Annotated in this window: 57 protein-coding genes and 2 other annotated features (2 of these 59 running past the window's edge); of the genes, 4 read left to right on the plus strand and 53 right to left on the minus strand. The window is 40.0% G+C overall.

The features are described 5' to 3' along the window. The 3 genes in view from nadA to nadB are tightly spaced (at most 1 nt apart) and all read right to left on the minus strand, a layout consistent with a single transcriptional unit that may run on beyond the window. A protein-coding gene (gene nadA / locus BDR01S_RS05595; RefSeq protein WP_066257870.1) for a quinolinate synthase NadA crosses the window boundary here: on the minus strand, positions 1-703 show its 5' portion. It extends 395 nt beyond the left edge of the window; the window shows 703 of its 1098 coding nt (coding positions 1-703); the start codon lies at positions 701-703; its stop codon lies off the left edge, out of view. 1 nt (position 704) lies between these two features. Next, positions 705-1553 carry a carboxylating nicotinate-nucleotide diphosphorylase gene (gene nadC, locus BDR01S_RS05600; RefSeq protein ID WP_066257873.1) on the minus strand — a complete coding sequence of 283 codons (849 nt, stop codon included), beginning with the start codon at positions 1551-1553 and terminating at the stop codon, positions 705-707. Then, positions 1522-3108: an L-aspartate oxidase gene (nadB, locus tag BDR01S_RS05605; RefSeq protein ID WP_066257875.1), complete on the minus strand. Its 1587-nt coding sequence runs from the start codon at positions 3106-3108 to the stop codon at positions 1522-1524. Before nadB ends, nadC begins: the two co-directional genes overlap by 32 nt. Before the next feature lie 102 nt (positions 3109-3210). Here nadB and BDR01S_RS05610 point away from each other — a divergent pair, with 102 nt between their 5' ends. Both BDR01S_RS05610 and BDR01S_RS05615 read left to right on the plus strand, forming a co-directional pair. Continuing rightward, complete coding sequence (locus BDR01S_RS05610; protein WP_066257876.1) at positions 3211-4359, plus strand: IscS subfamily cysteine desulfurase; 1149 nt, start codon at positions 3211-3213, stop codon at positions 4357-4359. 54 nt (positions 4360-4413) lie between these two features. Further along, positions 4414-4950 (plus strand): transcription repressor NadR, encoded by a 537-nt coding sequence (locus BDR01S_RS05615; RefSeq protein WP_066257878.1) that lies wholly within the window; start codon positions 4414-4416, stop codon positions 4948-4950. Positions 4951-5024: 74 nt separating this feature from the next. Here BDR01S_RS05615 and pheA read toward each other — a convergent pair whose 3' ends face one another. From pheA to BDR01S_RS05785, 34 genes are all read right to left on the minus strand, one after another. Next, positions 5025-5882, minus strand: a complete 858-nt coding sequence (gene pheA / locus BDR01S_RS05620; protein ID WP_066257880.1) for a prephenate dehydratase — start codon at positions 5880-5882, stop codon at positions 5025-5027. Between the two features lie 56 nt (positions 5883-5938). After that, positions 5939-6388, minus strand: coding sequence for a transcriptional regulator ThrR (gene thrR / locus BDR01S_RS05625; protein ID WP_169801413.1), 450 nt, complete (start codon positions 6386-6388; stop codon positions 5939-5941). 40 nt (positions 6389-6428) lie between these two features. After that, on the minus strand, positions 6429-7721 hold the full coding sequence (gene obgE / locus BDR01S_RS05630) for a GTPase ObgE (RefSeq protein WP_066257883.1): 1293 nt from the start codon (positions 7719-7721) through the stop codon (positions 6429-6431). Positions 7722-7781: 60 nt separating this feature from the next. Continuing rightward, positions 7782-8324: a sporulation initiation phosphotransferase B gene (locus tag BDR01S_RS05635; protein ID WP_066363055.1), complete on the minus strand. Its 543-nt coding sequence runs from the start codon at positions 8322-8324 to the stop codon at positions 7782-7784. 211 nt (positions 8325-8535) lie between these two features. Beyond that, on the minus strand, positions 8536-8829 hold the full coding sequence (gene rpmA, locus BDR01S_RS05640) for a 50S ribosomal protein L27 (protein ID WP_066257887.1): 294 nt from the start codon (positions 8827-8829) through the stop codon (positions 8536-8538). Then, positions 8830-9171 (minus strand): ribosomal-processing cysteine protease Prp, encoded by a 342-nt coding sequence (locus tag BDR01S_RS05645; RefSeq protein WP_066257891.1) that lies wholly within the window; start codon positions 9169-9171, stop codon positions 8830-8832. Between the two features lie 15 nt (positions 9172-9186). Then, positions 9187-9495 carry a 50S ribosomal protein L21 gene (gene rplU / locus BDR01S_RS05650; protein WP_066257893.1) on the minus strand — a complete coding sequence of 103 codons (309 nt, stop codon included), beginning with the start codon at positions 9493-9495 and terminating at the stop codon, positions 9187-9189. 13 nt (positions 9496-9508) lie between these two features. Next, positions 9509-9590: a sequence feature (ribosomal protein L21 leader region), on the minus strand. 70 nt (positions 9591-9660) lie between these two features. Continuing rightward, positions 9661-11121, minus strand: coding sequence for an Rne/Rng family ribonuclease (locus tag BDR01S_RS05655; RefSeq protein WP_066257895.1), 1461 nt, complete (start codon positions 11119-11121; stop codon positions 9661-9663). A gap of 40 nt (positions 11122-11161) precedes the next feature. Further along, on the minus strand, positions 11162-12028 hold the full coding sequence (locus BDR01S_RS05660) for a M50 family metallopeptidase (protein ID WP_066257897.1): 867 nt from the start codon (positions 12026-12028) through the stop codon (positions 11162-11164). Beyond that, the gene (locus BDR01S_RS05665) at positions 12021-12809 is read right to left on the minus strand and encodes a M23 family metallopeptidase (RefSeq protein ID WP_174523433.1); all 789 of its coding nucleotides are present in this window, start codon (positions 12807-12809) and stop codon (positions 12021-12023) included. Before BDR01S_RS05665 ends, BDR01S_RS05660 begins: the two co-directional genes overlap by 8 nt. A gap of 289 nt (positions 12810-13098) precedes the next feature. Continuing rightward, positions 13099-13902 carry a septum site-determining protein MinD gene (minD, locus tag BDR01S_RS05670; RefSeq protein ID WP_066257901.1) on the minus strand — a complete coding sequence of 268 codons (804 nt, stop codon included), beginning with the start codon at positions 13900-13902 and terminating at the stop codon, positions 13099-13101. Between the two features lies 1 nt (position 13903). Continuing rightward, positions 13904-14584 (minus strand): septum site-determining protein MinC, encoded by a 681-nt coding sequence (minC, locus tag BDR01S_RS05675; RefSeq protein ID WP_066257903.1) that lies wholly within the window; start codon positions 14582-14584, stop codon positions 13904-13906. 334 nt (positions 14585-14918) lie between these two features. Continuing rightward, complete coding sequence (gene mreD, locus BDR01S_RS05680) at positions 14919-15437, minus strand: rod shape-determining protein MreD (RefSeq protein WP_066257904.1); 519 nt, start codon at positions 15435-15437, stop codon at positions 14919-14921. Beyond that, positions 15434-16315, minus strand: a complete 882-nt coding sequence (gene mreC / locus BDR01S_RS05685) for a rod shape-determining protein MreC (protein ID WP_066257906.1) — start codon at positions 16313-16315, stop codon at positions 15434-15436. The genes mreD and mreC overlap by 4 nt, the downstream gene beginning before the upstream one ends. Before the next feature lie 107 nt (positions 16316-16422). After that, on the minus strand, positions 16423-17445 hold the full coding sequence (locus BDR01S_RS05690; protein WP_066257908.1) for a rod shape-determining protein: 1023 nt from the start codon (positions 17443-17445) through the stop codon (positions 16423-16425). A gap of 166 nt (positions 17446-17611) precedes the next feature. Continuing rightward, the gene (gene radC / locus BDR01S_RS05695) at positions 17612-18301 is read right to left on the minus strand and encodes a RadC family protein (protein WP_066257909.1); all 690 of its coding nucleotides are present in this window, start codon (positions 18299-18301) and stop codon (positions 17612-17614) included. Between the two features lie 43 nt (positions 18302-18344). After that, entirely contained in the window at positions 18345-18917 is a 573-nt protein-coding gene (locus tag BDR01S_RS05700; RefSeq protein WP_066257913.1) for a Maf family protein, read from the minus strand. A 207-nt stretch (positions 18918-19124) separates the two neighbouring features. Continuing rightward, entirely contained in the window at positions 19125-20243 is a 1119-nt protein-coding gene (locus BDR01S_RS05705; RefSeq protein WP_169801415.1) for an SPOR domain-containing protein, read from the minus strand. A 102-nt stretch (positions 20244-20345) separates the two neighbouring features. Further along, a complete protein-coding gene (locus BDR01S_RS05710) occupies positions 20346-21128 on the minus strand; it encodes a hypothetical protein (protein ID WP_066257922.1) in 783 nt (260 codons plus the stop codon). Further along, positions 21125-21997: a PilN domain-containing protein gene (locus BDR01S_RS05715; protein ID WP_066257924.1), complete on the minus strand. Its 873-nt coding sequence runs from the start codon at positions 21995-21997 to the stop codon at positions 21125-21127. The genes BDR01S_RS05710 and BDR01S_RS05715 overlap by 4 nt, the downstream gene beginning before the upstream one ends. Continuing rightward, positions 21997-22983, minus strand: coding sequence for a type IV pilus biogenesis protein PilM (pilM, locus tag BDR01S_RS05720; protein ID WP_066257926.1), 987 nt, complete (start codon positions 22981-22983; stop codon positions 21997-21999). Before pilM ends, BDR01S_RS05715 begins: the two co-directional genes overlap by 1 nt. A 20-nt stretch (positions 22984-23003) precedes the next feature. Then, a complete protein-coding gene (locus BDR01S_RS05725; RefSeq protein ID WP_235846496.1) occupies positions 23004-23747 on the minus strand; it encodes a prepilin peptidase in 744 nt (247 codons plus the stop codon). A 21-nt stretch (positions 23748-23768) separates the two neighbouring features. Continuing rightward, on the minus strand, positions 23769-24260 hold the full coding sequence (locus BDR01S_RS05730; protein WP_066257929.1) for a prepilin-type N-terminal cleavage/methylation domain-containing protein: 492 nt from the start codon (positions 24258-24260) through the stop codon (positions 23769-23771). A gap of 132 nt (positions 24261-24392) precedes the next feature. Further along, positions 24393-25610, minus strand: a complete 1218-nt coding sequence (locus BDR01S_RS05735; protein WP_066257930.1) for a type II secretion system F family protein — start codon at positions 25608-25610, stop codon at positions 24393-24395. Next, positions 25603-26652, minus strand: coding sequence for a type IV pilus twitching motility protein PilT (locus BDR01S_RS05740; protein WP_066257932.1), 1050 nt, complete (start codon positions 26650-26652; stop codon positions 25603-25605). Before BDR01S_RS05740 ends, BDR01S_RS05735 begins: the two co-directional genes overlap by 8 nt. Before the next feature lie 11 nt (positions 26653-26663). Continuing rightward, complete coding sequence (locus tag BDR01S_RS05745; protein WP_066257934.1) at positions 26664-28325, minus strand: GspE/PulE family protein; 1662 nt, start codon at positions 28323-28325, stop codon at positions 26664-26666. 15 nt (positions 28326-28340) lie between these two features. Further along, a complete protein-coding gene (locus tag BDR01S_RS05750) occupies positions 28341-29669 on the minus strand; it encodes a G5 domain-containing protein (RefSeq protein WP_066257938.1) in 1329 nt (442 codons plus the stop codon). A 72-nt stretch (positions 29670-29741) separates the two neighbouring features. Next, the gene (locus BDR01S_RS05755) at positions 29742-30572 is read right to left on the minus strand and encodes a hypothetical protein (protein WP_169801416.1); all 831 of its coding nucleotides are present in this window, start codon (positions 30570-30572) and stop codon (positions 29742-29744) included. 23 nt (positions 30573-30595) lie between these two features. Further along, positions 30596-31540: a type IV pilus modification PilV family protein gene (locus BDR01S_RS05760; RefSeq protein WP_157413015.1), complete on the minus strand. Its 945-nt coding sequence runs from the start codon at positions 31538-31540 to the stop codon at positions 30596-30598. Between the two features lie 5 nt (positions 31541-31545). After that, entirely contained in the window at positions 31546-31950 is a 405-nt protein-coding gene (locus tag BDR01S_RS05765) for a type II secretion system protein (protein ID WP_066257945.1), read from the minus strand. 2 nt (positions 31951-31952) lie between these two features. After that, a complete protein-coding gene (locus BDR01S_RS05770; protein WP_066257947.1) occupies positions 31953-32408 on the minus strand; it encodes a prepilin-type N-terminal cleavage/methylation domain-containing protein in 456 nt (151 codons plus the stop codon). A gap of 207 nt (positions 32409-32615) precedes the next feature. Further along, positions 32616-34331, minus strand: coding sequence for a sensor domain-containing diguanylate cyclase (locus BDR01S_RS05775; protein WP_082797312.1), 1716 nt, complete (start codon positions 34329-34331; stop codon positions 32616-32618). A 60-nt stretch (positions 34332-34391) separates the two neighbouring features. Then, positions 34392-35714: a bifunctional folylpolyglutamate synthase/dihydrofolate synthase gene (locus BDR01S_RS05780; RefSeq protein ID WP_066257949.1), complete on the minus strand. Its 1323-nt coding sequence runs from the start codon at positions 35712-35714 to the stop codon at positions 34392-34394. Positions 35715-35984: 270 nt separating this feature from the next. After that, on the minus strand, positions 35985-38627 hold the full coding sequence (locus tag BDR01S_RS05785; RefSeq protein ID WP_066363057.1) for a valine--tRNA ligase: 2643 nt from the start codon (positions 38625-38627) through the stop codon (positions 35985-35987). A 51-nt stretch (positions 38628-38678) separates the two neighbouring features. Further along, positions 38679-38914, minus strand: a binding site (T-box leader). Positions 38915-39066: 152 nt separating this feature from the next. Here BDR01S_RS05785 and BDR01S_RS26805 point away from each other — a divergent pair. Then, positions 39067-39258, plus strand: coding sequence for a YszA family small membrane protein (locus BDR01S_RS26805; RefSeq protein ID WP_066257951.1), 192 nt, complete (start codon positions 39067-39069; stop codon positions 39256-39258). Between the two features lie 20 nt (positions 39259-39278). Here the strand turns inward: BDR01S_RS26805 and ysxE are convergent, their stop codons facing one another. The 9 genes from ysxE to hemA all read right to left on the minus strand — a co-directional run bounded on the left by ysxE (position 39279) and on the right by hemA (position 48577). After that, entirely contained in the window at positions 39279-40325 is a 1047-nt protein-coding gene (ysxE, locus tag BDR01S_RS05795; protein ID WP_066257955.1) for a spore coat protein YsxE, read from the minus strand. 294 nt (positions 40326-40619) lie between these two features. After that, complete coding sequence (spoVID, locus tag BDR01S_RS05800) at positions 40620-41981, minus strand: stage VI sporulation protein D (protein ID WP_066257956.1); 1362 nt, start codon at positions 41979-41981, stop codon at positions 40620-40622. Positions 41982-42053: 72 nt separating this feature from the next. Beyond that, entirely contained in the window at positions 42054-42284 is a 231-nt protein-coding gene (locus tag BDR01S_RS25690) for a hypothetical protein (protein WP_066257958.1), read from the minus strand. Positions 42285-42355: 71 nt separating this feature from the next. After that, positions 42356-43642, minus strand: a complete 1287-nt coding sequence (gene hemL / locus BDR01S_RS05810) for a glutamate-1-semialdehyde 2,1-aminomutase (RefSeq protein WP_066257960.1) — start codon at positions 43640-43642, stop codon at positions 42356-42358. A 19-nt stretch (positions 43643-43661) separates the two neighbouring features. Next, a complete protein-coding gene (gene hemB / locus BDR01S_RS05815; protein ID WP_066257962.1) occupies positions 43662-44642 on the minus strand; it encodes a porphobilinogen synthase in 981 nt (326 codons plus the stop codon). Positions 44643-44645: 3 nt separating this feature from the next. Then, positions 44646-45428: a uroporphyrinogen-III synthase gene (locus BDR01S_RS05820; RefSeq protein WP_066257963.1), complete on the minus strand. Its 783-nt coding sequence runs from the start codon at positions 45426-45428 to the stop codon at positions 44646-44648. After that, complete coding sequence (gene hemC, locus BDR01S_RS05825) at positions 45425-46360, minus strand: hydroxymethylbilane synthase (RefSeq protein WP_066257965.1); 936 nt, start codon at positions 46358-46360, stop codon at positions 45425-45427. Before hemC ends, BDR01S_RS05820 begins: the two co-directional genes overlap by 4 nt. 27 nt (positions 46361-46387) lie before the next feature. Beyond that, on the minus strand, positions 46388-47221 hold the full coding sequence (locus tag BDR01S_RS05830; protein ID WP_066257967.1) for a cytochrome C assembly family protein: 834 nt from the start codon (positions 47219-47221) through the stop codon (positions 46388-46390). A gap of 12 nt (positions 47222-47233) precedes the next feature. Next, positions 47234-48577 carry a glutamyl-tRNA reductase gene (gene hemA / locus BDR01S_RS05835; RefSeq protein WP_066257971.1) on the minus strand — a complete coding sequence of 448 codons (1344 nt, stop codon included), beginning with the start codon at positions 48575-48577 and terminating at the stop codon, positions 47234-47236. A 276-nt stretch (positions 48578-48853) separates the two neighbouring features. Here hemA and BDR01S_RS05840 point away from each other — a divergent pair, with 276 nt between their 5' ends. After that, positions 48854-49342 carry a LiaF transmembrane domain-containing protein gene (locus BDR01S_RS05840; protein WP_066257972.1) on the plus strand — a complete coding sequence of 163 codons (489 nt, stop codon included), beginning with the start codon at positions 48854-48856 and terminating at the stop codon, positions 49340-49342. A gap of 32 nt (positions 49343-49374) precedes the next feature. Here BDR01S_RS05840 and yihA read toward each other — a convergent pair whose 3' ends face one another. The 7 genes from yihA to BDR01S_RS05875 all read right to left on the minus strand — a co-directional run. After that, complete coding sequence (gene yihA / locus BDR01S_RS05845; RefSeq protein WP_066257974.1) at positions 49375-49956, minus strand: ribosome biogenesis GTP-binding protein YihA/YsxC; 582 nt, start codon at positions 49954-49956, stop codon at positions 49375-49377. Then, on the minus strand, positions 49953-52280 hold the full coding sequence (gene lon / locus BDR01S_RS05850; protein WP_066257976.1) for an endopeptidase La: 2328 nt from the start codon (positions 52278-52280) through the stop codon (positions 49953-49955). The genes yihA and lon overlap by 4 nt, the downstream gene beginning before the upstream one ends. A 245-nt stretch (positions 52281-52525) precedes the next feature. Continuing rightward, positions 52526-54193 carry an ATP-dependent protease LonB gene (lonB, locus tag BDR01S_RS05855; RefSeq protein ID WP_066257978.1) on the minus strand — a complete coding sequence of 556 codons (1668 nt, stop codon included), beginning with the start codon at positions 54191-54193 and terminating at the stop codon, positions 52526-52528. 40 nt (positions 54194-54233) lie between these two features. Beyond that, entirely contained in the window at positions 54234-54605 is a 372-nt protein-coding gene (locus BDR01S_RS05860; RefSeq protein ID WP_066257979.1) for a hypothetical protein, read from the minus strand. After that, positions 54583-55842, minus strand: coding sequence for an ATP-dependent protease ATP-binding subunit ClpX (gene clpX / locus BDR01S_RS05865; protein ID WP_066257980.1), 1260 nt, complete (start codon positions 55840-55842; stop codon positions 54583-54585). Before clpX ends, BDR01S_RS05860 begins: the two co-directional genes overlap by 23 nt. Positions 55843-56236: 394 nt before the next feature. Further along, entirely contained in the window at positions 56237-57514 is a 1278-nt protein-coding gene (gene tig / locus BDR01S_RS05870; RefSeq protein ID WP_066257982.1) for a trigger factor, read from the minus strand. 155 nt (positions 57515-57669) lie between these two features. Beyond that, positions 57670-57671: a 2-nt sliver of a tetratricopeptide repeat protein gene (locus tag BDR01S_RS05875; RefSeq protein ID WP_066257984.1), read on the minus strand. It continues 1048 nt past the right edge of the window; a 2-nt sliver of its 1050-nt coding sequence is all that appears in the window; its start codon lies off the right edge, out of view; its stop codon straddles the right edge of the window (only 2 of its three bases are visible, at positions 57670-57671).

The raw sequence follows: 57671 nt of genomic DNA on the forward strand, positions 1-57671 counted from the left end.
AATTTTCATGAACGGAACAATGCCCTTTCCAAAGAATGACTTTTATTTTTGAAAAATCACCTTCGTATTCCAGCTCATGGTTAATTGGATTCCAAATCGCCATTTCGTCTAAGCCTACACCTAAGTTAACGGCCGTATTTCTGCCCAAATGCTGATCTGGTAAAAATAAAATTCGTTCCTTCATTTCAAATGCCCACTTAACCATCTTTTCTGCATTTGATGAAGTGACCGTTGCCCCGCCATTAGCACCCACAAATGATTTTATTGCTGCGGTTGAATTGACATAGGTTAAAGGAAGAATCGTGTCTCCGAATATCTCTTGGAGCGTTTCCCATGCTCTTTCTGTTTGCTGAATATCTGCCATATCAGCCATAGAACAACCGGCACGCATATCAGGTAAGATGACCTTTTGCTGGTCACTTGTTAAAATATCTGCTGTTTCCGCCATAAAATGAACACCACAGAAGACAATAAATTCTGCTTCTTTATTTTCAGCTGATAATTGTGCCAGCTGTAAGGAATCACCTGTGGCATCTGCAAACTGAACCACTTCGTCTTTTTGATAATGATGACCTGGAATAAACAGGCGTGAACCCAACTGTTTCTTTACCTCAATCACACGGTTTTCGAGTTCTTCTCTCGTCATTTGTTTATATTTTTCAGGAATCATCTTATTTTCTTGTAAAGAGGCCAAGATATTCATTTTACGCATCTCCCTTTTCCCAAAGTACTTTTACACTGATATCGAGGGCTTTATATGAATGAGTTAAGTACCCTAGTGAGATGTAATCTACACCTGTATCGCGAAAATCAGCAATATTGGCTAATTGGATTCCTCCTGAAGCCTCCGTAATGATGTTAGCTGGGACTAATTGAATCAATTCTTTTATTTCATCAGGGGTACGGTTATCAAACATGATAATATCCGCCCCTGCATCAACGGCTTCAATCACCTGTGCTTCCGTCTCTGCTTCGACTTCTACCTTCACCATATGGCCGGCATTTTTGCGAATGGCGTCTACGGCCTTGGTAATCGAGCCAGCAAAGGAAATGTGGTTATCTTTAATCATGACGCCATCATATAAACCAAACCGGTGGTTGTAACCGCCCCCGCAGCGAACAGCATATTTTTCAAACATTCGGAGTCCGGGCGTTGTTTTCCGAGTATCACAAATTTTCGTATGTCCACTATCAAGGGTGGCAACTGTATTTCGAGTAAGCGTGGCAATCCCGCTCATCCGTTGAACAAGGTTCAGGATAACTCGTTCCCCTTTTAATAAGTCGGCAATTTTCCCAGAGACATGGGCAAGCGTATCTCCGTATTTAATTGCTTCGCCATCCTTCACTAACACTTGAATGGTCAGGTCGTTATTTAAGAGCTGAAACCCATTTTTGATAATTTCCGCGCCACAAAAAATACCTTCATCTTTTGCAAGAAAAACAATTTCCCCGTTTGTATCGTCTGCAAAGATTAAATCAGTGGTTATATCCTGTTCCCCAATATCTTCAATAAAAAATTTCTCAAGTTGCGAGCGCAGTTTCAATTTGTTCATCGGACTTCTCCATTCCCTGTTTATAGTTATGAATGATCGACTTCCTTAGCCAACCGTGTTGATCTTCTTTTGGATAATCACTTCTGAAGTGGCCACCCCGACTCTCTGTTCGAATTAAAGCAGATTCTGTGATTAGGCTAGCAGTGATTAGCATAAAAACCTTTGTCATATCTTGAGTGGAACACGTGTCTAAAAGGATCTTTTCGACCTGATATTGCTCTAACCAAGCTTGCTGCTTTTTCAAATTTACCTTATTGCGAACGATTCCAACCCGTTCCATCATTAACGCCTTAATTTTTTCAATCGTTGGTAAAGTAAATTTCTCTTCCTTATGGGGCGGATAATAAAAATAATCTTGAGCTAAAACCAGTGGTTCTTTACTTGCCTCATTGATCCATTGCGACAATTTTTCCCCTTGAAATAATCCTTCCAATAAGGAATTACTAGCTAAACGATTCGCACCGTGCAAGCCCGTGCAGGCGGCTTCTCCAATTGCATAAAGTCCATCAAGTGACGAACGTCCAATTAGATCAGTTTTAATTCCTCCCATTAAAAAATGACTGCCGGGTGCAATAGGAATTTTCCCATCTGAGATATGGATTCCGTTGTCCTCACAAATAGAAGTAATCGAAGGAAATCGTTTCCTAAATTCTTTGATATTGCTTATATCTAAATAAACCTGTTTACCTTTTTTCAGAAAATCATAGATTCTTTGCGAAACCACATGCCTTGGGCCAAGATCTTTTAAAGGGTGTACACCCTCCATAATTTGAGTCCCGTCTTCCGTAACCAGGGTTGCCCCTTCTCCCCTTACAGCTTCCGAAATTAACCCTTTCGTTTCACCGTTTATATATAACAGCGTCGGATGAAATTGGATAAACTCCATATCAACGACATCAGCACCGGCTAAATAAGCCATCGCAATCCCATCGCCACTAACCGTTGGGGCATTTGAAGTGTAAGTATATAACTGTCCGCACCCGCCGGAAGCGATAATGACATGTTTGCCGTAGAACCTTTGAATAGCACCTGTTGATGTTTTGGCTTTAACACCTATACAACGCTTCTGGTCGGAATTTAGGAGTAATTCATAAGCAAAGACATTCTCTTCGACTGTGATATTTTTCTTTAGCTTGAGCTGGCTAATTAGAAACTCCATGACGTTTTTGCCTGTGGCATCCCCTCCGCCATGAACAATCCTCTTTTCGCTGTGTGCCCCTTCCATGCCAAGGTACAATTCTCCCGCTTGATCTTTATCGAAGATATCACCTTGTTGAGCAATCCTCTGAATAAGATTAGGTGCAGCTTGGATAATCTGCTGAACTGTATCTGGATTGTTGTGAAATCTGCCTGCTTCAAGCGTATCGGCAATATGTTTAGAAGGATGGTCATTTGCACCCAGCGCGGCCGCAATCCCACCTTGGGCAAGATACGAATTGGCCGTTCTTAATTTTTCTTTTGTGAGAATCCTCACATTCACATCATCAGTTAATTGTACAGCTAGCTGTAAGGCGGCGATTCCGCTGCCAATAATTAAAACATCATCATTTGTCATTTAATGACCCTCCTGACATAACAGGTGTCTTGACATATATATTTACATAGATTTAAACTAAAAACAAGTATTTTTATAGAAAAGTAGTATTGGAGATGTGGGATGAAATATTTTGATTATGCAGCGACTACTCCATTAGACCCTGAAGCAGCGGAGGTATATTTGAAAGTTGCAACTGAATACTTTGGCAATGCTAGCAGCCTCCATGATATTGGCGGCCAATCTGCTGCCTTACTTGAAAACTGTCGGGAGGAGTTAGCGAATCTAGTTGGAGTCGATAAGACTGGTCTTTTTTTTACAAGCGGGGGGTCTGAAGGGAATTTCTTAGCGATTGAAGCACTTTTGTCCTCGCCTAAAAAGGCAGGGAACCATATTATCGCTGGAATGGGGGAACACTCCTCCATCCATGGTACCCTTAACAGGCTAAAGGAAGCTGGATATGAAATCACACTGCTTCCTCTCGATTCAAATGGTTTGATCAATCTTGAACAGCTCGAAAAGTCGATGAAATCAGAAACGATATTAATGATACTGCAGCATGTTAATTCTGAGATTGGGACGATTCAGCCAATCGGTGAAATCGCAAAAATTTGTAAGGACCACAATATTCACCTGCACAGCGATTTTGTGCAGTCTTTTGGAAAAATAGATCTAAAACCGCTTGCTTCCTTGGTCAGTAGTTTTTCCTTTTCCGGTCATAAAATCTACGGACCCAAAGGAATTGGGGGCGTCTATGTCAATCCGCAAATTAACTGGCAGCCGTTTTTTCCAGGAAGCTCTCATGAAAAAGGATTCCGTCCAGGCACAGTAAATGTCCCAGCGATTGCTGCTATGACGGTGGCTGCCCAGAAAATAACCGGAAGAATTCAAACGGAAAATAGTAAGGATCGATTATTGCGGAATACCTTTATTGGTACGCTTGCTCCAATTAAAGAGAAAGTAAAGATTTATCAAGGTGACGAGAGTTCGCAGCTAGCTAGTATTATCGGGCTTGGAATTTCTGGAATCGAAGGTCAATGGATGATGCTTGAAGCAAATAGGCTCGGGTTTGCCCTTTCAACGGGAAGTGCTTGTCAGCTTGGCATGCAGGCCCCGGCAAAAGTCACGCAGGCACTAGGATTAACGACTGAAGAAGCAAAAGCGTTTATCCGGATTTCCTTTGGCCATTCAACTAGGATGGAGGATGTGATCGAACTTGGGGAAAGCATGGTTAAAATCGTGAATGAATTCAAGGCCGTTTCCGTTATATAAAAAATTTAAACTATGCTAAAATAGGTAAACAGCATTAGATATAGGAGGAGTTTTATGGCAGAGCAAAAAAAAATATTGGGAGAGGAAAGGAGGTCATTAATTTTACAACAGTTAAAAGATAGCCCTGTCCCGCTGACAGGAAGTGAACTTGCCAACCGAACCAATGTAAGCAGACAGGTGATTGTCGGCGATATCACGCTTCTTAAGGCAAAAAATGAACCGATTATTGCAACCAGCCAAGGGTATATTTATTTAAAGCAAAACTCCGGCACTTCCTTTGAACGAACGATTGCATGTAAACATTTGCCGGAAGACACAGAAAAAGAGCTTTATTTGTTAGTGGACCATGGTGTACTAGTGAAAGACGTAAAGATTGAACATAGAATCTACGGCGATTTGACTGCATCGATTATGGTTTCCAATCGCCAAGAGGTTAAACAATTCATAGAAAACATGCAAAAGACCGGAGCTTCCCTATTATCTGAGTTAACAGAGGGAATCCACCTTCATACCATTTCAGCCTCTAGCACCCAAGTCTTAGATAAAGCCGAAGCTGCCCTTAAAGCTGAGGGTTTTATGATTGAATCCTAAAAAATGCTCCGTGCCATAATTGGCGGTGGAACTAGACATCAAAAAAGGACCCGTGCAAGTATCGGGTCCTTTTGTTAATCCAATTCCACTTTCTTCGCAGGATAGCTTCCAAGTAATTTAACACCACAGCCCAATGCCTCTAGCTCAGCGATTGCTCCAGGTATTAAAACGTCATCCAACTTCATTTCGATATCTATAATGAAGAAATAATTGCCAATCCCAGTTTTCATTGGTCTTGATTCAATTTTTGAAAGATTTAATTTTCTCCAGGCAAACGCAGATAGCACCTGATGAAGTGCTCCCGCTTGATCATCCTCAGGCAGTGTAACCATGAGTGTCGTTTTGTAATGGGATGAACCGCTCAAGGTTTGGAAATCAAAATTCTCTTCAGTTAGCACCACAAACCGCGTGTGATTATAGTCAAAATCATGGATGTTTCTTTGCACAATCGACAAACCATATTCTTTGGCGGCCAATTCATTGGCAATTGCGGCAGCCATTAATTCAGGCTGTTCCATGACCATCTGTGCAGCGGCCGCCGTTGAAGACACACTATCAACCGGCACACCCTTTAATTGATTATGTAAAAATTTATGACACTGAGCAATCGCATGGGAGTGGCTGTACACCTTACTTACTTCCCGCCAATTTTCCTTATTATCAGGATGCACCATCAAATGCTGTTTAATTGGTAAAGTAATTTCACCAATAATCGGAATCTGGATAACTTGTGTTAAATAATCTAGTGTAATATTAACAGAGCCTTCTAGCGCATTTTCAATAGGAACAACTGCAAGGTCGACTTCCTTCTCAACGATGGCATCCATACTTGCAGGAATCGTCTGATAGGGCTTAAGTTCAAATCCTTGAAAAACTTTCTTCACCGCTAACTCTGTAAATGTACCTTTTGGTCCTAAGTATCCAACCTTCACTGTTTCCCCACTCCTTATTGTTTTAAAAAGAAAGCTGAGAGCCGGCCGTAGTTTAACTACGCACCTGTTCCCAGCACTTCTATCTTCTCTACAAATTCGAGCTTTCTCAGTTCTTTAAGTAACTCATCTATTTCCATCGTAATGTTCGAAGTGTTTAATGAGAGTGTCACATTTGCCCTGCCTTGCAACGGTATCGTTTGATGAAGAGTTACAATATTGCAGCCTGAATTTGCAACAACACTGAGCAATTTTGACAGCGTGCCTGAGCGATCTTCCAAATGAAAGAAAAGGGAGATAATCTTTTCCTTTTTAATAGTTGAGAAAGGAAAAACAGTATCTCTGTATTTATAAAAGGCACTTCTGCTTAAATCTGCTTGTTGAACGGCATCTGCAATGGAATCTACCTTACCTCGCTCAAGCATTTCCTTGACATCCAGCGTTTTTTTCATCGCTTCGGGCAACACATCTTCACGCACTAAATAAAATTTCTTATCCGTGTTTTCCATTTTTATCACTCTACCTTGATCTCTTCAGGGTCTTTTCTTGTTACTCAATAAACTCAAATTCAAACTCCATTAGCTTCACAATGTCCCCGTCTTTTGCTCCTCTTTCTCTCAAGGACTCATCAACACCAAGACCACGAAGCTGGCGCGCAAAACGGCGAACGGATTCTTCTCTTGAGAAGTCTGTCATCTTAAAGAGTTTATCTGTTTTTTCACCAGAGACGACAAAGCTACCATCCGATTCTCTCGTAATTCTAAAGGCTTCAGGCTCTGCTTCGTGCTTATAAAGGACACGATGGACACCTGTTGTTTCCTCTTCTTCGTGTTCAAGTGGAAATTCAGGTGTTTCCTCAATTTTATCAGCTACAGCATACAATAGCTCACGGAGCCCTTTTCTTGTAACCGCCGAAATCGGGTAGATTGGATAATCTTCTTCAAGCTGCTCCTTAAACTTCTTTAAGTTTTCCTCTGCTTCAGGCATATCCATCTTATTAGCTACAATCACTTGTGGGCGCTCTGTTAAGCGTAGGTTATACTCTTTTAATTCCCGGTTTATCGTCAGGTAGTCCTGATATGGGTCCCTGCCTTCCATCGCAGCCATATCAATGACATGGACAATAACCCTTGTCCGTTCAATATGACGTAAGAATTGATGGCCGAGGCCAACGCCTTCACTTGCCCCTTCTATCAGCCCTGGAAGGTCTGCCATGACAAAGCTTCTGCCATCTTCTGTTTCTACCATGCCAAGATTAGGAACAATCGTTGTAAAATGGTACTCCGCGATTTTTGGTCTTGCCGCTGAAACAACGGATAAGAGTGTTGATTTTCCAACACTTGGAAATCCAACGAGACCGACATCAGCAAGCAGCTTCAATTCAAGAATGACTTCACGTTCTTGTCCAGGTTCACCATTTTCAGAAAGCTCCGGTGCTGGATTTGCCGGGGTTGCGAAGCGAGAATTTCCTCGTCCGCCACGACCGCCTCTAGCAATAATGGCCTGCTGCCCATTCTCAACTAAATCCGCAAGAACTTCCTTCGTGTTTTCATCAATGACGACTGTTCCAGGTGGTACCTTAACAATCATATCCTTTGAACCAGCACCGTGCTGGTTTTTGGACATGCCATGCTCGCCGCGTGGTGCTTTAAAATGACGCTGATAACGGAAATCCATTAAAGTGCGCAAGCCTTCATTTACTTCAAAAACCACATTGGCACCTTTACCGCCATCTCCACCTGCCGGGCCGCCTTTTGGTATATATTTTTCCTTACGAAACGCGACCATACCATTTCCGCCATCTCCAGCTTTTACATAAATCTTCGTTTGATCAACAAACATCTTATTCCTCCAGTCTGCAATTCGAATGAACTTTTGTCACGAAAGTAGCTCAGCTTTCGCCTATTTTTTTTGAATAGGGATAAAAACTTCTACTCCGAGTTCACTTTTTGATAATTCCTTGACCACTACATCCAGTTGGTTGTTAGGGTCAGAAAGGAATGTTTCAATTAATTCACTTTTTATTATTATCCCGCTAAAGTCAAAAAAGAAACGAACTCCCTCTGATTGCGGGTCAATTGATATTGATAAATGATTTTCTTGGAAAGCTTCAATTGCCTCGTTCAAACATTTAAAAAAATGATAAGTCCAATTGGTGATCAGTTCCTCATTCATTTGAAAGGATTCCGAATCCTCAAACACCTCATATTCAAGCTTAAAGGAGTGATTTTCCCAATTAGACTTTAACAGCAACGAAGCAAATAAAGGCATTTTTAAATTTGATAGCTTGGATTCGTGCTGTGTTTCGATAATAATTTCGTCAATCACCGCTTTTGCTCGGTCGATTCGATTTAAATCCAAGTTCCCCTTAATTAATTGAAGCTTATTTAACCAATCATGTCGAGAATGCCGGAGCACCTCAACACTATCCCACTCTTTCTCCATACGTACACTCCCACATTAAGTGTCTCAACACTATTTTGCTGATAGTATATCAAAAAAATTACCATGAGTAAGCATTTTTATGTGATGAAAGATCATTAGAGGCAAAAAGAAGCATCTACGAAGTCATTTTCCTGAAGAAAATAGGGAAGGAAAAATTCGTTATCAAAAAGAAAACTCTAACCAAACAGGTTAGAGTTTTCTTTAGTAATCCTTAAGCTTCTTGAGCTACTGGATAAACGCTCACTTTTTTGCGATCACGACCGAAACGTTCAAATTTCACAACGCCGTCAACTTTTGCAAAAAGTGTATCGTCGCCTCCACGGCCAACGTTTTCACCTGGGTAAATCTTTGTACCGCGTTGACGGTAAAGGATTGAACCACCAGATACAAATTGTCCGTCTGCACGTTTAGCGCCAAGACGCTTAGCGTGTGAGTCACGACCGTTTCTTGTAGAACCTACACCCTTTTTAGATGCAAACAACTGAAGATCTAATTTTAATAACATTTATTCCACCTCCTGCTTTTTGAAGGTAATCTTTATGTGCTTCCCGTATTCTTCTTCAATCGCCCGTAATGAAACAGCCATTCCTTCGAGAAGAAGCTGTACTTTCTCTTCTGTGCTTTCCGGAAGATTTTCTGGAATCACACAGCGGAGAAAACCAGGCTTGTTTTCAAACTCTGGAGTCACACCTGTTAGGGCATGCACTGCATTGATTGTCCCTACAGATACTGCCGAAGCCCCTGCACAAACGATATCCTCGCCATGCTTAGCAAACTTGGCATGTCCGCTCATTGTAAACGAATGAATAGTTCCGGACTCAGTACGATTAATCGTAATTTGAATCATCTATGATCCAACACCTTACGCGTTGATTTTTTCGATGATTACTTTAGTGTAAGGTTGACGATGACCTTGCTTCTTGTGGTAGTTTTTCTTCGCTTTGTATTTGAAAACAGTAATTTTCTTTTGACGACCTTGCTTTTCAATTTTAGCTGTAACCGTAGCGCCTGCAACAACAGGGCTTCCTACTTTTACGTTTTCACCGCCAACGAAAAGAACTTTGTCAAAAGTAACTGTTTCACCAGCTTCTGCATTAAGTTTTTCAATGTAGATAGCTTGGCCTTCTTCAACTTTCACTTGTTTACCACCAGTTTCAATAATTGCGTACATGAACTGCACCTCCTTATAAACTCAGACTCGCCATATACAGGCGCTTATGCTTTCACACAAATCTTATTACCTGTTCTGTGCGGTTGTAGCACGGGTGCTACAAACATAACATTAAAATCCTAACATAAAATAGGCAAAAGTGTCAATAGAAATTTAGAAACATGATTAGGAATCCAACGCTTTTTGGGAAATCTCATTCACATTGCCAAACTGCTTCAAAATATAATAATGGCGGGGGGATGGCTGAACTGAAAAATACAGTTTGATATGGATGAGCTCCTCTAATGCCTCCCGGTGGACTTCATTTGGTCCTAACAACGCCTCTTTTACCTTGTCTGTGGTTTCCACCAAGACTGCCTCAAATTCAGAATAGCGGTGCTCTAAGAGCTCACGCTCAAGCCTGAAGCCAACCGTTTCCGGGCTAAGGATTCTGCCCGTCCCATCACAAACAGGGCATTTGATCTCAAGTGCCTCGGAAAGGGTAACCTTGGTCTTCTTCCTCGTTAGTTGCAGGATGCCAAGCGGTGTAAAGCCAATCATTTTTGTTCGTTTTTGATCCTTGGTTAATTCCGTTTCCATCAGAGTGAGAATCGATTGTTTGTCCTTTTCGCGGGTCATATCAATGAAATCAATGAGGACGATACCACCAATATCGCGGAGACGCAGCTGCCTCACAACTTCTTTTGCTGCCAACTGGTTTGTTTTTAAGACCGTTTCCTGATAGTCCGTCTTCCCGGAAAATTTCCCAGTGTTCACATCAATGATCGTCAATGCTTCCGTTTCGTCAAAAATAAGGTAGGCGCCATGCTCAAGCCAGACGATGCGCTTGAGGGCTTTATCGATTTCATGTTCCATTTTATGTACAGAAAAAATATTCTCTTTTCCATTATAGTAAGTATAGTTCACCTGATTATTTATCTCTTCAAGCTGCTTTTTTAGGGCTAAATCGTCGACAATCACTTCTCCATTCGACATTCTCCCCACTTGGTCCATAATCATTTCGATAAAGGAGTCTTTTTGAAAAATTAGCCCTGGTTTTTTTAAAGCAGCGGCTTTCTGCAAAAGTTCTTCATGGTTTTGGCGCAGGTCTGTTAGTTCAGACAGGATATCTTCTTCTGTATTTGAAATGGCTGAGGTACGGAAAATAATCCCCTCTTCCACTGTTTTCAAACGACTGCCCATCCGGCGAAACGCTGCTTTTTGTCCTTCATCGGTGATTCTTTTGGAAACTGCCACGTAGCGACCTTTTGGCATATAGATGAGATTGGGCCCTTGTATTTCAATAATCCCCGTCACCCGGGCACCTTTGGTCCCCGTTGCATCCTTATTGACCTGAACCAGCATTTTTTCACCCTGGTGGGCAAAGGATGTGACAGACTTTTGTTTTTCGGCAGATAAGAGATACGAGGGCAGCATATCACGGTGTAAATAGGCATTTTTCTCTTCACCAATATCAATGAATACGGCATTCATCCCTGGCAGTACTTTCGTTACTGTCCCATAATAAATATTACCGACCAGAGATCGATGTTCTGGCCGGTCAAAAATGATATTTTCCACACGATTGTTTTTCAGATAAGCAAATCGCTTTTCGCGTGAGTTGTAATTGATAATTAATGTTTCCAATCAAGCGACCTCACTTTTTTTCTTTTTATTATACTCTTAGTTAGTATGAAAATAGAAGGTCGCTGATTTTGTCGGTTAGTCGTTTTTCGGTGAAGTAGGCGTGTAGTAGTTCGTTTTCGTCTAGCATCCCTTTTTCTTTGCCGTCTGCTTCGACGATGATGGGATGTTTGCAGCCGCGTTGGAATTTTTCTAAGACGTGAATTAGCAGCTCCTCTTCATTGGCTTCTATCGGTTTCAAGGTCCGCAGATTGGATTTTTTCCCATAATAACGCTCCAATAAAAATCTCATAAAAATAAAGCGCCGTTGCTTCCATTCGTGGTAAAGCGAGAAATAGAGGAATCCGATGATGACCCAGACATTGATATGGGTCGGGGCTGCGATTGCAATGATCAGCGAAAAGATGGATAGGCTGACCCACGAAAGGATGAGCGTTAGACGATGAGCGTCCGGGAAGGAACTTTTTAATGAGAGCAGTAAGAATACCAGTTTCCCGCCATCTAGCGGCCAAACCGGAAAAAAATTAAACACAAGAATCATTAGATTATAGCTTAAGAATAGTTGAAAAAGGTCTTCAGGCATTAAATTGGCGCTAACCAACCCGTAGGCCAGGGCCACCATCCATACATGCTGGAGCGGCCCGGCAAGAACGACAATCGTCTCTTCTCTTAACGGTCGATTGCCATGCTCATCCATTTCGGCAACCCCGCCAAACGGCAGCAGAGTAATTTTCTTGATTCTCCATGAAAAAAAAGAAGCCGCAGCAGCATGCCCCATTTCATGAATAAAGATAATCCCAAGCAACAAGCAAACCTCAAGGAAATGAGCGGTAACAATGGAAAGTCCAATCACAATCCACAACAACGGATGGATAGTTATCAGCCGGAATAAATATAGAACTCTATTCAAAGCGAATCACCTGGATTGGGTCGATGAAATCATCGCCCTTTTTTATCGCAAAGTAATATTTGCCTTTGGTTTTATCTTCTCCTGCAGACACTGAAACCGTGCCAACCTCTTGTCTTTTTTCGATATACTCATATAAGTTAACCTTGATTTCGTCTAAGTTGCCATACCATGTCTCGGTCGAATCCGAATGCTGAATAATCACTGTTTTTCCTAAATCCTCCTTCACACCTGCGAAGGTAACGATGCCATCATTAATCGTTTGAACAGCTGCCCCTTTTCCTGTTTCAATCATGATACCCTGACCGTTTTTTTCAAAGTTTTCAAGAATTTTCCCCATCGCTGGGACGGAAAATTCCTTTTCAGCCACCTCTTTTTTCCTGGTTTGATCTTTTTCAGAAAATGGCAGGAGTGCTAGTGGCTTTCCAAATTTACTTTCGTACCAGTTGGAAACAGTCGCAAACTTAAAATCCTTTTCCAGCGTTTGGGCGACCACATCTCTAGCAGGCTCAAAAGTAGCCGAATGGTTTCGAAATAGGATAGCTATCACTAGAAACAGGAGGACCGAGGACAATATTTTGAAAAAAAATACTTCCTTCTTAAATAATGGATGCCCGTCATCGCCATTACTGCTTTCTGAAGAAGTAAATTGATCAAATCCATATTTTTCATCGTCACTTGGCCAAGTAATTTGGCGGTCGGGACTTTTTACCGAGGTTGTTCCTTTATCATTTTTTCGCTTAGCGATTCGTCGCCGAATTTCTTCCGGTGTAGACCGAGTCATCCCCATCAACCCTTTTCCCACTAATTTGTACAAGTCTATGTGGGAGAATGAAAGAGTATGTCTGAAAAAAAACAGCCTGTCCACAGGATTGTGGGCAGGCCGCTAGTATTAAAAATAAATTTCTTTGTACTTAGATTAGTGTCTAGCTCCAGCACCCAACGGCTAGTGGACTTCGCTCTTCTCCCTACGATAAGTCAACATCGAATCGCTATCGCTCTCCGTGTTTCCTTTATCTCAGTCGAAGCGCTCCAGTCCATACGCCGCTAAACGGGTACTTCCGCTTTTCGCTTTATCGTACACCGAAAAACTTTTTAAGTTTTGTAAACATACCCTTGTCTGCATTTTCAAGGGATTGCAACGGGATGGATTCACCAAGAATCCGTCTGGCTATATTTCGATAAGCAATCGATGCTTTGTTATTTGGATTGAGGGCAATTGGTTCACCGTGGTTCGAAGCTTTAATCACTTCGTCATCGTCCGCAACGATGCCAATCAGCTCGATCGATAAATGCTGGGTGACTTCATCAATCTCAAGCATATCCCCATTCTTCACCATATGATTTCGAATCCGGTTGATCACTAATTTCGGCGATTCCATATCGGGTTGCTTTTCAAGCAGGCCAATAATTCGGTCGGCATCCCGTACAGCAGATGCTTCTGGCGTGGTAACGACAATCGCCTTATCTGCTCCAGCGATAGCGTTTTGAAATCCTTGTTCAATTCCGGCTGGGCAATCAATAATGATATAATCATAATCTTGCTTTAATTCTAAGATCAGTTCTTTCATTTGCTCTGGCTTCACAGCTGATTTATCAACGGTTTGCGCAGCCGGAAGTAAATATAATAACCCATCAAATCGTTTGTCCTTCACAAGCGCTTGATGAATTTTGCATCTTTTTTCGACAACATCAACCAAATCATAAATGATTCGGTTTTCAAGTCCCATAACAACATCCAAGTTACGAAGACCGATATCGGTATCTACTAGACATACCTTTTTTCCTTGAAGGGCTAATGATGTGCCGATATTAGCAGAAGTTGTTGTTTTTCCTACTCCACCCTTACCGGATGTAATTACTATTGCCTCTCCCACTTTAATGTCCCCCTTCTAATCTCGTTAAATTAGGTCTTAATTGGATTAAAACTTGTAATCTATCAACAATGATTTGACGGTCATCATCGATGTATGCACATTCCATTTCTCGATTCTCATTGCTTTGGATGCTGTCTGGTGCTCTATTTAAACAATCACTAATTCGAAGCTGGGATGGTTTCATACTTGACGCAGCAATGACGGCTTGGTCATTGCCATAGCAGCCGGCGTGGGCTAAACCTTTTAATGTCCCCATTATAAAAATGTTTCCGCCTGCAATCACCGTTCCACCTGGATTGACATCGCCAATTAATAGCAGGTCGCCTGGTACTTCGAGGACTTGTCCTGAACGGATAATTCTCGAAACCGTCACGACCTCCGTTTCGGCCAGTAACCTTCCTGCTTCTTCCTTTGTGATTACGTTTGATTCAATATCATCAACTTCAAAATTCTTCTTTTGACGAATTAAGTCTTTTAGCTCTCCCTGCTGCGATTCCGTTAGATAGCGGTTGCCAATTTCCACCTTGACTGAGGTTAATTGACGCTCATCCTGTGTCCTGGCATTTGCAGAAAGCTTATGGTCTAGTTCCCTTTTAAGTTCTTCGTAGGAACAGCTATCGTCAAGATGAAGGACGAGACCTTCCTTCGTTCCTTTTATTGTAACATTTTGCCGTTTTTTCATGGAGAAATTTTCACCTCATAATAAGAAAGCAATTTCGAAACTTGCATAATTCATTCGTTTCATAGGGATTTGCAAACCCGCATGCTTATTTCGAATCAAAGTACATATCATACTTTAATAAAAATTCGACACGATGCGTCCATTCTCCTCTTTTTATAAAAGGCTATTTTCGCATAGATTGTTGTTTTTCGTATAAGTTCATCAACCCGTATAACTTGATGCTTCGTGGCATCTTTTCGTATGAACATTTGCGAAAATTGCCTAGAAACTTAGTAAATGACCTTTATTAAGCTCCAAAAGCAACAAAGTTTACGAAAAGAGCCTTATAAAAAAATCATTCTGTCCTCATTGCTTCCGAATGTTTTTCAAATAACCACTTTAATGGATAGGCGGCAATCAGAGTAATAGCTGCATTTAGTAATAGGGTTGGGTAAAAGCGCAGGTTAATAAAACCCATAAAATCAAGGTCTGTTACATGGATTAAAAAGTTCATTTCATACACGCCAATCTCTAATAACGAGATACCGAGCAGGCTAGCAAGAAAAGCAGTGATAAGGTTTGCTTGGAAAACCTGCAGTAATTTATAAATGAGGTACGAGATAAATGGATAAAGGAAAAAGTAAATACCGATAATTTCGACATAAACAATGTCAAATAAAAGGCCGAAGATGGCCGCATAAATAATCCCATGCTTTTTTCCGACAAAAATTGTAAGAAACAACAGGGATATGAATAGAAAATGGGGTACAAAAATTCGTTCAAAACCAAAAATCTTCGCCGGTAAAAACTCAACAAACAGACTTTCTAAAATAAAAAGGAAAAGAAACAAAAGAGGAAGAATGAATTTTCTCAAAACTCCCTCACCTTCCCATCAGATATTTCAGATTTAACAGGCTGAGTCATTAATCTATTAATGACAATCACATTTTCAATATCATAAAAGTCCGCCCCTGGTTTTACCAAGGCCGTTTGATTTAAACCGTACTGGTCAGGTCTAACATCAACGACTTTTCCAATCATCAACCCTTTTGGAAAAACACCACCTAAACCGGAAGTAACAACGGTTTGACCTTTTTCTACTTTAGAACCAGAAGGAATTGCCTTAATTAACAGTAATTTTTGTTTGTCATCAAAACCTTGGACAAATCCATAGACATCTTTTTTCCCTTGGACGACCGCTGAGATTCGATTTTTTGGATCCATGGCACTCAGCAGCTGTACGGTTGAACTAAATTGGGTTACATTTTTTACTTTTCCAATTAACCCGGTTGCGGTAACAACCGCCATATCTTTTTTAATGCCGTTTAGTTTGCCTTTGTCGATAATAATCATTTCATGCCAACGATCAGGGTTTCTGCCAATTACAGTAGCCGGTAATGGTTTGAAGTCTCTCAGGGTTGTTTTTTCACCGAGAATGTCACGCAGTTCTTGATTGTCTTTAGTCAACTCTTGGACTTGTGCTTCGAGATTGACAAGATTTTCGATCCGCGATTTTAATTCCTTATTCTCACCGTATGTATCTTGCAAATCCTGGAGATTTTCAAAAAAGCCTGCAACAAAATGGGTAGGCTTTGAAACCAGGGATTGAACCCAGCCGGTCGTATCTTTAACAAATTGCTCCGGCCAGGATAGTTTACTTCTCTCCCTTAAAGAAAACCCAATCAATGCCACGAGAACAATGATGCTGACAAGCAAAATAATCAGACGTTTATTCAGAAAGAACTGTGGCATGATTATACACCTCTATTTTTCTAGATAAAAAGTATAAGTAGTTTTTAAACATAGATATATGTCCAGCTCCACCGTCTAGTGGACTTCGCTAAACGGACGTTTCCGCTTTATCGAGAATCTCGTGTTTTGTTCCTAAATAAATGAATATGATCCAATGCTTTTCCTGTTCCAATTGCTACGCAATCGAGTGGATTCTCGGCAATTAGGACCGGCATCTTTGTTTCTTCACTGATGGCTTTGTCCAAATTGCGAAGCAGCGCGCCCCCACCAGTTAGGACAATTCCACGGTCCATAATATCGGCGGCAAGCTCTGGAGGTGTTTTTTCCAACGTGTTCTTGACTGCTTCAACAATCGCATAAACCGTATCGCGTAATGCGCCGGCAATTTCTTTAGCAGTTATTTCAATCGTCTTTGGCAGACCTGTTAATAAATCCCGACCGCGAATTTCCATATTTTCAACACCATCAGGTTCCCCTGCGGAGCCGATTTCCATTTTAATCGCTTCTGATGTCCGTTCACCAATCATCAAATTATAATTTTTTCTGATATAAGTAATAATCGAATCGTCCATTTCATCACCAGCGACACGAATCGAAATGCTAGTAACAATTCCGCCTAATGAAATGATGGCAACTTCAGTAGTTCCTCCGCCAATATCAACGACCATACTGCCGGTTGGCTCCCAAACAGGCAAATTAGCGCCAATCGCTGCCGCAAATGGCTCCTCAATTGTATAGGCATCCTTTGCGCCTGCCTGTCTAGTCGCATCGATAACCGCTCTTTCCTCAACCGCTGTTATTCCCGATGGAACACAGACCATCACATAGGGATTGCCTGTAAATACGTTTTTTCCCTTCTGTGCTTGACGAATATGGTGCTTCATCATTGCTGCTGTTGTTTCAAAATCAGCAATGACTCCATCCTTCATCGGCCTAAGGGCAACGATATTCCCTGGTGTTCGTCCAATCATATTTTTCGCGTCGTTACCAACCGCAACAATAGTTTTCGTATCTGTCTGCATCGCCACAACCGATGGCTCGCGTAAGACAATTCCTTTTCCTTTTACATAAACAAGGGTATTCGCAGTTCCCAAGTCAATCCCAAGATCTCTGGCTCTAATTCCAAACATAATTTTGTATCTCCCTTTCTTCTGATACGTATTGCAATAACTCCAATAGGTAGGTAATCACTTTAATATCATGTCTTTTTACTCAATTATTTATCTCTTTACTAATTTAAATAGTCCTAAAAAACCATAACCAATATTATAACGCAACGTTAAATAAAATCATAGTTTATAGATAACCTTTTTCCTTCAGACTCACAAACTTATTCTCCCCAATGATCAAATGATCGAGGAGGTCGATGCCAATGATCTTTCCGCATTCAACCAGCCTTTTCGTCACCTCAATGTCCTCACGGCTTGGCGCCGGGTCGCCACTAGGATGATTATGCGCTGCAATAATCGAGGCCGCTGACCGCTTTAATGCCTCGCGGTACACCTCTCTAGGGTGAACGATTGAGGCATTTAAGCTGCCAATAAAGATGGTTTGTTTATGGATGACTTGATTCTTTGTATTTAAATACATACAAACAAAATGCTCTTGTGATAGAAAGCGCATATCATTCATCAGATACTTGGCACCGTCTTCCGGCGAGCGGATGACATACCGGTCCTTATAGTCGAGGTTCGATATTCTTCGGCCAATTTCTACGGCCGCAAGGATTTGAATCGCCTTGGCCGAACCAATGCCTTTGATCTCGGTCATTTCTTCCAAGCTCGCCCCTTTTAAGAGCCTTAACCCCTCAAAATGGGTGAGCAGTCGATTCGATAGCTGCAGGACCGATTCGTCTTTTGTTCCGGTCCTGAGCAAGATGGCAATCAATTCATGATTCGATAAGCTTTGTGGGCCATGTTCAATAAAACGTTCCCTGGGCCGTTCATCTTGCGGGAAATCACGGATCATTAATGTATTGGTGGACACTTTTTTCCCTCCCTTTTTAAAAGGAGTTAATGAACAAAAAAGTTTAATACGGCAACTGGTAGCCTGCCTTTTTCAATTCTCGAATCGTTCTTGAAACCGGCAGACCCACAACCGCAAAATAGTCTCCATTTATTTTTTTGACAAGCATACTTCCGAGCTGCTGAATTCCATATGCACCTGCTTTATCAAGCGGTTCACCACTTTCTACATATGCCCGTATTGAGTCGTCCGTTAACTCCCAAAACCATACTTCTGTTTTTTCATAAAACATTGTAGTTCCTGTTGGAGACACAATCGAAACTCCTGTGTAGACTTCATGCTGCCGACCTGACAAACTTTTTAACATCGTAAAGGCTTCTGCTTCATCTGCGGGCTTACCTAAGATTTGATTATCCGCAACAACAATTGTGTCCGAGCCAATCACATAGGCGGTTGGGTTTTCTTTAAAAACTACCTGCGCCTTACGATCGGCTAACTCCATCACTACTTCTTTAGGAGAGAGAGCCGGATCAAAACTTTCATCAACTTCACTACTGGAAATCGCGAATGTTAAACGGAGATTTTCTAGAAGTTCTTTTCGCCGTGGAGAAGAAGAGGCTAAAATGAGGTTCTGCATTTAATCACCTTACCTTTTTGGTACGTATTAGGGAGATACAATTCAATCCTATCAGAAATTGAAACAGCAAACAATTTTTATATTATTAAATTTTGATGGAATTTGTAAAAATATGCAGAATCCTATGACCTATGTTACATGAAAAAGGCCCATCCAGATTCGATAGGCCTTATTTCCCGGAAAATAGCGAGGGCTGTCGGATATTGATTACTTAGAAAAATAGAGCGACAGGAAGTTTAGCAAATGCTGTTGAGCGTCACTAAGATTGTTTGTGTCCTTTGAGTCTTGAAAGGCTTTAACTTTTCCTTCTGCACTAACTAATTCTGCTTTTAAATCCTTTAACTTTTCATTTTTCACATTACTTTTTAATTGGTCTTCAATGTCGGATAGAGCTTTACTTGCTTCCTCTGGAAGATCCTTGGTCAAGAGGGCATTTGAAGTTGTCAGCGATAGTGTCTGATAAATGGTCGGTACTGCTTTAATTAGAGTCTTTTCTTTATCTGTGACGCTATTAAATTTCTTTTCATCTAATAACATCGGCTTGGCAAAGACATCCTCAATTCCATTTTCTTTATATTGGGCTCCAAGTGATTTAGCCGCTTCAATTGAATCGGCCACACCAAGGAATAAAAAGTACTTTCCATCAATTTCTACAGTTTGAGATGGCACGCCTTTCGAGGCTAGATTAGAAGAGGTTTCCTTGGCACCCGCTTCCGATGAAAAAACCCCGCCTTGAATGACATAAGAAGTTACTTGAGCGATCGCAGCTGATTTATTCTTACCTTCAGTCGTTTTAGGTTCCGTGTTAGCAGGCTCGTCAGTAACGACTGCTGGTTCGGTTACCACCGTCTTGTTAGATGGTGGTGCGATGACTAACTTTAGCATGACCACCCCGATTGTGGTTCCGATCAGAATGGCGAAGGCAGCAGAAATTAAGATCTTTCCTATAGGCCGGCCGCTTTTCTTCTTGGTATTCTTGGTATTCGCTGTGAAGGTCGTTATTTTTGGTAGGGTCTTTTTTTTGCTAGTTTGACTTGGAATAATTTTAAAATCCTCGATGTCATTTTCGGAGGATTCAGGAATAATCCAGTCAAAACTTTCATCGACAGATTCTTGTGCCGCTGCCGTTTCCAGGAAGATATCCGGTTCTGGTAGATTTGTATTTATTTTTATTACTTTAGGAATGGGGTCGCTGCTTTCTTCCGTATCTTTTTTTGGAGGAACTTCCTGATGGGTTGGGTTTTCTCTATTTAATTTAATCTTGATTGTATTGCCTTTATTAGGCTTGTCCACTAAACCGTACTCCTCTCTCTTCCGATGAGTCATTGGTTTCATCCTATCATAAAGGCAAAAAAAAATAACAAGACTTTTGTCGTCTTGTTATCGTAGACTTTCGCCAAATTATTTACTAGTTTGTCATGGTGTTAATTATGGCTGCGTCTCGGTTGTTGCTGAGAACTGGCTTAATGGATTATCTTTACCCGCTGGTTTAGGGGCATCGATTTTCGGAATCTCCGCAGCAAGATCATCTAAACTTGGCATGTAAAACGCAGAGAATGTCAAACTATAGGTTAATGGCGGTTCTTCTTGATCTAAACTTGTAATCTCTTCACCGCCTGAATAACTAATCGATTCAACCACGATAATCCGCTTCAAAGATTCAAGTGTTTCAACAAACTTCTCCAATTTCTCATAGCTGGGTGATTCAACACTCAGTGAGACTGTCATCTTCTTCATGCCAGCAGTTTGGTTCGCGGCCGCTTGTTGTGCTGCCGTGTCCTGATTGGCTGTGGCTTGATTCGTGTCAGTTTGATTGGTAGTAGTTTGTTGACCTGTAGCGTTTTGGGCATTTGCTTGGTCAATAGTCGTACTAACATCCGCGTCTTTTGAAAAACTCATCGAGCTAATCTTACTATTTGACAGATTTTCTGCCTTTTCTAAGTCTAAAATAAGCTGTTCCTGAAGCGGCTTTACAGGTAATATCTTCTGTAATTCCTTCGTATCTTCAGAAGTTTTTTTTGTATCTTCAGCCTTTTTTTGACTTACGATTTCCAATAGTTTTTGTTCAGACTCAAGTGACTGCTGCTTAATACCTAAATCTGATTTTAAAGGAGATAGCTTAAAGAATTGAGCATAAACAATGAGAAATACGACTATAAGAGCAACGATCCCTATAATTACGCTGTCTTTTTTTGAGAAACGGAGCTTCATGAACTAGTCACTCCTTCCTCATTTTTCTTGCTCTTCTTAATGTTCTTTTTAACGGTTTCTTTATTTAGCTTTATTTCAAATGACCCTGTATAGCGTGGTAGGATATTATCATTCACTTTCTTACTCGTAGTATTGTTTGAAGCTGTGGTTGAGTTTGAGACAGTATTCGTATTTGATGTTGCGGCAGACGTAGTTGTTTGCTCACCTGTTGTTCCTATCGTGGAATTCGTTTGACCATTAGTAGTGGCAGTCGAATTCTGGTTTGACGCATCATTTTGATTCGTTTGAATCGTTTGATTCGTTGTTTGCGTTGTTGAATTATTTGATGAATTCGTTTTGTTTGATTGACTAGTTGTTGCAGATGTTGAGTTAACAGACGTCGACTCTGCAGTTGCTGCAGCGGTTAATGAACTCAAACTTGCTTCTTCAATCCATTTTGATTCATTAAGATTATCTAAAAAGTACGCAGCTTCTCTAGCACTATCAAATTGCACTGTTAACGAAATCGTCCCAGATTCTGTATATGCAAAGTTCTGGATAAAACCACGTTCAGGTAACAATGATGTCAAATGGCGCATGACAGGAATGGTCTGAATCGGATATTCATTTGCCCACTCGATGGCACTCTTTAATTGATTAACAGAGCTAGTAGCTACCGCTGTTTCTGTACTTTTATTTTCTTTTTCAGCAATCTTTTTTGTCATTGAAATTTGTCTATCCAATGAGGCGATGGTACTTTTAACAGCATTGGTCTGCCAAAGGTAAAAGGCACCTACAAGTAACAATAAAGCAACCAAACAAGATAAAGTGATGATAAAGCCGATTTTTTTCGGTTCCTTTTGGGGAAGCAGGTTAATTTCTACTAACATTATTGCACCCCTTTTAACGCGAGACCTAAAGGTAGTAATAAACTAGGAGGCAGAATAACTTTTTTATCTGGTTCAAGAGAAATCATATCGATAGGCACGTCAAATCTCTCTTTCATTTCATCGTAGATTGCTGTCAGCATCGGATGGTCACCGTTCAATAAGAACTTGGTGATATCACTTTTTTCATTGTTAAGTGTATAGCGGTAAAAGTCGCTTAACTTATTAATCTCTCTAAAGATATCCTCAAATTGAATCACTAACTCTTCTGTTTCGCCTGTATACTTAAATATCAATTGCCCAGCCATGTCCGTCTTTACATCCCATAGGTCGACATTAAATGGGATAGCAAATTGACGCATCACAAGCGGAACATTTTGTTCAAATATACATAGATTCACACTCGTTAAGTCAAATTGTACAGAGAATAGAACTTCATTTGCACTTGTTTGGTCAAGTTGATGATACAAACGGTACAAAGCAAGCGGGGAAATATCTGCCGCAATCGGGTTAAGCTTAAGTTTTGATAGTAAGTTTGCATACTCCATTACCTGATGCTCCGGTGCTACAAATAAAAGTAAATCCCTTGTTTTGCCATCACTTTCTAGTGAATAAAAATCAAAGACCGGTTCTTCAAATGGTAAGTGGATACTAGAACCAAGCTCTAAATAGAGATATCCCTGAATTTCATCATCCTGTATTTCAGCAGGAATCGAAACTTTCCGGATAATTACGAGCGGGTCTGGCACTAGAAAGCGAACTTGCCGTCTTTGAATTTTCCATTCTCCGATACACTCTTCCAAAATGTTTGCCAAGGAATCGATATCCGTAATTTTCCCATCGCTAATAATACCAGGGGGGAGAAACCGTTCGTTCCATCTTTGGGCAGAAGGTGGATTCGTCTGCTTTAATTCAAGCAAACGAATCGAATGATCATTCAAAACCAGATTAATTATTCGGTTTTTAGGTGTGAAAAGGGAAAAAGCCATATAAAAAACCCCTTAAGTTTTTATCCTTGATTAAGGAAATGTATATACAAATCAATTAATTCCGATCCCCAATAATACGCTGTCAATGTTCCGGCGGCAATAAACGGTCCAAAAGGAATTGGCTGCCGTCTTTTGACGATTTTAAAAATTAAGGCCACCCCGCCGATCACAGCTCCGAATAATGTCGATAGAAAGAAGGACAATAGTACTAGTTTAAATCCTAATACCAAACCAATTAATGCGTAGAGTTTCACATCTCCAAAACCCATTCCGCCTTTACTGACAAGAGCAATGATGAGGAGAAGAGTAAAACCGGTTACAGCTCCTAAGAGGCTGTCCCACCAAGGGGATAACGGCCAAATAATCCGTTCCAATAAAAAAATCCCTGCAAACCAGATCAGAATTTTATCAGGGATGAGCATATAGTGAATATCTGAAACTATGATTATCATAAACATCGAGATTAGTGTTAGTGCTACCACAAACTCACCAGACCAGCCAATAACTAATGGTGCTGTCATAAACAGTAATCCAGTAAGTAATTCAAAAATTGGATAGATAGGAGAAATCCGCGACTGACAGCCGCGGCATTTTCCCCCTTGGAGCAAATATGAAATTACTGGAATAAGTTCATATGGTTTTAATTGATGACCGCAGGCTGGACAGGCAGACCTTGGCGCGACAATTGATTTCTTCACAGGTACTCGAAGACCTACCACATTAAAGAACGAACCCAAAGTTATTCCATATATGAAACATAACATTAATAATATTTCAATCATATCTTACTTTACGGAGCTTCTCTTTAATGATTTTTCTGAAACAGCTCCAGAACCTGATTCGTCTGCAGAAGTTCCAATTTTCTTTTTGCTACCGTCAAGGTAAACCATATAAGTTAGTTTCCCACTTGTGTTTACTATTACTACTGCAGAAGTATCTTTGTAACTACCACCATCTGGGTCTTCCATTTCCTCCAGATATTGATCATCAACTAATGTTTTTAAAGTGATTACTGCTCCTGCTGGATCAGTCGCATCCTTAATTCCACCTGTCACATCATCCTGGATATCTTTGTCACCAGAGTATGCTAGTTTTGCAGAATTAATCATCTGCTGAGCATTTGCTACATGGGCATCTTTTTTGCTGTTATTAATTAATCCTAAAATACTTGGAATTGCAATTGCTGAAATAATTGCTAGAATAACAATTACCGCTAGCAATTCTATTAACGTCATACCTTTTTGTTCTTTTAGCTTATTTTTTAACTTTTTAAACATACTTCCATCTCCTTATGGTTCTATGAACCTATTATTTTAGTCTCTTGTATTATACAGTAATTTACATGTAGAAGAAAAGAGAATATTTGTACTCGCTGTTTTTTTTTATCATTTTTTGAATACTTTTGTAACTTATTGCCCCATATTCTGAAATTGGTCGAACATAGCGAATTGTGGCACCATTATTGCTGTAACAATCGTACCAACAATCCCTGCTAGAAATACTATCATTAATGGCTCTATTAAGGATTTTAGACGGTCTGTTCCAGTATCAACTTCTTTTTCGTAGAACTCTGCTATTTTTGAAAGCATCGTATCAAGAGCTCCAGTTTCCTCACCTATTGCAATCATCTGCGTTACTAGAGGGGGGAACGCCCAATGGTCTTTCATCGGTCCCGTCATTGATTGTCCCTTTTCAAGAGCATTCCTTGAATCTAGGATAACCTTTGCAATTACTTCATTTTCAACTACCTTCTCAACGATGGACATTGCTTGAAGGATAGGAACCGAGCTGGAAAATAATGAACTTAGGGTTCTCATCATCCTAGCAAGCGCAGCCTTTTGAAGCAAATTTCCAAATACAGGAATTTTCAAAAACAAATAATCCATGTAGTATTTCGTTTTTTTATTTTTTTTAAAATAGGTAAATAATAACACAAATAAAAGAATAATAAGAACTATTAACCACCAAAAGGATTGCACGAAATTACTAGCATTAAGGACAATTCTTGTTATTGCTGGTAGTTCTCCCCCCATATCATCAAACATTTTTGCAAAAGTAGGGACAATCGTAACAAGTAAAAATATTACAACAGCAATAGCAAGAATTCCAACTACAATTGGATATGATAGAGCAGAAACAATTTTTTGCCTGGTATAATGTTGCTTTTCGAAATGCTCTGCTAGTCGATCTAATGTCTCATCTAAATTCCCACTAACTTCACCTGCATTAATCATGTTAATAAACATCGAGTTAAATATTTTCTTATGCTTTGATACTGCTTCTGATAGAGGGTTTCCCTCTCGTAATTCTTGTTCTATATCAAATAATGCTTTTTTTAAAGCCTTACTCTCTGTCTGTACAGCCAAAATAGCTGTAGCTTCAACAACCGTAACCCCTGCTTTAATAAGTGTTGAAAATTGCCTTAAATAAATGACAAAATGTTCAAGTTTAACAGGTGCTCCTAATGAAATATCCTTTGTCATTAGAGTCTCGGGTACTTGAGTCATTTCAATGACCCTAATTCCCTCCTCCTTCAGCTTTTCCATTGCTTCCCGCTTGGAACCTGAGTTCACGGTGCCTTGCCGTTTTCCTTTACGATCACGTCCAGTATATTTAAATCTAGCCATTCATCATCATCTTTTCATGTAAGTATTGCGATGCCACTTCCTTTTGGATAATGTTTCGATCAATAAGGTCTCTAATACTCATTTCAAGCGTATGCATACCCTGCGCTCGGGACGTTTGCATTGTACTTTGAATTTGGTGAACCTTTTCATTTCTAATTAGATTTGCAATTGCAGCGTTGTTAACCATTATTTCAGTTGCTGCTTTTCGGCCTTTTTTATCCACTGTCGGAAATAAACGTTGAGAAATAACGCCTACTAATACAGATGCTAACTGTACACGAATTTGTGGCTGTTGCGCAGATGGGAATACATCAATGATACGGTTAATTGTCGTCGGTGCACTTGAAGTATGAAGCGTGCCCAGAACAAGGTGGCCAGTTTCTGCGGCCGTTATTGCAATAGACATGGTTTCTATGTCACGCATCTCACCAACAAGAATAACATCTGGATCCTGTCGAAGTGCGCCCTTTAAACCACTGGCATACGAATTGGTATCAAAACCGACTTCCCGCTGATCAATAATTGAGTTTCCATGGCGATGTAGATATTCGATTGGGTCCTCCAACGTAATAATGTGCTTTCGCATTGTTCGATTCATATAATCAATCATTGAAGCAAGTGTCGTTGATTTTCCGCTTCCTGTTGGTCCCGTAACAAGTATTAACCCCTGAGGCTTCTCTACAAGCTTTGATATGATATCAGGTAAGTCTAACTCTTCAATTGTCGGTGTTTTCGATGCAACCGTTCTTAGGGCAATTGAAACGCTTTTTCGCTGATGATAAGCATTGACACGAAAACGAGAGATTCCAGGTACACCATATGAGAAATCTAGTTCCCCCTTCTCCTTGAATAACTCCCACATACCTTCAGGGATAATTGCTTTAGCCATTCCCTCTGTATCATCTGGCATTATTTTATCTGTTCCGTATCTTCTTAGATCACCATTTATGCGCAAGACTGGTGGAGATCCCACTGTTAAATGAACATCAGAAGCTTTATATTCAATCGCAGCACGTAATATTGCGTCAATTTTCACTTTCATATTAATTTCTCCTACTCCAGAATAGCAACTTTTAATACTTCTTCGGTTGTGGTTAAACCTTGTTTTATTTTTAATAAACCATCATCTAGTAAAAAGATCGTTCTATTTTTATTAGCCAATTCCTTCATTTTTTGAAACGTTTCGCCGTTCATCATTGCTCGACTCATTTCGTCATTTATGACCAATACTTCATGGAGAGCAAGCCTGCCTTTATAGCCTGTCATACTACAGGATGAACAACCTTTTCCTCGGGTAATTTTGTCAATCTTCATTCCACGTTTGGCAAAAATCTCTACCTCCCGCTTTGATGGTTCTTGAATTTCTGCACAATCACGACACACTTTTCGGACAAGTCGCTGAGCGACAATTCCACTTAAAGAAGAGGCTAACAAAAATGGTTCTACTCCCATGTCAATCAGCCTGGTAACTGTTCCAATTGAATCATTAGTATGAAGAGTACTTAATACTAAGTGGCCGGTTAACGAAGCACGAATTGCCACTTCAGCCGTTTCTTTATCACGGATTTCTCCGACCATGATAATATTCGGGTCTTGACGGAGTATTGATCTAAGTCCAGCAGCGAAGGTCATCCCAACGTTTTGATTCACCTGAATTTGGTTAATTCCTTCTAATTGGTATTCAACTGGATCTTCAATTGTAATGATATTAACTGCCTCGCTGTTTAGTTTATTGAGAGCCGCATAGAGGGTCGAGGACTTCCCTGATCCTGTTGGCCCGGTAATAAGGACAATGCCTGTTGGCTTTTCAATCATCTCAGAGAATCTCTTCATATTTAAGGAATTGAAACCAAGTTTGCTTAAATCATTTAAAGTCGATCCCATGTCTAGGAGACGCATAACAATTTTCTCACCGTAAACAGTTGGTAGCGTTGAAACACGGAGATCAACAGGATGAAAGTCGAGATTCAGCTTTATTCGCCCATCCTGTGGGACCCTATGCTCAGTGATATCAAGATTAGACATGATTTTAATTCTAGCTGTTAATACACTTTGCATATTTCGAGGTAGAACACGTTCATTCCGTAAAACACCATCAATTCGGTATCGGACAACTACCTTTGTCTCTTGTGGATCGATATGAATATCACTAGCTCTTTGAATGACAGCATTGATCAAAATTTGATTAACCAAACGAACAATCGGTGAATTTTGATCGGTTACATCCTCATTTCTGTCCCGATCATTTAGTGGAAGTTCGTCTAGTAATTCATCGAGTCCATCATCAACATCATAATATTTATTAATGGTACGGAGAATATCATCCTTCGTAGCAATGGCGGGCTCAATATGGAAACCCGTCGACAACCGTAAATCGTCAATCACGATAAAATCCATTGGATTTGCCATCGCTACAAAAAGCTTATTTCCATCCCTTTTTAACGGAATAATTAGATTCCTTTTTGCTGTTTCTTTTGTGATCAGTGAAAAAAGATTCGTATCAAATGGAAAATGAAACAGGCTTACGTGTGGAATACCAAGTTGATATTCAAGCACTTCCACTAGTTGCTGTTCCGTTAAATAACCCCTTTGTAAAAGGGCATCTCCAAGTTTTTGACTAGAATCCTTTTCATCTAATGTGGTCTGGAGTTGCTCAGGAGTAATCAGTCCTTCTTCAATTAATAAATCACCAAGTTTTTTTCGTGCTTGCCTCATTTTACATCCCTGCTTTTATTTTGGTTGTTCATTTGGCTTACCCCATAGGTCATTGTCATTAGGATCTTGTTGGGTAGTATCAGTAGTTGTAGTCGGTTCACTTCCATCCGAAATGGATGGATTGTTGGTTTCGGTACTGCTATCAGCTTGATTACCAGTGGTATCAGTCGTTTGGGTACCTGCTGGTGCGCTGCCAGCCAATCCATGAATTTCAATCTGATATGACGGAGGATAATAATCCTCTGAAATCAGTTCACTTTTAAGGAATTGGTCACCTTGATAAACTTCCCTGTAAACCCTAACAATTTGACCCTTCTTTCCTTTCGTTTGAATCTTAGATTTTTCTGGGAGAAGAAGCGGACTATATTGAATGATTGTCTTAAATGCTAACTTTTGTTCGTCTTTAGTACTAATTTGATATTTATAGACTAACTTTTCACCCTTCAAAGTAACCTTCATCTGCTTGTCTTCTAAGGTAAGTTTAAGAATATACTTTGCTTTATTGGGATTTGTTATCACTAAGTCTGCCTTTTTTGTTAAATTTACTTTAGCTTCGTATCCAAAACTAGAATAACTAGGTAAAGAGCTGCTAATGTTTCTTTCCACTATCGAAAAGTTAGAAGGTAGTATCGCTTGATAGATTCCGGTAGCAATGATGTTTAATGAATCTACGTCAGTAATTTTTTGTTTTTTAGCAAAATCTAATAGTGAAAAAGATGCACCTTCTGGAATTTCAATTTTAGGGTTGTTATCAATTATGCTTTGCAAAGCAAACGGTAATTCCTTCATCGTAATTACTGCAGAATTTAAGACAGCATCCTTTTCTGTTTTACTAGCAAGTAAGAAGTCTTGATGCAAATCTAAGGTCTGTAAACCAGATTCAAATAGTACACTTGTTGAATTTAAACTATTCGTAAGCTTGTCTAAATCAACATCACTAGAATTTAATTGAGGAAATAAAATTCCAAGTTGCTCCCCAACTTTTAATTTATCAACCGTAATATAAGCAGAATTTTTTTGCCCATCCTTTAATGAATCGATCGTTTGCTGAGAATCTAAGTGGAATTGGTTTAAATCAAATGAAGCTATTTTTTCCCCATATTGCAGGTTAATAGATGTATCTTTAAGCCAGTCCACGTACTTTTCCTCTAATAGACTTTTAGCTTCATCCTCAGTCTTACCTGAAACATCTAAAGCACTGATAGTAGTACCATCTGAGAATTTCCCGTCTACATTTGTAACTATTTCAAATGCTTTCGCACCATAAAGGGAGAAACTAAACATAAATGCCGTACTAAAAAGTAAAACAACAAACAATTTGATCATTTGTTTATTCTTGCCCAAAATATTTGCCTCCCTTCAAACACTCACATTATACTTCAACAAGTAATCTATTATATATACAAGTATTGTAAGTTATTTTTGTAAACTTACCTTTTCTTTCGGAGTAATTTCATCCAAACTGTCATCACGTTCTGCTGCTACTTCTTTTTGCGCAAGGAGAAAATCGAAAATAGAATCATCTAAAGGCTCTTCTTCCTCCTCGTTAAGCTGTTCAGGTTTTTCATCCTCAACTGTTATAGGTGAGAGTTCAAGCAGATCCTCTTGCTCAGATTCAATCTCTAGTAAACTTTCAATATCAGATAAATAGCCGTTTTCCTGGCCTGTAACTTCAGGTTGGTCATTTACAACTACTTCTTTATTTCTTTCTAGTAAGAATGAAATGTCCTCATCAATTGTTTCCGAATCAGCATCTGTTATTTCCTCACCATTAGACATTACTAGCGAGGGACTTAACTCTATCTCCGCTTCTTTTACTTTATTAATATTTGAGATATCAAGTAAATCTAATTCCTCGACAATTTCTCCCAAATTACCATCACCAATTTTATCGTCGTGAGCAATTTTATAATTTTCTAATTCCTCTACAATACTTTCCTCAATATTGGAGATTTCGTTGAATATTACTTTTCCCATTCGATTATTTATAAAGTATGCTGCAATAAAGACCAGTGCAAGAAGCATTATTGCAGTCTGCCACAATGGAAAAATTGTTGAAGCTGAAATCCCTCCAAGTGACAGAATAAAGCTGACAAAAGGAATTGTAAACTTTCCTTTAATAGTAAGACCTAATGGTAAAAAAATTATAAATAGTATTAAAATGAATACAGCCCCTAAGGCCCACAGTAGACTTGCCATTATCTCACTCCCTAAAGTATTGGGGATTAATCTATTAGTTATAATCAAGGACTTAAAATGAAATATTCCAGTTATTTATATTCAATATCTTCAATTGTTAGATTTCCTTTACTCCAATTATCAGGACTTGTAGTTCTTATATACTCATAATCCTTTGCATAGACCCCATTCAAGGGGGGTCTATGTGCAACCACCTGACTGCAGCTAGTGTAACCATAATCACTAAGTTTTTTTATATCAAAATTTAAATTACTATAAATAAATAGTTTTTTTTCAACACACATTAATCCTAAATTCCCATTCCCAGGATTATTTGTTTTTGGGTATGGATTTTCAACATGTGCATTACCCCACACCGTTAAATCAGTATTTGCTTCTTGCCTAATAGTTCCTTTTGCATAAAGGTCTGCTGTTACAGTAAAAGTAAGAGTTGTGGGTGGATTCATTGTAAAACCACTATAATAATAAACAGGTTCTGTTTTTGTATAATTTCCCTTATATACAATAGAGTTAAGATAGGTATTAGCGTCTGTAATGTTAGGAGGCTTAGGTGGGAATGATACACCTTTTCCTCTTAAAAGTTTAAAGGTTCCAATTACTTTTCTAGTTTGATCATTCTCCGAAGTTCCAACAGATGTAAATTTGACCTTAATTATTTCATTGTTTCCAACTACTTCGTTTTGCACTGTTGCCGCTGCAATTTTAAATTTTGTTTTGTTACTTGTATTTACTTGAAAATCATGATTGATTATCGTGTCTAATTCAGATTGTAAACTTTTTTTTATTTCCTCAAGGTCTTTTGTTTTATATTCATCACTTGCAATTTTTGTAAAAATATCTTCTTTTAAGTGGGTTGTACCCATCTCAGCAAGATTTGTAGCCTGTATATCATTACCGGATTTAGATACTTGTTTTGAATTGTTTACGTTAATGCCAATTAAGGAAAGGCCAATAACAGTAAAAACAACGATCATTAACAAAACAGTAATTAAGGTGGACCCCTTCTCTTCTCTCAACATCTCTACACCCCTCTAGATAATGTAGTTCTCAGTGTGTAGTCGTTTCCGTCTTTGCTGAACTTTATTTCAATCTCTACTGGATAACTGCTGTTTATTTTTTGACCATTAATATAAGGAATTTTGTTATATTTTATATATGCTACGTAATTATACTTATCAGAAATTTTTATACCATCAATCTTTATCTCACTATTCGTTATTTCAATTGTATACTCTGGTTTATTTTGATGTGTTTTTCGAAGTACTGTTGATACGTAATTAGCTTCTTGTTGCAAATAGATTCTATTTTTCGTTTTCTCTCCTTGTTTAATTCCTGAACTAAACATAGAAAAGATGACTCCAAGAACCAATCCCATAATAGCTAAAACTACTAACAGTTCAATTAGTGTAAAACCGTTTTTTTTCATAACTAATTCCCCTTAAACCCATACGTTTCAAACTTTTTGTTCCATACCCCTTTTTCACGTACTCCAACCTCTACCTGAATGTAATAAAGTTGAGTAGAAAATTCTCCATTCTGATCCTTAGCAGGTATTATTTTCACCTGAGGATAATAAATTTGATTTCCTATATTAATACTATATTCGCCAGTTATACTAGTTCTGTATAACTTATTCCATCCCGTAGTATTCAATTTTTTTGCGCCATCAATATCATTTTTGACAGTCTCAAAGTTACTTTTTACTTTTTCTAATATTTCTTGACTCAATTGTCCAGCTGACATTTTATTTTGACTTTGAACTGAAAATTTTGCAGATTGGATGAAGAAGCCAAAAAACACAAGAATAACTATAGATAAAATAGAGAGTGATAGAAGAATTTCTAGTAATGTATAACCATTTTCATTTTTTACTAGTTTCTTCATTACTTTTCTCCCCCATCCAAAGCTATAATCCCATTATTCTACAAATTCACAAAAAAATATACAAAAATTTCTTATTAATAGTCCTATTTTATCAGGTAATGTCAAATCCATAAAGGTTAAAATATTTCTATTTTCTATTCCAAAAACAGTAAAAGGTCGATTCGTATGAATCGACCTTTACATATCAATAATTTTCAACTACAAGTTCTAGCAAGACGAATACTCCGCAACCCGATTCCTGCCAGCCCGTTTCGCCCCAACATACAAGGCTCGATCCGCATGTCGAATCAACGCAAGTGCATCTTCCGCATCCTCTGGTGCAGTTGCCACCCCAATTGAAGCGGTAATCATGACCTTCTGTGTTTTTTCTAAATCCAATGATTGTTGGATGGTAAATGGCCAATTGGAGATCATTTTCCTAATTTGTTCGGCGATTTGGTAGGCATCTTCTTTAGAAGTATCAGGTAACAGAACGACGAATTCTTCACCGCCATAACGTGCAACCGTGCCACGGCCCCCTACAAGTTGACTTAGTCTAGTCGCAAGTTCAAAGAGGATCTCATTTCCGCTTTGGTGACCATAGGTATCGTTGACTGCTTTAAAGTGATCAATATCGAGAATGATAAGTGAGAGCTGACGGCGCTCGAATCGCATTAGTTTTTCAAATTCCTCGGTTAGCAGATTTTCAAAGTAGCGATAATTATAGAGTTTGGTTAATGAGCAGTGTTCACTTTGCCTTTTTGTCAGTTCATAATGCTTGGCATTTTCAATCGCAACAGCAAAGTGGGAACACAGGATGTCTATTATCATCAGTTGGAATTTTTCAAAAGCACGCTTTCGCTTCGATGCAAGTAACAATACTCCAATTACTTTTTTGCTTCTAAGGATCGGAACGCCTAAAATACTTTCTGCGTCATCAGGAATATGGCCGTTGGCATACTGGCGCCACTCTTTCCTGGCTGAATATAAGAAGGTCTTTTGCTCGCACCAAACCATCCCGCTAATTCCTTCATTTTTCTTCACAGATGGTAAATCATTGGCTAAGCCACTTTCAATCCCTCGAACCAATTGAAGTTCATCATTCTTAGTTACTTCGAAAATATAAGCATAGTCAACCGGGAGCATTTCACTTAACTTCTGAATTAACAAATCTACCACGTCATCGACCTTCAAGCGCTCGGCCATCTGATGGCCAATCTCCGTCGCTTTTTGCAGATATTCATTTATTTTTTCACTTGAATAATAGAGTCTGAAAATCATTGATAAACTTACAAACGGTATACCGACAAACAGGACGGCTAAGATTCCGAACTGATTATAGAGAATATATAGGACCAAACCAATGGGGAAGGTGATGAAAGTTGTAATTGTCTCAACAATGAAATCCTTTCCAAAATAAGATTTCTTGCTTTTATAGATAAAATAGAGATTGAAAGAAACAATGATTTGGTTCATCGAATAACTTACCACTGCATAAAGAATAGCAAGCCATAATGACTTGGTATCGTATTCAAAGTTAGGGCCAGACTGTCCACCAAGCAAGTAATAGACCATCCCGCTCGTTACGGAAACGATAAAGAACATATTCAAGTTAACTGGGAGGCGGTATAATTCACCTTTACGAAGAATCCTCATCTTGAGAAGTAAAACCACTACAGCTACTTGTGCAAAAATAATTTCAACAAATAAACCAAAATGTAAAAAGGTAGCAAGCGCCACCCATTGAATTAAAAAGATAAACATTTCATTTATGACAATTGGCATCGTTGCAACCACACAGGTTAACAGCAAAAAGGCAAAAATATCTAACCATTGCCCAGAGAGAGTGGGTGGATAAGCCTTATAGATTAACCAGGTTCCCACCGGAACGAAAAGAATCCACGTAAGAACAATTAAACTTTTGATGTACGTTTTTACTTTCATGCTTATCCTCCTCTCTTTCTTAGTTAGATACCATTATTTTACCATTATCAAAATAACTTGTCATAAAGAAATTATCTTATTTTTCAAATAGTTAGCTAAAAATGGTTTTACCTCTGAAATAAAATAAAGGGAACCCGTTATGACTAACATGGTGTTGTTTTCAAGGCTTCGAATTTCTTCTATTAGATAGGGACCCCAGTCTTCGACCGCTAGTTTATTCGGTGATTGACTAATTTTGAGTAATTGTTCCGCCTTAGCCGCGCGCGGAAAATCAAAGCTGACAAAGGTAATTTGGGCTGCTATTTTATCCAACTTAGCAATCATTTGATCCAGCTTTTTATCTGTTAACGCCGCAAATACAAGCTGAATCTGGCGTTTTGGATATCTAGTTGTTAATTCGTGAGTTAGCGCTGTTATCCCTTCTTCATTATGGGCCCCATCGATGATCACAAACGGGTTTTCAGAAAGAATTTCAAATCTACCTGGCCAGTACGCCTTTTTTAAACCGGTTTTAATCGCTTGTTCAGAGAGAAGGAATGACCCCTTTTGATTTAAAAATTGAGCCGCTGCTACGGCAAGGGCTGCATTTTCCGTTTGATGCTGACCGATCATGCTGATTTCAAGCTGGTCGATTGGTTGAAATGGGGTGATAACATTAAAGACTTCGCCTTTCGCTTGGGATTGATGGTCACTAATCGAAAATTCCTGATTTAAGCGGTAAAGAGGTGCATTCCTCTTTTCTGCTTGTTCCTCAATGACCTTAAGCGCATCAGGATGTTTGACAGCAGTAAAAATAGCGGTGTTCGCTTTGATAATCCCTGCTTTTTCAAACGCGATTTCTGCATAGGTGGTACCAAGGATGTTCGTGTGATCAAGACCAATGTTTGTAATGATTGAAGCTAACGGTTGTATGATATTAGTAGAATCAAAACGGCCGCCTAAACCTACTTCAAAAATGACAATGTCCACTTGGTTCATGGTGGCGAAATAATGGAACGCCATGGCAGTAATGACCTCAAATTCGGTTGGCCCGCCAAGTTCGGTTTCCTCTAACTCGTCCGCCAACGGGCGAATGACATTTGCTAGCTGGAGTAATTCTTCATCCATTATCGCTTTCCCGTTGACACTGATTCGTTCGTTGAACTGTTCAATATAGGGCGAGGTAAAGGTACCTACTTTATATCCGCCTGCTTCAAGAATCGAACGGAGAAAGGTAACGGTTGAGCCTTTGCCATTTGTACCGCCAATATGAACCGTCTTCATTTTCGTTTCTGGATGGCCAAGCTTGTCCATCATCCATTCCATCCGCTTTAAACCAGGCTTAATCCCAAGTCTTAACCTTGCATGGATCCACTCAAGGGCTTCTTTATAGGTAGTAAACATACGTGACACCCCATCTTTATTTTAGTTTTAAGGATTTCCTTCTAAACTGCATCTATTTTTAGATTCGCTGATAAAAGTGGATTTTCCGCTGATAAAATCCAAATTTCGCTGATATATTAGACAGTTTCGCTGATATATTACTGAAAACCGCTGATAAATTGTAGTTTGCTGAATAGTTGTACCATTAAAACAGGCTTTTGAATGTTATTTTCGTGTCAAAGTAATAAGGCGAGACGAATCCTTTGAGAATTCGCCCCGCCAACCTAATTATTATCCTCTTAATTCTTTAATTCGCGCTTCGACAATTGCTCTCTTCTCGCGGTAATCATTTTCCTTGGCACGCTCTTCAGCTACAACACTTTCTGGTGCCTTTTTCATGAAGCCTTCGTTGCTTAATTTCTTCTGAACTCTGTCTACTTCTTTATTCAAACGTTCAAATTCTTTTTCGAGACGAGCAATTTCTTCGTCAATGTTAATCAAGCCTTCAAGCGGCAGGATGATCTCTAAACCAGTGATGACCGCAGTCATTGCTTTTTCAGGAGTTTCCAGTGCAACACCCATTTGTAATTCTTCTGGATTACAGAAGCGTTCAATATAGCTGCGGTTATTCTCAATCGATTTGAGGATTGTTTCATCCTTTGCTTTAACAAGCATTTTGATTTTCTTACTCATTGGTGTATTTACTTCAGCACGAATATTCCGTACGGAACGAATCATTTCTACGAGCAGTTTCATTTCTTGGGCTGCTTGATCGTCAGAAAGTGCTGGATTTACTTCTGGCCATGCGGCAGTTGTAATCGACTCCCCATGGTGTGGAAGGTTCTGCCAAATTTCCTCGGTGATAAATGGCATGAATGGATGTAATAAACGCATCGTTTGATCTAACACATGTGCTAAAATCGAACGAGTTGTTTTCTTGGCTGCTTCATCTTCACCATATAACGGCAATTTCGCCATTTCAATATACCAATCACAGAAGTCATCCCAGATGAAGTTGTAAAGGGCACGGCCCACTTCACCAAATTCATAGCGGTCAGATAGTCTTGTCACATGTTCAATCGTTTCATTTAAGCGTGTTAAAATCCACTTGTCGGCAACCGATTTTTCTCCGCTGAAATCAATCTCTTCGTAAGCCATTCCGTCCATGTTCATTAACGCGAAGCGGGAGGCATTCCAAATTTTATTGGCAAAGTTCCAAGTCGATTCTACTTTTTCAAAGCTGAAGCGTAAATCCTGACCTGGAGAACTTCCGGTAGAAAGGAAATATCTTAGGGCATCGGCACCGTATTTTTCGATGACATCCATTGGGTCTACGCCATTTCCAAGTGACTTACTCATTTTACGTCCTTGTTCATCACGAACGAGACCATGGATGAGGACATCTTTAAATGGACGCTCGCCTGTAAACTCGATGCTTTGGAAAATCATTCTTGATACCCAGAAGAAGATGATATCATAGCCTGTTACTAATACATCGGTTGGGAAGTAACGCTTGAAGTCGGAAGCTTCAGTATCAGGCCAGCCCATCGTTGAAAACGGCCATAGAGCGGAGCTGAACCATGTATCAAGGACATCTTTATCCTGTTCCCAGTTCTCAGCATCTGCAGGTGCTTCTGTCCCCACATATACTTCACCGGTTTGTTTGTGGTACCAAGCAGGAATGCGGTGCCCCCACCAAAGCTGTCTCGAAATGCACCAATCGCGGATATTTTCCATCCAACGCAGGTAGGTTTTTTCGAAACGATCGGGAACAAAGTTTACTTTTTCATCTTTGTTTTGTAAGTCAATCGCTTCATCGGCGAGCGGCTGCATTTTAACGAACCATTGAGTTGATAGGTATGGTTCAACAACGGCCCCGCTACGTTCAGAGTGACCTACGGAATGCGGATGCTCTTCAATTTTGAAAAGTACGCCTTGTTCTTGCAAGTCTTTGACGATTTGCTTACGGCATTCAAAACGGTCGAGTCCTTTATACTTGCCGGCTTTATCATTCATTGAGCCGTCTTCGTTCATAACAAGAACTCGCTCTAGATTATGGCGATTACCGACTTCAAAATCATTCGGGTCATGGGCAGGAGTAATTTTTACGGCACCCGATCCGAAGTCCATATCGACATAGTCATCTCCTACGATTGGAATTTCACGGCCAACGATTGGCAGAATGACCATTTTACCAATCAGGTGCTTATAACGATCATCTTCAGGATGAACGGCAACCGCAGTATCACCAAGCATCGTTTCTGGACGAGTCGTTGCAACCTCGATATGTCCAGAACCATCGGCAAGCGGATAACTCATATGATAAAATCCACCTTGAACATCTTTATAAATTACTTCGATATCTGAGAGAGCTGTTTTAGTGGACGGATCCCAGTTAATAATATATTCTCCGCGGTAAATGAGGCCTTTTTTATAAAGGGTAACAAACACCTCTTTAACCGCATCAGATAAGCCCTCCTCAAGCGTGAAACGCTCACGGCTGTAATCTAAGCCTAAGCCCAATTTTGACCACTGCTGACGGATATGGGACGCATACTCTTCCTTCCACTTCCATGTTTCCTCAACGAATTTTTCTCGTCCTAAATCGTAGCGACTTTTACCTTCGCTGCGAAGTTTTTCTTCCACCTTTGCTTGGGTGGCAATCCCCGCATGGTCCATCCCTGGTAACCAGAGAACGTCATACCCCTGCATCCGTTTCATTCGAGTTACGATGTCTTGTAGCGTGGTATCCCAGGCATGACCTAAATGAAGTTTCCCGGTTACGTTTGGCGGCGGGATAACTACTGTGTATGGCTCTTTGCCCTCATCATTTTTTGCTTCAAAAAACTTACCTTTTAGCCACCATTCATAACGACCTTTTTCAATCGTTTGCGGGTCGTATTTCGTAGGCATTGTTAATTCCTTTGTTTCCATTTAAAAATTCCTCCTTTGTTTCCTTTTCCATAATAAAAACCCCATTCGTCATAAAAGGACGAATGGAGTTTGCTTCGCGGTACCACCTTTTTTCCAATCAAAAAACTGATTGGCACTTATGTAGATAACGGATTTAGTCCGTCTTCAACTAATAGGATCTTTTAAATCCGTTCGCAGAAGAAGCTCGTGGGCGACCTTCCGATTTTCTGCTTAGGAAATCTTCCAGCTAGTGATTTCCCTCTCTTGAAGCAGGTTGACATCGTACTCTTCCCTGTCGTTGCTTATGTAATTAAATTATATTGTAATACTACCGAAAAAGAGGGTTTGACGTCAATAATGATAACCATTTTTTTTATTTTTTATACTATATGCATTGTTTTTGGAGATTTCTCCGCACTTGTGGAATATACATAAATTAAATAATGAGGGGGGTTGTCGGGTGAAGAGAAATTTCAATAAATTTAAATTCCAACCCTGGTTTAGGACTTGTCGGAGAGTTTGTGGTCAATTAATTATTCCTTTTGTTATCTTTCAATTTCTTCGAACACTAATCATTCCTACGTTTATAGATATATTTTTGCTAACGGTTTTTGTTGCAATCGCCGTGTCACTATATTTTGAAATCGTTTAAGGAGCCCATTTTGCAGATAACTACTGCGGCTGGGCTCCTTCTTTTGCTGCTGAGGCAGCGGCTGCCTGTGCATCCATTTCGGTCATTCTCATTACGACATACTCGGAATTTTTCAAATGCCAGTAGCGGTGCTGCAGCTGACGGACATATTTTAATTCATTCTTCGGACGAGACTTTCGGTAGTAGCTTTCTGCCACTTGGATAATGGGAATTGGAAGTGCTAAATAGCTGTAGAATAATAACTTTTCATCTGCTCTAAACGGAAAGTATTTAAAGTAGTTATACACCCAGTCAATCGCTGTGTCGCTTCGCTTCGGATAGGTATTTAAGGCACGTGATAAATACGGCAAGAGGTCATGGATAGGTGAGCCATAGCGAGCATTCTCAAAATTTATAAAAAAGCCGTATCCCTTGTCATCGTACAAGAAATGCTCTGATGACAATTTCCCGTGCGTAATGACCATTCGGGCCTTTTCATTATCCTTTGTATTTTCATACCATTCTTCAAATTTTGTTTTCGAAAACTTGAGCGCTTGGCTGACTTCATTGTAATAGAGGCAATATACCAATTCGAACGGCGACATATAGGTCTTTTTTTCACATTCGTCGATGAAGCCATCAAGGAATTCCTGTTGTTTTTCATGCTGTTGAATCGTCTTTTCATAATGCTCGGTTCGCTCTTCTTTGTTCAATTCTATTTCTTTGGCGGAAAGTGTATGAAGACGTGCGAGTTCGCGAAAGAGCTGATGGTTTTTTTGCTGGCGGTCTTCCTTCTGCTCATTCGACATCCACGGCATTAAGTAATAAAGATAATCGTTGTGTAAGACCGCATATCTGCCGTCCATCGTCGGGTAAATAGGGACAATGCGATTGTACCCCTTTTGGTACAGAAGATGAACATGGCGAATGAAGTCAGTCCCAGTCTTCGGATCAATTTTTTTTAGAGCAAAGTTGCCTTTGTTTGAATAAACCTTTAGGACACTGCCGAAATCCTCCACAAAATAAGGCTCGACAAGGTAATTTTTTAAGATGGGTGTAATTGTTTCTATATGATTCGAGTTACTCATGAGAACTCAACTCACTTTCAATTTTAAAAGCGTAATCGCCCGGTTAGCGGCGTATGGACTGGAGCGCTTCGACTGAGATAAAGGAAACACGGAGAGCGATAGCGATCCGATGTTGACTTATCGTAGGGAGAAGAGCGAAGTCCACTAGACGCTGGGCGATGGAGCTAGACAGTAATCTTTGTTCAAATACCTATACATTCTTGTGTCAATAAAAGCGGTAGCGCCCATTCAGCGTGCTTGGGCGGTCTTAAAAAGAAGGTGAGCAGGTCAAAGTAACCCGCTCATCCTTTTATATTATTTTTTTGCCATGCTGCTAGGGATATATAATACTTGACCTTCAAATATATCTTGAGTGAGTTCAAGATTGTTGACACGCAGAAGGTTTTGAATTGAAACATCATACCGGTCTGCCACGCTGTTAACGGTATCACCCTTTTGGACGATGCAAACTTTTACTTTTGCCTGAGCAGAACTTTCATCCTTCCGAGCAAAAAATTCAGTTAATGTCATGCTTTTCTTTTTAGGTGCTTTTTTCTTTTTCACATTCTTTGGTGGCGCCTCTTCATGGGAGGAACTTTCCTCTACTTCATGAGCTTCCTCTTCAAACTGGTTAGTCGGAGCAGGAGCTGGCTCCACCTCTGTAACTTGCTGTGGTGCCGCCTCATGCTGGCTGGCTTCATTTCTTATTTGCTGGAAATTCCATGAAGGTTGTTTGGGCTCGTTTCTTACCTCTTCGAAATCCAATGAAGGCTGGTTAGATTCGGTTCTTGCCTCTTGTAAATCCAATGAAGGCTGGTTAGATTCGGTTCTTGCTTCTTGGAGATCCAATGAAGGCTGGTTAGATTCGGTTCTTGCTTCTTCGTATTCCCATGATGGCTGGTTAGATTCACTTCTTGCTTCTTCGTATTCCCATGATGGCTGGTTAGACTCACTATTTGCTTCTTCATATTCCCATGATGGTTGGTTAGATTCTTCCTCTGCTTCTTCCTGTGGTTGATAATTGAAGGTCGGAAATTTCGGTAAAATTTCCACACTCTCTTCTTCTTCTTGAGGCTTTCTTGCTTCGGCCTCAAACAAGAAATTATCCTGGTAATTGCTTTGAACTGATGTTAGTTCCACTTCAATTTCCTCGGCATCTTCCTCTACGTTCTCAAATTCAGTACGAGAGATCACCTCAATTTCCACAGCTTCATCCTGCGGTTGTTGCTGTTTCTGTTGTTGCTGCTCAGTTCCATATAGACCGCTAATGGTCAGGTCAGCTGCTAACTTGAGACAGCTGCGTTCAGGTATCGAATAATCAAAGGATTCGACGAGGACATCGATATCGTAGATACTTTGAATCCGATTATTTGGGATGGTGATATCGACTGGGAATCGATGTGAAAATTCACAGGTTCCTCCCTCTCGTGCATCGACCCTCTCCACAAACTTTTGCGATGTTACACCTTCATCTTCATTTTCATTATTAGGTTCGTAACTTTTATATTCGCCAGTGAGTTCGAGCGAACCTCTTATGGTTACGTACTGATCGTTTTCCTGGATGGTAATGTCCGGGTCTAGAGAAATAGAAACAAGCTCTTCGACTTCCTGTCCTTTTCTAAACCACAATGACTCTTCCAAAGAAAATCGTAGGCACGATTGATTCTCCTGAGACAAAGCGACTCCTCCTTTCGTTTCCTTTACGCAAAATCACTATGTCAATTACACAATATGAAGCAGGACCTTTTTTTATGATAAAAAACATAGTTTAGCCTGGAAAAGAATCGGGTTTTTGGGAAAGGGGGTGTGGATTCCGCCAAGTTGCGTGGGAATTCCGCCGTATTTCTTTGTTATTCCGCCAAACCAGGGCTGGATTCCGCCAACTTTTATATTTATTCCGCCAAACTCAGAGAAATTCCGCCAAACCCCATTTTCAAGCTCCCCTATAACATAAAAAAGCCAGTCCCCAGACTGGCTCAACTAATTAAGTTTCTAACCATACAAAAAACACCCGCCAAATAGGCGGGTGCCTGACACCAAAATCACCGAAATTATTTAAGCTTTGAGAAGGCAATCTCTGCTGCATGGATTGTCTTTTGAATATCTTCATCAGAATGCTCTGTAGATAGGAACAATCCTTCGAACTGTGATGGCGGCAAGAAGATTCCTTGGTCAGCCATCTCACGATAATAGGCTGCGAAGAACTCCAGATTGGATGATCTTGCTACCTCGTAATTAATAACATTTTCATTTGTAAAGAAGAAACCAATCATTGAACCTGCACGGTTAAATGTTATTGGGATATTATATTTTTCAGCCGCAGCCTTAAAGCCTTTTTCCAGTAAATCGCCTTTACGGATAAATTCCTCGTAATGGGCTGGTGTTAATTGGCTTAACGTTTCATATCCAGCAGTCATCGCAAGTGGGTTACCGGAAAGAGTTCCTGCTTGGTAAATCGGACCGCTTGGAGCGATCTGCTTCATAATTTCCGCTTTACCGCCGTAAGCTCCAACAGGAAGACCTCCTCCGATTACTTTACCAAGACAAGTAATATCAGGAGTGATATTGAAATAGCCTTGTGCACAATTGAAACCAACACGGAAGCCGGTCATTACCTCATCAAAAATAAGCAATGCGCCTTTAGCTGTAGTAATCTCACGAAGACCTTCTAAGAATCCTGGAAGCGGTGGGACTAGCCCCATATTGCCGGCAACAGGCTCGACGATAATACATGCGATATCTTCACCGAATTGTTCAAATGCAACCTTCACGCTCTCAAGGTCATTGTAAGGGACTGTGATAGTATTTTTTGCAACACCTTCCGGAACACCAGGGCTGTCAGGCAATCCAAGCGTGGCCACGCCAGAACCGGCCTTAATCAACAGTGAATCCCCATGACCATGGTAGCAGCCTTCAAATTTCAAAATCTTGTTACGTCCTGTATATCCCCTTGCTAATCGAAGCGCACTCATGGTTGCTTCTGTTCCTGAAGATACCATCCGAATAACTTCGATGGATGGCACACGCTCAATCACAAGATTAGCAAGTTTATTTTCCATTAGAGTAGGTGCACCGAAACTTGTCCCAAGCTCAGCAACCTTTTTTAAGCCCTCAACCACACGGTCATTCGTATGACCTAGAATGAGCGGCCCCCATGAAAGTACATAGTCAATGTATTCATTGCCATCAATATCATAAATTTTTGAGCCCTTGCCTCTTTCCATAAAGATCGGGTCCATATTCACTGATTTAAAGGCACGAACCGGACTATTCACTCCGCCTGGCATGATGTTTTGGGCTTCTTTAAATGCTTCAATTGACTTTGTATAAGAACGCATTCTGTTCCCTCATTTCAAATTATTGGTCTTCTCTTAACCAGCGAACCGCATCTTTTGCAGCATAAGTGATGATCAAGTCAGCACCTGCACGTTTCATACCCATTAACATTTCAAGCACGGTGTTTTTCTCATCAATCCAGCCATTTTGAGCGGCAGCTTTCACCATTGCATATTCACCGCTTACGTTGTAAATAACGATTGGCAAATTAAAGGTATTTTTCATATCACGAACAATATCAAGGTAAGGCATACCTGGTTTCACGATTAAGAAATCTGCGCCCTCTTCAACATCGGATTCAGCTTCCCTAAAGGCCTCCATCCGGTTAGCAGGGTCCATTTGATAAGTCTTGCGGTCGCCAAATTGCGGCGCGCCCTCAGCAGCTTCACGAAACGGTCCGTAGAACGCAGATGCATATTTCACGGCATATGACATGATCGGAATCTCTGTAAAGCCTGCTTCGTCTAAGCCTGCACGAATTGCGGCAACAAAACCATCCATCATGTTTGATGGTGCAATAATGTCAGCCCCTGCTTCCGCCTGAGCAATCGCTGTTTTTACAAGCAATTCAAGGGATTGGTCGTTTAAAACTTTCTCACCTTCAACCACTCCGCAATGCCCGTGGCTTGTATATTCACAAAGACACGTGTCAGCTACCACAATAATCTCAGGGAATTTCTCTTTAATAAAACGAGTCGCAACCTGTACAATTCCATGATCATGATAGGCTTGCTCACCGCATGCATCCTTTGTTTTAGGAATTCCAAATAGTAAAACGGACTTAATACCATGGGCAACGATATCTTCCATTTCAGCTTCCAAATGATCCATCGATACTTGGTATACTCCAGGCATGGATGAGACTTCCTTGCGGATATTATCACCTTCATAAATAAACAACGGATAAATGAAGTCCTCCGCTTTCAAGTGATTTTCTCGAACCAGTGAGCGCATGCTCGCACTTGAGCGTAAGCGGCGATGACGTTTAAATTGAAGTTCCATTTATTATTCCTCCCTATCTAAATAAGCAATCGTACTGTTAATCATTTCTTTTACTGTGTACTCCTCGGGTGAGGCATGTACCGTTAAACCGTAAGCACGTAATTTCTTTTCAGTAACGGGGCCAATACAGCCAATGATGCAATTTTTCAAATGCGCATCTAGACGATACTCCTTGACGACAGCCATAAAATGGTCGACGGTCGAAGGGCTTGTAAAGGTGAGAATATCAAGTTGTTGATCCGCTAGCATCCGAGCCAACTTAATCCGACTCTCATCCGGCATGTAGGTCTCATAGATCACAACCTCATCGACGTGTGCACCTGCTTTTGTTAATGAAATGGCAATATATTCGCGGGCCAGGTTTCCTTTCGGGACCAGCACCCGTGTACCTTTACCAATCAATGGGATAAATTCTTCCACAAACGTTTCCGCCACATAGGCTGACGGGACAAACTGTGGAGACAGCCCCATATCCGTCAAAACCTCGCCTGTCTTTTTCCCAATAACAGCGATCTTCGGAAACGCATCGCCAACCCCTTCCTTTTTTAAAAAAGAAAAGAAGGTTTCAACGGTTACATTACTTGTAAAAATAATCCAATCATATGTATCAAGTGCCAGCAAAGCTTCGTTGAGGTGCTGATTTTTTTCAATCGGTCGAAAGGCAATAAGAGGGATTTCAATTGGAATCCCTCCATACCTTTCAACTAGCTGTGAAAAGGATTTTGCTTGATGTTCTCCTCTTGGAATAAGGACTCTTTTTTCAAGCAAAGGTAACGATTGGATCATTGACCTTCGAGCTCCCGTTTCACCTTATCAATCAGGTCTTTCCCGCCTTTTTGAATTAATAAGTCAGCAGCCTCTAAACCAAGCTCTTCCGGATTATGTCCTCTAACTTCTTCTTTAATTATTTCATGTCCTTCTGGTGAAGCAACTAAAACATTGAGGACGATTTCATCATTTTCAGCTACATAGGCAAAGCCGGCAATTGGTACTTGACACCCGCCTTCCATTTTTTGAAGGAAAGCACGCTCGGCACGAACTGCTCTTTCTGTTTTCTTGCAGGTGAATTTTTCAAAAAGTTCTAGTAGTTCTTTATCATCTTCACGGCATTCGATCGATAATGCCCCTTGTCCAACGGCAGGAATACAAAGGTCTGCATCGAGGAATTCAGTGACAACATCAGAGGCCCAGCCCAGACGGTAAAGGCCTGCTGCAGCTAAAATAATCGCATCGTATTCTTCTGTTTCTAATTTCGCTAATCTAGTATCGACATTCCCGCGGATCCATTTAATCTCTAAATCTGGACGGGCTACTAATAGCTGTGCACTACGGCGCAGGCTGCTCGTGCCGATAATTGCCCCAGGCTTTAAATCTTTTAACTTCACATGGCCACTGGAAATTAGCGCGTCACGGTGGTCCTCACGGAAAGGAATGCAGCCAATTGTAAGTCCTTCTGGTAAAACAGCAGGCATGTCTTTCATACTATGAACGGCCATATCAATCTCTTTATCAAGCATGGCCTGCTCGATTTCTTTAACAAATAATCCTTTACCGCCTACTTTTGAAAGGGTGACGTCTAAGATCTGGTCCCCTTTTGTGACGATTTCCTTTACTTCAAATTCAAAACGAGGGTCCAACTTTTTCAGCTGGTCCATCACCCAGTTTGTTTGTGTTAATGCCAATTTGCTTCGTCTAGAACCTACAATGATTTTTCTCATGATTGCAACCTCCTGAGGTTATGCGCGCTACGCATACCATAAATGAAAAGATGATAATTTACCAAATAAGAAGAAGTTAATTAAAACAATTAAAAATGATGCTGAATTCCAAATCGCTAATTTCCGTCCAGATAGATTTTTCACGATGCGAAGATATAGCAGAATACTATAGGCCGTTAATAACAGAAACGAGCCGATAATTTTCATATCGTACCATGGCATCCCCGGTACCTTAAGGAAGGCCCACTGCAACCCTAAGATGAGACTAAGCAGCAGCATTGGAACACCGATTACGGCCAATATGTAGGATGATTTTTCAAGCTTATCTAAGTCGGCCAATCGTAAGAGTCTAGTTCCCCATTTTTTCCGCTTTAATAAATCATATTGAAGCAGATATAACGTCGAGAAAACGAAAGATAAGGAAAAAGCCCCGTACGAAAGGATCGCCATCGTAATATGAATTAATAGCAGTTCAGAAACCAGCTGCTTCGCCATGATATGTGAACTATATTGCATCGGCGCAAAGGTATGAATCGCCATGACTGTAAAGCCAAGGATATTTGTGAAAAAGACGATAAAATCGACTCTCATTAAATGATTGATAACAATGGACAATGTGACTAAAATCCAGGCATAAAAATAGAGTCCCTCAAAAATAGTTAACACAGGGAATCTGCCTGTTTTGTACATATAGATTCCAAGGAAGCCAGTTTGTAAAATCCATACCAATGCAAGTAACCAGAAAGCAAAACGGTTTGCCTTCCGGTTATGGTGTAGGAAATCGAAAAAATATAACAACACACTAAAGGCATATAGAACAACGGTTAATTCATGAAGCCTTGTCATAAAGACATTAAACATAGAATGTACCCCTTATGACTGAAAGGAAGCCTGCGGTGTTGTAACCGGTATTTGATTTGTTTCGGCTGCTTTCGAATGTTGTTCGTTAACGAGCTCTTCAATATGAAAGATCTTCATAAAAAGATCCATTGCTTGATTTGCATCAGGTCGCGCAGCCAATTCTTTCGCTTGTAAAATCGGGTCCTTTAGGAGCTGGTTGATGATACTTTTGGTATGTTTATTTAACACTTTTAGATCACGTTCTGATAAATTTGGCAGCTTTCTTTCCAAGCTGTCCATTGTTTCAGATTGGATGACATGAGCTTTTTCCCGTAGTGCCGAGATAACCGGAACCACACCAAGCATGCCTAGCCATTGCTTGAACTCAACGATTTCTTTTTCAATCATGAGCATGATTTTTTCAGCCGCTTTCTTCCGCTCTTGCAGGTTGGCCTCCACAATCCCCTCTAAATCGTCAATATCATACAAAAAGACATTTTCAAGTTCCACAATTCTTGGATCTAAGTCCCGCGGTACAGCAATGTCCACCATAAATAATGGCTTGCCTTTGCGTTTTTTCTCGACCTGGACCATCATTTCCTTTGAAATAACAAAGTCCTTTGCACCGGTTGAACTAATAAGAATATCAGCTTCTGCCAATGATTTTTCTAATTCTTCTAATGTTCTTGCCTTCCCGCTGAAGCGGTTAGCTAAGTCTTGTGCCTTTTCATAGGTCCGATTAATCACGGTAACCTTCTTCACACCACTACCGTGCAGGTTTTGAGCAGCCAATTCACCCATTTTACCGGCACCAAAAATTAACACATGTTTATTGGCAAGTGATCCGAAAATCTTTTTCGCCAATTCTACTGCTGCATAACTGACAGACACAGCATTTGCACCAATATCAGTTTCTGAATGCGCGCGTTTGGCAAGTGTTATCGCTTGTTTAAACAAGTGGTTAAACACAGTACCCGTCGTACCTTCTTGCTGACCGAGCATAAAACTTGTACGAACCTGTCCAAGGATTTGTGTTTCTCCTAAAACCATGGAATTCAATCCACAAGTCACGTTAAATAAATGATCCACTGCGCCATCATCTTCATACACAAATAAAAACGGAGAGAATTCCTTTTGTTCTATCCCGAACCATTCTGACAGAAATTCTTTAATATAATAGCGGCCTGTATGTAATTGATCTACAACCGCATAAATTTCCGTACGATTACATGTAGACACGATGATATTTTCTAGGATGCTTTTTTTTGTATTTAACTTTTTTATGGCATCCGCTAGATCGGCTTCATTAAAGGATAACCGCTCACGAATTTCCACAGGGGCAGTTTTATAATTAATACCGATCACTAATGTATGCATTTGTTAGGACACCCCCCATAGATATTACAACTTAACTAGTATGATTATATCATGACCAAATTCGACTTTTGCTCGAAAAATGTGAACAGAAAACGAAACTATATGTTAATATATTAAAGGAAAGTTGAGTAAAAGTTATACTGATAAGGACATATTAGCATGGTTTCCTTTAGACTTTCTTAATAGCTAAATAAATTTTTTTAAAATACTTCCTTATGTACAGTACCAAAAAAGTGGACGATATTCAAGTGAACCTTACTGGAAGTGGTGTTTTTGATGAAGAATCAACGAATTTTTCCTGGGATTATTTTAATAGGCTTTGGAGCTTACTTTCTATTGCAGCAAGCTGGGATAACGATTTTCCAACAATTTTTCACCTGGCCGACCCTGCTCTTGATTGTTGGAATTGCTTTTTTAGGTCAAGGGTATTCAGCAGAAGAGTCTGAGGCAATTCTTCCTGGGGTCATTATGACTGGATTTGGACTTCACTTTCATCTAGTCGGCAAGATATCCATATGGCCAAGCAACAATATTGGTATGCTCATATTAATTATCTCGATCGGATTTTTTCTGCGCTTTCAAAAAACGAATGCAGGTTTGTTCCAAGCATTTCTCTTTCTTATTTTAGCTGTTCTACTGTTATTTTATGATAAAATAACTGCTTATTTTGATTTACTTCAAAACGGAATGAGTTTTGTGTGGAAATTTTGGCCCGCTCTCCTCATTGTTGTTGGTATTTATTTTCTACTAAAGAAGAAAAAATAACGCCTGGCGCAAAATGCCCAGGCGTTTATTTTTTACATAAAGCTTTGCAAAACGGACCAAGCCTCATCTTTTCCGAGTCCGGTTTCTGATGAAAACAAAACCATTTGATCATTTTTATCAAGATCTAACGTTTCTCTGACTATTTTTAAATGCTTTTGCCATTTCCCTTTTGGGATTTTATCTGCCTTTGTGGCAATGATGATACAAGGAATCTCATGATGTTTTAAAAATTCATACATCATCACATCATCCTTGGACGGTGGATGTCTAAGGTCAACGATTTGAACCGCCGCTTTTAATTGCTCGCGCGAGGTAAAATACGTTTCAATCATTCTTCCCCATGCTGCCCGCTCTGATTTTGAAACCTTCGCGTATCCATAACCAGGCACATCGACAAAATGCAGCATTTCGTTAATCAAATAGAAATTAAGCGTTTGTGTTTTTCCTGGCTTCGATGATATTCTTGCTAAAGCCTTTCGGTTCAGCATTTTATTGATAAAAGAAGATTTACCGACATTGGAACGACCGGCAAGCGCAAACTCTGGTAAATCTGTTTCCGGGTATTGTTCCGGCTTTACTGCACTGATGACAATCTCTGAGCTGACTACCTTCATTTCACTTCACCTTCCAAAAGGGCATGCTTTAGGACTTCATCGACATGGGACACAAGGACAAAGTCCAGTTCATTCCTGACGCTTTCTGGGATATCATCTATATCTTTTTCGTTATCCTTCGGAAGAATAATCTTGGTTAAACCCGCTCTATGGGCGCTAAGTGTCTTTTCCTTTAGGCCGCCAATAGGAAGAACCCTGCCTCTTAAGGTAATCTCACCAGTCATGCCTACTTCACGACGAATCGGTCGGTTAGACAGAGCGGATACAAGTGCGGTTGCCATCGTGATTCCGGCTGATGGTCCATCCTTTGGTACTGCACCTTCTGGAACATGGATATGGATATCATATTTTTCATGGAAGTCCTCTTCAATCCCAAGTTCCTTGGCTTTGGAGCGGATATAACTGAATGCCGCTTGTGCTGATTCCTTCATCACGTCGCCAAGCTTTCCAGTTAATACGAGCTTCCCTTTACCAGGTGATAGTGATACTTCAATTTGGAGGGTGTCGCCGCCAACGGTTGTATAAGCTAAACCGGTTGCCACGCCAATCTGATCTTCAGACTCAGCCATCCCATAGTGGAATCTGGTTTTCCCTAAAAACTCTTCGATATTTTTTTCAGTAATAATGACGCGCTTCTTCTCACCGGAAACAATAATTTTTGCTGTTTTCCGGCAAAGGGTTGCCATTTGACGTTCTAAACTTCGAACACCGGCTTCGCGCGTGTAGTAACGAACAACTTTAAGAATCGCATCATCACGGACTTGAAGAATTCCTTTGGTAAGACCATTTTCTTTGATTTGTTTTGGAAGTAAATGATCTCGGCAAATATGGACTTTTTCAAGCTCCGTATAGCCTGCAATTGTGATAATTTCCATTCTGTCTAAAAGTGGGCCTGGAATCGTTGATAGGTTATTTGCTGTTGCGATAAACATAACCTTGGAAAGGTCATAAGTTTCTTCTATATAATGGTCGCTAAAGTTATTATTTTGTTCAGGATCTAACACTTCAAGCATTGCGCTAGATGGATCGCCACGGAAATCACTCGACATTTTATCGATTTCATCCAGTAAAAAGACCGGGTTAATTGTACCTGCTTTTTTCATTCCTTGGATGATTCGTCCTGGCATGGCACCAACATAGGTTCTGCGATGTCCACGAATTTCCGATTCATCGCGTACTCCGCCTAGTGAGACACGGACAAAATTCCGATTGAGCGATGTCGCAATCGAGCGTGCAAGACTCGTTTTACCAACACCTGGAGGGCCTGCGAGACAAAGGATCGGTCCTTTTAACGAATTCGTCAGCTTTTGAACCGCTAAATATTCGAGGACACGTTCCTTCACTTTTTCAAGTCCGTAATGATCCTGATTTAAAACCTTTTCAGCACGGAGAATGTCAATGTCATCCTCTGTTTTTTTCGACCATGGGATGGAGATTAACCAGTCGATATAATTGCGAATGACCGCACTTTCTGCCGAGCTTGCTGGCACTTTTTCATAGCGATCAAGTTCCTTACGTGCAGCTTGAAGGACATGTTCAGGCATTCCTGCTTGCTCCACTTTTTTCGTAAGTTCAACAATTTCACCCGTTTTACCTTCTTTATCGCCTAATTCCTTTTGAATCGCCTTCATCTGCTCACGCAAATAATACTCTTTTTGCGTCCTTTCCATCGAACGCTTGACACGCTGGCCAATCTTTTTTTCTAAATTCAAGACTTCTTTTTCATTATGAATGGTATCGATTACTTTATTTACTCGTTCTTTAATATCTGTTGTTTCGAGGATTTCCTGCTTTTCCTTTAGCTTGATTGGTAAATGAGAGGAAATGATATCCGCCATTCTACCAGGTTCTTCAATATCAGCAACTGAAGCATAAGTTTCTGCTGAGATTTTTTTCGATAATTTTATGTATTGCTCGAAATAATCAAGCATCGTTCTCATTAAGGCCTGATCTTCAACATCCTTCGTCTCCGAATCTTCATGGGTAACAATCGTAACCGCATAATGGTCTTCCTCATCATGAAATGAAACGATTTCTCCGCGGAGTAAGCCTTCTACCAATACTCTTATCGTACCGTTTGGCAGTTTTAGCATTTGTTTAACTTTCGTTAACGTTCCAATCGTGTATAAATCCTCCTCAGAAGGGTCATCAATCGAAACTTCCTTTTGAGTGGTTAAGAAAATTAAGTGGTCATCTACCATTGCTTTTTCAAGTGCTTGTACTGATCGTTCACGTCCTACATCTAAATGAAGGACCATAGTCGGATAGACGAGCAATCCTCGAAGCGGCAGGAGGGGGACGATCAATTCGTTCTTTTTCGTCAAATAACTGCACCTCCACATGCAAATCAATTTTTTACTGCAAAATCAGAAAGGTCTTTGTACAATTCTATCCTATTTATTTTTAAGTGTCTATTTTTAGAGAACGCAGGTGCAACCTCATGTTCAGCATAGTTTTATTTTTCCCAAACACGAAGAATTCTTTCTAGGTTCTTGTGAGAATTCTCAGATTAGTTATCTGCAATAAAAAACTTCGGTTTGCCTATTGAACCACAAACCGAAGCTTTTCGTTAGATACTCTCTTTTTTAGATAGTTCAATCGATGCAGGAATTGCATCCATTTTCTGATAGTCATTTACTAGGGCAATCTCAAATACCTCGTGTAGATGGGTGACTGGAACGATATTGATACCCTCAATTTCATTTAAGATGGTTTGCATATTCTCTTCTGGGATAATTACCGTCTTCACTCCTGCCTTTTTCGCAGCCTTTACCTTTGGATAGACCCCGCCAATCGGTTTCACATTCCCATGAATACTAATTTCTCCCGTCATAGCGACGGTATTATCGATTGGAATTTTGTAAATAGCCGAGTAAATCCCCGTTGCCATCGCGATTCCGGCTGACGGCCCATCAATAGGAACACCACCGGGGAAGTTCACATGAATATCGAAGTCATTTGCCGGTACGCCCATCGATCGTAAAACTGTAATTACATTCTCAATTGAACCGCGCGCCATACTCTTGCGGCGAACGGATTTCCCTTGCCCGCCAATACTTTCTTCATCGACGATACCGGTAATATTGATGGATCCTTTATCCTTTGCGGGGATCACGGTAACTTCTATTTCTAGTAAAGCACCTGAATTTGGCCCGTACACCGCAAGACCATTAATCAACCCTACATGAGAGATGTCATTAATTTTCCTTTCCATTCTTGGTGACATTTGACTCGCATGAATAACCCATTCAATATCTTCATCTTTGATATAATTACGGTCTTCGGTAATTGCCAGTCCTGCCGCTATTTGAATCAAATTTACCGTTTCCCGGCCATTTCTCGCATAGTTGGCAATGGTATTCACACCAAGTTCGCTTATTTGAAGGTTCACTTTTTTCGCAGCATTATTGGCAATTTCGACGATTTCTTCTTGATTTAAATCCCTGAAGAATACCTCCATGCAGCGCGAACGAATCGCTGGCGGGATTTCACTTGGCGTCCTGGTTGTGGCGCCGATTAGACGAAAGTCAGCAGGAAGGCCATTTTTAAAAATATCATGGATATGAGTCGGGATTTGGTTATTTTCCTCATTGTAATACGCACTTTCGAGAAATACCTTGCGATCCTCTAATACTTTTAAAAGTTTATTCATTTGAATCGGATGCAATTCTCCAATTTCATCGATAAACAGGACACCGCCATGGGCATTCGTGACTGCCCCTTGCTTAGGCTGAGGAATTCCTGCTTGTCCCATCGCTCCGGCACCTTGATAAATTGGGTCATGAACCGAACCAATTAGGGGATCAGCTATCCCTCGTTCATCAAAGCGCGCAGTCGTCGCATCTAGTTCGATAAATACGGATTCCGGTTTAAATGGTGATTTTCGATTTTTTTTCGCTTCTTCTAACACGAGGCGTGCGGCGGCTGTTTTTCCTATGCCAGGTGGTCCATAAATGATTACATGCTGTGGATTCGGTCCACATAGTGCCGCTTTTAAGGATTTGATTCCATCTTCTTGGCCGACAATGTCTTGAAAGCTTGTTGGCCGTACTTTTTCCGCTAATGGTTCTGTAAGTGAAATGGATCTCATTTTGCGAAGCTGCTCCATTTCCTTTCGGGATTCCCGATCAATGGATACTTTTTGTGTCCGCTGATTCCTCAGCAAATTCCAAAAATACAGCCCAATGATGATTCCAAAAAATAGCTGTATAAATAAGGCAATCCCCGTCCAACTCATACATTTCCCTCCTGCATTTCATCTTATTACTAAATATATATTAATAAGTATTTCCTGCAGATGGATGGAATAAACCACAAATCGTAAGAAACTGTTGGGATGGAGAGGGGGGAATTAGATTCGCGCATGGATTCGGGGATTCGCCAATAGAACCTGCAAATCCGCCAATAGAACCTAATAATTCGCCAATAGAACCTGGAAATCCGCCAATAGAACCTGCAAATCCGCCAATAGGGCCTGATAATTCGCCAATAGAACCTGTAAATCCGCCAATAGGGCCAGATAATTCGCCAATAGAACCTGCAAATTTGCTTATTTTTACAAAATTACATTTATAATCACCAAAAATGAACAGAAAAAGACCCGGCAGAAGCCGAGTCTTAGCTATTTTATGCAGATTTTTCTTCAGCAACGACAGTTCCGTCTTCTAAGAGAAGTTTTGGAACACTATTGTTAATGACCGTTTCTTTTGTAATGACACACTTTGTAATGTCATCACGTGAAGGCAGGTCAAACATAACATCTAGCATAATTCCTTCAATAATCGAACGTAAACCACGGGCGCCGGTTTTGCGTTCAATTGCCTTTTTGGCAATTTCAATTAATGCGCCTTCTTCAAATTGAAGCTCGACATCGTCAATTTCCAGCATTTTTTGATATTGCTTAACTAGAGCATTTTTTGGCTTTGTTAAAATTTCAATCAATGCGGATTCGTCTAATTGCTCAAGGCTCGCAATTACTGGAAGACGTCCAATAAATTCAGGAATTAATCCAAAACGTAGTAAGTCTTCAGGTAATACTTTTGAAAGAAGCTCTTTCTGTGTAACTTCCTGCTGCTTAATATCCGAACCAAAACCAATTACTTTTTGGCCTAAACGGCGCTTGATAATCGGTTCGATCCCGTCAAATGCTCCGCCGCAGATAAATAGAATATTGGTTGTATCGATTTGAATAAATTCTTGATGCGGGTGTTTTCTTCCCCCTTGAGGTGGAACACTTGCAACCGTACCTTCAAGAATTTTTAATAATGCTTGCTGAACACCTTCACCGGAAACATCCCTTGTAATCGAAGGATTTTCGGACTTACGAGCAATTTTATCAATTTCATCAATATAGATAATCCCTTTTTCTGCCTTTTCTACATCGTAATCAGCAGATTGAATTAATTTTAATAAAATATTCTCAACATCTTCCCCAACATAACCAGCTTCCGTTAGAGAAGTTGCATCTGCAATCGCAAAAGGTACATTCAAGATACGTGCCAAGGTTTGGGCAAGTAACGTTTTACCGCTTCCTGTTGGTCCAATCATACAGATATTACTCTTAGCAAGTTCCACATCATCTATTTTGCTATTAGAATTGATGCGCTTATAGTGATTGTAAACTGCCACTGATAGCGACTTCTTCGCTTGATCCTGCCCGATAACATACTCATCGAGTATTTCACAAATTTCTTTCGGCTTTGGTACGTCTTTAAATTCTACTTCCTCTTCGGTTCCAAGTTCTTCCTCAACGATTTCGGTACAAAGTTCAATACATTCATCACATATGTAAACCCCTGGCCCCGCAACCAGTTTACGAACTTGGTCCTGTGTTTTACCACAGAAGGAACACTTTAATTGTCCTTTTTCATCATTAAATTTAAACAATCCTTTCACCCCTTAAAACGTGTTAATTCCATATTGTAAGCGTTTGAATCACATAAACAAAAGTCAAGCTCTCTCTAATATTGATTAGTATGTATGTTGCATTGTAACACATAAATCCAATGGACTGAAATAAAAAGCTTACGGTAATATGTTTTGCATAACTCGACTTTTGTTAGGTGTGATTCTTTGTAATACTTATGTACTCATTAATCTTAACCATAATGCTAAAAATAAATCTCAAAGCTGTCTGGAAATTATTTATTGTTATTCGCTATGTCTAACTTGTTTTCCTGCCCATTGGTAAAAATGTTCCTACTTCTCATTATAATATGTATTTGAAAGAAAGTATAAAACAAGGCACGATTTATATCGTGCCCTGCAATATTTAGGTTAATTATTTCTTATTTTCAACAAGAAAGTCTACTGCTTTTTTAAGTTTAAGGTCACCTTTGATACCTTCAAGGCCGCCAAGTGCTTGTTTAATGCTGTCAACTGTCATGTTGTACATTCCAGCCATGTTCTCAAGTTCAGCATCTACTTCTTCGTCAGTTACTTCAAGGTTTTCAGCCTTTGCAATCGCTTCTAATGTTAAGTTAGTACGAACGCGAATGACAGCTTCTTCCTTCATTTGCTCACGTAAAGCATTTTCGTCTTGACCTGAGAATTGGAAGTAAAGTTCAAGGTTCATTCCTTGCATTTGTAAGCGTTGTTCAAATTCTTGAAGCATACGGTTTACTTCAGTGTTAACCATTACATCAGGAACTTCAACAACTGCATTTTCAGCAGCTTTTTCAACAACAGTATCACGTAAATGATGCTCTGCTTCGTGTTGTTTGCTGTTTTCTAAACGAGTTTTGATTTTTTCTTTAAGTGCGTCTAATGTTTCAACTTCATCATCCACATCTTTAGCAAACTCGTCATCTAATGCAGGAAGTTCTTTTCCTTTAATTTCATGAATAGTTACTTTGAATACTGCAGGCTTACCAGCAAGCTCAGCTGCATGATATTCTTCAGGGAATGTTACTTCCACGTCTTTAGATTCGCCAGTAGCTAAACCTACTAATTGCTCCTCAAAGCCAGGGATGAATGATCCTGAACCAATTTCAAGTGAATGGTTTTCAGCTTTTCCACCTTCGAATTGTTCGCCATCAACGAATCCTTCGAAATCTAGAACAACTGTGTCACCATTGGCAACTGTGCCTTCTTCTTTGATTACAAGTTCAGCTTGACGCTCTTGAAGAGTTTTTAATTCGTTAGCAACGTCTTCGTCAGTAACAGTTGTGTCAAATGCTTCTACTTCTAAGCCTTTGTATTCGCCTAAAGTTACTTCAGGTTTAACTTGAACAGTAGCTTTGAAGATAAGGTCTTTGCCTTTTTCCATTTGCTCGACGTCGATATCAGGGCGGTCGATTGGCTCGATTCCTGTCTCGTCAATAGCACTTCCATATGCATCTGGAAGAAGAATATCTAATGCATCTTGATATAGTGATTCTACACCAAAGCGTTTTTCAAACATTTGACGAGGCATTTTTCCTTTACGGAAGCCTGGTACATTTACTTGCTTAACAACCTTTTGGAATGCCGCGTTTAGGCCTTCGTTCACTTTTTCCGCACTTACTTCAATCGTAAGAACGCCGCGGTTTCCTTCTAATTTTTCCCATTTTACTGACATACGTTTTCCCTCCAACAATCTATTCTCATATCATTCGTAACGAATTTGAGTTTGGAAATAACTTGATCTCAAGCCATTATCCTCTTTTAAATGTGTTTTTTACACAATGCAACCACTATATTATAACATAGGTTTGTTTTCTTTCAACAGCGAAGCT

It is taken from the genome of Neobacillus drentensis NBRC 102427, from assembly GCF_001591445.1.
In the GTDB taxonomy this organism is placed as follows: Bacteria; Bacillota; Bacilli; order Bacillales; family Cytobacillaceae; genus Neobacillus; species Neobacillus drentensis.

Excerpts from the sequence above, each read along its gene's own strand:
- nadC (WP_066257873.1), bottom strand. The coding sequence starts at position 1,553 with ATGAACAAATTGAAACTGCGCTCGCAACTTGAGAAATTTTTTATTGAA.
- nadB (WP_066257875.1), bottom strand. The coding sequence starts at position 3,108 with ATGACAAATGATGATGTTTTAATTATTGGCAGCGGAATCGCCGCCTTA.
- BDR01S_RS05610 (WP_066257876.1), top strand. The coding sequence starts at position 3,211 with ATGAAATATTTTGATTATGCAGCGACTACTCCATTAGACCCTGAAGCA.
- BDR01S_RS05615 (WP_066257878.1), top strand. The coding sequence starts at position 4,414 with ATGGCAGAGCAAAAAAAAATATTGGGAGAGGAAAGGAGGTCATTAATT.
- thrR (WP_169801413.1), bottom strand. The coding sequence starts at position 6,388 with ATGGAAAACACGGATAAGAAATTTTATTTAGTGCGTGAAGATGTGTTG.
- obgE (WP_066257883.1), bottom strand. The coding sequence starts at position 7,721 with ATGTTTGTTGATCAAACGAAGATTTATGTAAAAGCTGGAGATGGCGGA.
- BDR01S_RS05635 (WP_066363055.1), bottom strand. The coding sequence starts at position 8,324 with ATGGAGAAAGAGTGGGATAGTGTTGAGGTGCTCCGGCATTCTCGACAT.
- rpmA (WP_066257887.1), bottom strand. The coding sequence starts at position 8,829 with ATGTTATTAAAATTAGATCTTCAGTTGTTTGCATCTAAAAAGGGTGTA.
- BDR01S_RS05645 (WP_066257891.1), bottom strand. The coding sequence starts at position 9,171 with ATGATTCAAATTACGATTAATCGTACTGAGTCCGGAACTATTCATTCG.
- rplU (WP_066257893.1), bottom strand. The coding sequence starts at position 9,495 with ATGTACGCAATTATTGAAACTGGTGGTAAACAAGTGAAAGTTGAAGAA.
- BDR01S_RS05665 (WP_174523433.1), bottom strand. The coding sequence starts at position 12,809 with ATGACTCGGTCTACACCGGAAGAAATTCGGCGACGAATCGCTAAGCGA.
- minC (WP_066257903.1), bottom strand. The coding sequence starts at position 14,584 with ATGAAAAAACGGCAAAATGTTACAATAAAAGGAACGAAGGAAGGTCTC.
- mreC (WP_066257906.1), bottom strand. The coding sequence starts at position 16,315 with ATGCCACAGTTCTTTCTGAATAAACGTCTGATTATTTTGCTTGTCAGC.
- BDR01S_RS05690 (WP_066257908.1), bottom strand. The coding sequence starts at position 17,445 with ATGTTTGGAATTAGAGCCAGAGATCTTGGGATTGACTTGGGAACTGCG.
- BDR01S_RS05700 (WP_066257913.1), bottom strand. The coding sequence starts at position 18,917 with ATGCAGAACCTCATTTTAGCCTCTTCTTCTCCACGGCGAAAAGAACTT.
- BDR01S_RS05705 (WP_169801415.1), bottom strand. The coding sequence starts at position 20,243 with ATGACTCATCGGAAGAGAGAGGAGTACGGTTTAGTGGACAAGCCTAAT.
- BDR01S_RS05710 (WP_066257922.1), bottom strand. The coding sequence starts at position 21,128 with ATGAAGCTCCGTTTCTCAAAAAAAGACAGCGTAATTATAGGGATCGTT.
- BDR01S_RS05715 (WP_066257924.1), bottom strand. The coding sequence starts at position 21,997 with ATGTTAGTAGAAATTAACCTGCTTCCCCAAAAGGAACCGAAAAAAATC.
- pilM (WP_066257926.1), bottom strand. The coding sequence starts at position 22,983 with ATGGCTTTTTCCCTTTTCACACCTAAAAACCGAATAATTAATCTGGTT.
- BDR01S_RS05725 (WP_235846496.1), bottom strand. The coding sequence starts at position 23,747 with ATGTTATGTTTCATATATGGAATAACTTTGGGTTCGTTCTTTAATGTG.
- BDR01S_RS05730 (WP_066257929.1), bottom strand. The coding sequence starts at position 24,260 with ATGTTTAAAAAGTTAAAAAATAAGCTAAAAGAACAAAAAGGTATGACG.
- BDR01S_RS05735 (WP_066257930.1), bottom strand. The coding sequence starts at position 25,610 with ATGGCTAGATTTAAATATACTGGACGTGATCGTAAAGGAAAACGGCAA.
- BDR01S_RS05740 (WP_066257932.1), bottom strand. The coding sequence starts at position 26,652 with ATGAAAGTGAAAATTGACGCAATATTACGTGCTGCGATTGAATATAAA.
- BDR01S_RS05745 (WP_066257934.1), bottom strand. The coding sequence starts at position 28,325 with ATGAGGCAAGCACGAAAAAAACTTGGTGATTTATTAATTGAAGAAGGA.
- BDR01S_RS05765 (WP_066257945.1), bottom strand. The coding sequence starts at position 31,950 with ATGAAAAAAAACGGTTTTACACTAATTGAACTGTTAGTAGTTTTAGCT.
- BDR01S_RS05770 (WP_066257947.1), bottom strand. The coding sequence starts at position 32,408 with ATGAAGAAACTAGTAAAAAATGAAAATGGTTATACATTACTAGAAATT.
- BDR01S_RS05775 (WP_082797312.1), bottom strand. The coding sequence starts at position 34,331 with ATGAAAGTAAAAACGTACATCAAAAGTTTAATTGTTCTTACGTGGATT.
- BDR01S_RS05780 (WP_066257949.1), bottom strand. The coding sequence starts at position 35,714 with ATGTTTACTACCTATAAAGAAGCCCTTGAGTGGATCCATGCAAGGTTA.
- BDR01S_RS05785 (WP_066363057.1), bottom strand. The coding sequence starts at position 38,627 with ATGGAAACAAAGGAATTAACAATGCCTACGAAATACGACCCGCAAACG.
- ysxE (WP_066257955.1), bottom strand. The coding sequence starts at position 40,325 with ATGAGTAACTCGAATCATATAGAAACAATTACACCCATCTTAAAAAAT.
- hemL (WP_066257960.1), bottom strand. The coding sequence starts at position 43,642 with ATGCGTTCTTATACAAAGTCAATTGAAGCATTTAAAGAAGCCCAAAAC.
- hemB (WP_066257962.1), bottom strand. The coding sequence starts at position 44,642 with ATGGAACTTCAATTTAAACGTCATCGCCGCTTACGCTCAAGTGCGAGC.
- BDR01S_RS05820 (WP_066257963.1), bottom strand. The coding sequence starts at position 45,428 with ATGATCCAATCGTTACCTTTGCTTGAAAAAAGAGTCCTTATTCCAAGA.
- hemC (WP_066257965.1), bottom strand. The coding sequence starts at position 46,360 with ATGAGAAAAATCATTGTAGGTTCTAGACGAAGCAAATTGGCATTAACA.
- BDR01S_RS05830 (WP_066257967.1), bottom strand. The coding sequence starts at position 47,221 with ATGTTTAATGTCTTTATGACAAGGCTTCATGAATTAACCGTTGTTCTA.
- hemA (WP_066257971.1), bottom strand. The coding sequence starts at position 48,577 with ATGCATACATTAGTGATCGGTATTAATTATAAAACTGCCCCTGTGGAA.
- BDR01S_RS05840 (WP_066257972.1), top strand. The coding sequence starts at position 48,854 with ATGAAGAATCAACGAATTTTTCCTGGGATTATTTTAATAGGCTTTGGA.
- yihA (WP_066257974.1), bottom strand. The coding sequence starts at position 49,956 with ATGAAGGTAGTCAGCTCAGAGATTGTCATCAGTGCAGTAAAGCCGGAA.
- lonB (WP_066257978.1), bottom strand. The coding sequence starts at position 54,193 with ATGAGTTGGACGGGGATTGCCTTATTTATACAGCTATTTTTTGGAATC.
- tig (WP_066257982.1), bottom strand. The coding sequence starts at position 57,514 with ATGTCAGTAAAATGGGAAAAATTAGAAGGAAACCGCGGCGTTCTTACG.